Genomic DNA, 57,671 nt, shown 5'->3' with positions numbered 1-57,671 from the left:
GATTCTCCCTGAAACCGGAAGCCAATCCAGTTCCAGACCGAAAATAAACATGAGCATAAGACCCAGCCAGAAAACGGGCATGGAAACTCCGAAAAGTGCCCCGGTCATTGAAAAGTAGTCCCAGAAGGAGTATTGCTTTACCGCTGCAGTAACTCCCGCAGCGATGCCCACCACGATTGCAAAGAGCATAGCGGCAATGGAGAGTTCCAGGGTTGCTGGGAAACGCTGCAGAATTTCTTCAAGCACCGGGGAGCGGGTGGCAATGGAACGGCCCAAGTCTCCCCTGAGTAGATTACGTAGCCATACCAAATACTGAATATAAAGAGGCTTGTCAAGCTGCCACTTGGTACGCATCGCTTCCACGTACTCGGGGGAAGCGTGTTCACCAGCAAGTATCCGGGCAGGATCGCCTGGTGCCAGGCGCACCACGACAAAAACAATTATGGAAACTCCAAAAAGCACTGGTATAAGAAGCAACAGCCTTTTGATAATATACCGCTTCATAAGCATTCACCATGACTAAGATAAAATGGGGGGCAAAAATGCCCCCTCATTTTAGCGATCCAGCCAGGTGGTGTAAAAGAACTTACGGTCCAGGGGATGAAGCACATATCCCTTAACATCTTTTTTGAACACCATCTGGTTTTTGGCGTGAGCTATAGGTACCCAGGGCGCATCGTTGTGAATTATTTCCTGAGCTTTTTTGTAAAGCTTGATTCGTTCTTCCTGGTCGTAAGTTCTTTGAGCCTTGATCAGTATTTCGTGAAGTTCGTCGTTGCGGTAAAAAGCTACGTTTCCTGCGCTTCCCACGATGGCGTTGTCTTTGTCAAGTAGCACATAAAGGAAGTTATCCGGGTCACCGTTATCACCGGTCCAGCCCAGAAGACACATGGGGTGTTTTCCAGCTTCGGTTTCCTGCAGGTAAGTTCCCCACTCTACGGTGTAAATGTTAGCCTTGATGCCTACCGCTTCCAGGTCTGCCTGGATGGCCTCGGCAATTTTTGGAGGATCGTACATATAGGGACGGGACACTGGCATAGCCCAGAGAGTGGTTTCAAAGCCGTTGGGGTATCCAGCTTCTTTGAGTAATTCACGAGCTTTATCGGGGTTGTACTCATAGTCTTCTATTTCGTCATTGTAGCCCCACATGGTAGGCGGAATGGGGTTTTTGGCTACAATCGCAGTATCTTTGTAGAGGTATTTCACGATGGCTTCTTTGTTGATGGCATGGTTGATTGCTCTGCGCACCCGCACATCCCCGAATGGTTTCTGGAAACCAGGGGTATCTTCTCCCATATTCATGGCAAGGTATCCCACGTTAATGCCCGGGGCTTCAAGGAGCATCAGGTCAGGGTTGTTTTTGATTCGCTCCAGGTCGTCGGGATTGGGGTATTCCATAGCATCTATGGAACCTTTCTCAAGCTCCAGAAGGCGTACCGAGGGATCGGGTATAACTCTGAAGATAATACGGTCGAGATAGGGTCTTCCCTGCCAGTAGTCTTCAAAAGCTTCCAAGGTTATGTGGTCGTCTTTGACCCATTCCACAAATTTGAAAGGACCGGTACCCACCGGATTTTTAAAGAAATCCGGCCCATACTTTTCACAGGCGGTTGGACTGACGATGGCTACAGTAAACATGGCCAGATTGCTCAAAAATGGAGCGTAGGGCTCAGAGAGAATAATTTTAACTGTGTAGTCATCGACTTTGACCACGTCTTTTACCGAGGTGAACATCCATTTCCAGTAAGCCCATTCTCCGTATTTGTGGAAGGGGTGGTTGGGGTCGAATTGTCTTTTGAAAGAGTAAACCACAGCATCGGCGTTGAAGTCAGTGCCATCATGGAATTTTACGCCTTTGCGGAGGTAAAAGGTAAAGGTCAGTCCGTCCTCGGAAACTTCCCAGCGCTCGGCAAGGCAAGGCTCTATTTCGGTGGTTCCAGGCTTGTACTGAACCAGGCCCTCAAAAATATTGTCAGTCCTGGTGATAGAAAGCCCATCGGTTACATCAGCGGGGTCCAGGCGAGTAGCATCGCCACCGCTTCCAAAAACCAGGGTACCTCCGTATTTGGGTTCCTGAGCCAGAACGAACGCTGAACTTAGCAAAAACACCACGCCAACTAAAATTGCCAGAAAAACTTTTTTTCTCATTTTTCTCCTCCTCTTAATGGTTTTGGAATGAACCGAAGAAAGATGGATTTTTGTGGATAAAATCCCCCCTCCTTTCGTGTTTTTAGTTAGTTTTGATTATAGCATAAAAGCTGGTCATTCTTTGAAAAGGATATGATAGTATTCAGTCTTCTTGAATAAAAGATTGGACTACAAATTTGTGGCAATCATTTTCTCCCAGGACGTTCTGGTGGTCACAATAATTTCTTGTGTTTAGAGTGCATAATTTTTGCTTGACATGTTGCCCTCTATCCCTTATATTTATTCAGGCATAACGGAAAAGTTGTGCCGGTGTAGCTCAGCTGGTAGAGCAGCTGATTTGTAATCAGCAGGTCGTCCGTTCGAGTCGGATCACCGGCTCCATGGTTTTTTGTGGGGAGGTACCCAAGTGGACAAAGGGAGCGGACTGTAAATCCGCCGGCTGTCGCCTTCGTAGGTTCGAATCCTACCCTCCCCACCATAAAGTGAAGAATTAAAAAGGTGCCTGCGTAGCTCAGTGGTAGAGCGCACCCTTGGTAAGGGTGAGGTCACCGGTTCAATCCCGGTCGTAGGCTCCATTTTTCTTTTTATTGAAAAAGGCAGGACATGAAGTAGCTGATGTTGGATTTATGATGCGCTTGAAGCGAGCAACTTGACTCTTTTGGAAATTAGAAAAGACTTGAAACGAGGAGGATTCCTATGGCCAAGCAAAAGTTTGAACGGAAAAAGCCCCATGTCAATGTGGGAACCATTGGACATGTCGACCATGGAAAGACCACGCTCACTGCGGCAATAACTATGGTGCTTTCCAAGGCGGGACTGGCAAACTACACACCTTTCGAGCAGATTGACAAAGCTCCTGAAGAAAGGGAGCGAGGTATCACCATTGCCATTGCCCACGTGGAGTATGAGACTGAAAAAAGGCACTATGCCCACATCGACTGCCCTGGGCATGCTGACTACGTCAAGAACATGATTACTGGAGCTGCCCAGATGGATGGTGCCATCTTGGTGGTCTCTGCTGCTGATGGTCCTATGCCTCAGACCCGGGAGCACATTCTCCTCTCCCGTCAGGTAGAGGTGCCCTACATTGTAGTCTTCATGAATAAAGCTGACATGGTGGATGACCCAGAGCTCATAGAGCTGGTGGAAATGGAAGTGCGGGATCTGCTCAACCGCTATGAGTTCCCAGGAGACGATGTGCCGGTAGTGGTAGGCAGTGCTCTCAAAGCCTTGGAGTGTGGCTGTGGTAAGCGAGAGTGTGAGTGGTGTGGTAAAATCTGGGAACTCCTGGATGCCATGGATGAGTACATTCCTCTTCCCCAGCGTGAACTGGACAAACCCTTCCTGATGCCTATTGAGGACGTTTTCTCCATCACCGGTCGTGGTACTGTGGTTACCGGAAGAGTGGAGCGTGGAGTCCTGCACCTTGGTGACCAGGTGGAAATTGTGGGACTTTCTCATGAGATCAAAAAGACCGTGGTCACCGGCATTGAGATGTTCCGCAAAATCCTCGATGAAGCCCAGGCCGGAGACAACATTGGTGTTCTGCTGCGAGGTATTGAGAAGAAAGAGGTAGAGCGAGGACAGGTTCTGGCTGCACCTGGTTCTATCACTCCACATACCCACTTCAAAGCTGAAGTCTATGTGCTCACCAAAGAAGAGGGTGGACGACATACCCCCTTCTTCAACGGTTATCGTCCCCAGTTCTATTTCCGCACCACTGACGTTACTGGAGAAATCAAACTCCCTGAAGGTGTGGAAATGGTCATGCCTGGAGACAATGCCAACCTGGAAGTAAAGCTCATCTACCCCATTGCCATGGAGAAAGGATTGCGCTTTGCTATTCGTGAAGGTGGTAGAACGGTTGGAGCAGGTGTAGTAACTGAGATTATAGAGTAACTGTGGAGGTTGCTGTTCCATGCAGGAAACCATAACTTTTGAATGTACGGAGTGTCGACGACGGAACTATCAGGGTAGCAAGAATAAACGCAACAAACAGGGGCGTCTGGAGTTTCGAAAATACTGCCCCCACTGTCAAAAGCACACTCTACACCGTGAGACTCGCTAATTAAAAAGCCCGTGCAGGAGTGCACGGGCTTTTTAATTCTCTCTTTTCTACAAGTTGTTTTTTAAGAAGGTACAAATCTTTTGAAACACTTCCTGAGGTATTGTTCTCGATGTGTCCAGATATTCTTCGGGTGAGGAAAACTCTCCCTTTACTGGTCTGAAGAGGTGATCCAGGTTGGGGAGAATTGCTAACTCGTAAGTCACGCCGTTTTGCTTCAGTATGGCAGCAATTTTCAGGGCATCCTCGGTTTTTACCTGGTAATCTTTTTCTCCCTGTAGAATCAGGGTAGGAATCCGGATTTTCTGGAACCACTCCTGAGGATTGAAGTGGAGATAGTCCTTCCACCATTTCCAAAGCGGTATGGGAACACCTTCCACGTCCTTTTTGCCCTGGGCCAGGGCCTCAAAGATTTTTTCCTGCTGAGCTATGGCTTCCTGAATGACCCGGGAATCCTTTACTCCCGAAATCAGGTATAAATAGGTTATTTGTTCTTTTACCAGCTCAACCAGTGAACGTGCTGGAGTTGCCATAAGTACCAGCGCGGATGCAATGGGGCTTTGAGCGGCAACCATGCAAGCAATGGTTCCACCTTCACTGTGACCCAGAAGCGCTACTTTTTGAGGGTCTATTTCAGGCTGCGCTGTAAGGAACTCCAGGGCACTCCGGGCATCTTCTACCAGGTCATAGAGGCCGCTGGATGCAAAATCTCCTCCACTTTTGCCCACTCCTCTTTTATCATAGCGCAACACTGCAAAACCACATTCTGCCAGCCGCTGAGCCAGCTCGGAAAAGGTGTTGAGCGTTATTCCCTGAGGGACATTTTCGTTGCGGTCCACCGGTCCCGAACCAGCAATGAGGAGTACGGCAGGAAAGGGTGGTTTTCCACGGGGGAAGGTTAGGGTTCCGCTCAGCATTATGTCCTGACTGGGGAAGACTACCTCTTTTTCTGTAAATTCGCTTGTTTCGGATAAAGACCGAGGTTGTGCTGGTAGTGAGGGCTGAATGGTAATGAGTTCGGGAACCTGAAATACAGAAAGGGGGCTTATCTCTTCAAGCAAAGTTACCACAGGACCTGCCAACGAAGCGGATTCCATGCGGACTATGAGTTTTTCCTGTTCGTTAAGGTATATAATTTGTGATAGACCTTCCTTGCCCAGTTCTACCTGATAACATTGAAAAGTGTCCAAGGAAGTAGGAACCGCTACATCTTTTTGAAGGAGTCTGGCAACTATTTTCCCGGAGTTTAGGAGATTATAGGAATGGGTGGGTTCTGTTTCCCAGTTTTCCTGTGGCAGGAGGAAAAGAAGCGAAAGGGGATCCAGTACACCTCCCTGAAGGGGTATTGATTGCTGGTTACTGGTATTACCAATTCTTTGTATCAGGTTGATCTGGTTTTTCTGGTATTGAAATTCGAAAATGCTGGTGCTTTTTTGCTGAGCAAAGGTCTGTTCAACCACGTAACGCAGGGGTTTTTTCTGTTTTGTATTGAACAGGGTTGCTTCTTCTATCCTGGTTCCTGCAGGTATGCCGGGCATTTTCTCAAGTGTTTGTACCTGGTGAAGATATATTTCTTCCGGGTTTTCGGGGTTGGGAAAAACCCGCAACAGGATTTCGCCGATTTTCTCTCCTTTAAGCATCACTGCATAATGGAGCTCGACCGGCCTTTCCTGAGCAAAACTTGACAGCACGAAAAAGGTGAAGCAAAATACCATCGCTCCCATCCAGAGAAATTTCATTTTGGCTTTGCTCCTTTCTTCCTGGTTGCTTTTTGGGGCTTTTATAGAGTATATTCCTGTTGTGTTTTTAATGCAAAAGGAAAGAGGGTTGGAAATGGTAAAGGAAGGAAATCTGAAAACTCAGGAACTTTTTGACAAATCAAGGGCATTGCATCGTTTTTACCGCGGGAAGATAGAGACACTGCTCAAATGCCCGGTACGCGATTACCAGGACTTTGCGCTGTGGTATACTCCAGGAGTTGCTGCAGTAAGCCGGGCGATTGCAGAGGATAGAGAACTTTCTTTTCAGTACACAAACCGCTGGAACACAGTAGCGGTGGTTTCTGATGGGAGCAGGGTTCTGGGGCTTGGTGACATCGGCCCGGAAGCGGCTCTCCCGGTTATGGAGGGGAAGGCACTCCTTTTCAGGTATCTTGGGGGAGTGGACGCATGGCCGATTTGTGTCCGCACCCGGAACCCTGAAGAGCTCATTGCGCTGGTTCAAGCTATTTCTCCCACCTTTGGGGGCATTAACCTTGAAGATATAGCCCAACCCCAGTGTTTTGCGGTCCTGGAAACGCTTCGAAAAACCCTTGATATCCCGGTGTGGCATGATGACCAGCAGGGAACGGCTCTGGTCACCATTGCAGCTTTTCTGGGTGCGCTGGATGTAGTTGGCAAAGCTCCGGACCAGGTTAAAGTTGCTTTGATAGGTGCTGGGGCTTCTAACCTGAGAATTGCTCACCTCCTGATTGCAGTCGGCGTACCTCCTGAAAACCTGGTGCTTTGTGATAGTAAGGGGACCCTGCACAGGGGAAGAAAAGACCTGGAGGAGAGCCATCCTTGGAAGTGGGAACTTTGCCAGGTGACCAATGGGGAAAATCTGGTAGGTGGCAAGGAAGAAGCGATAAGGGGTAGGGATGTTTTGATTGCTCTTTCTACGCCTGGTCCTGGGGTCATTAAGCCGGAATGGGTGGCCCAGATGAACAGCGAGGCAATCGTTTTTGCCTGTGCTAATCCAGTACCAGAGATCTGGCCTTGGGAAGCCAAAGAGGCTGGTGCCAGGATTGTGGCAACTGGTCGTTCTGATTTCCCGAACCAGGTCAACAACTCCCTGGGTTTTCCTGGTGTTTTTCGGGGAGTGTTGAGCGTTCAGGCTCGCACCATCACCGATTCCATGTGCCTTGCGGCGGCAAAGTCGCTTTATGAATTTGCCCGTCGGAAGGGGTTAAACGAGGATTACATCATTCCCAGTATGGAAGAGTGGGAAGTGTATGTGGAAGAGGCTAAAGCGGTGGCCCGGGTTGCTCTGGAAGAGGGAATAGCGCAAAGGGATGTTTCTCTGGAAGAAATAGAGAGAGAATCGCGTTTTCTTATTCAAAGAGCCAGGGAAATTACTGCTTTGATGCAAAAGGAGGGTTTTGTGATTAGCCCGGAAGGTGGTGGAACGTGAAAAAGATTACTTTCGAGGAAATAGCTGAGCGAGTGGAGCAGGCTCTTATAGAGATAAACATAGTTGCTTCGGAAGTCTTGCGTCAAAAAATGCTCCAGGTGCTTACCAACGAGGGGGAGAAAGTGGCCCAGGAAATGGTTTCTCAGATTCTCGAAAACTATGTGGTAGCAGAAGAGAATAGGCTTCCCCTGTGTCAGGATACTGGAATGGTCCAGGTAGAGGTGAAAATAGGCCAGGCAGTGAAGATTGAAGGGGGCAGTCTTAAAGAGGCCATTGCCGAAGGGATACGTCGCGCATATCAAAAGGCGTATTTTCGGAAATCAATCATTGCTGACCCTTTTTTCGGAGTCAACACCCGTGATAATACGCCTCCGGTTTATTTCTTTGATTTTGAAGGGGAAGAAGAACTGGAAATAAACTTGCTGGTGAAGGGTGGAGGCTGTGATAACATTAGTTCCCTGGGTGTTTTAAATCCGGGAAGCTCTGTAGAAGACCTGGAGCGTTTCGTTTTGCGCGAGCTGGACCGCAAAGCGGCTCAGGCTTGCCCACCGCTTGTGGTGGGTATTGGAGTAGGTGGTAATGCTGCATATGCTATGTATCTTGCTTCTCGGGCTTTGAGTAGGCCTCTGGGGTCAAAAAACCCGGACCCTCGCTATGCACAGGTTGAGGAACGTATGAAGGAAAAGATAAATCTCCTGGGCATTGGTCCTCAGGGAGTAGGTGGTAAGAATACCTGTCTTGAGGTTAGGATAGAGGTTTATCCGTGTCATATAGCCAGCTTTCCGGTGGGTTTGGTAGCGAGTTGCCATGTTTTCCGCCAGAAGACGCTCAGGTGGTGAAAGGTATGGAAGAGCAAGCAGAAAAAAATCGGGAATTTGTTTTGAAAACACCCCTTTCAGTTGATGATACTCGAAATTTGCGAGTAGGTGACATAGTGTATTTGAGTGGCGACATTTACGTGGCTCGGGACGCTACACACCGCCGTATGCTGGAAGACCTCAAAAAGGGCAAAGAACTACCTTTTGAAGTAAAAGGTGCAACCATTTACTACGCGGGTCCAACTCCCACTCCGCCGGGGAAGGTGATTGGCTCAGTTGGGCCGACCACCAGTTCCCGAATGGACGCAACAGTTGAGGAACTATTGAAACTGGGAGTTAGGGCAACCATTGGTAAAGGAGCTCGCAGCGAAGAGGTGAAAAAACTTCTGGAAAAACACCTTGCAGTGTACTTCATTGCCTGTGGTGGTGCTGGAGCATACCTTGCCCAGTTTGTGTTGCGCAGGGACGTTCTGGCTTATGAAGACCTGGGGGCACAGGCTCTCCTGCGGCTTTTTGTGCGTGATTTCCCCCTGATTGTTGCTTATGATAGCTTCGGGGGAGACCTCTTTGAAGAGGGCAAAATTCGTAATCGGGGGATTACCCTCTACTAATTGAGTCTTTTAGGGAGGTGCATATTGTGTTCTGGGATATCATTTTTCTTTTGATTCTTTTCAGTGTTTGTTTTCCAGCTCTGCAGCGCAAGATGATAGAACAACAGCGGTTGGCCGCCATTCGCAACTTAGAACGCAAGAGGCGTTCTCGAGTCATTGCTATGATTCATCGCCAGGAATCGGTGAGCTTCTTGGGGCTACCTGTCGCTCGTTACATTAACATTGAGGATTCGGAAAAAATATTGCGGGCTATACACCTTACCCCGCAGGATATGCCTATCGATCTTATCTTGCATACCCCGGGTGGTTTGGTCCTGGCTGCTGAGCAAATTGCCTGGGCTATTAAGCGGCACCCCGCTAAGGTCACCGTTTTTGTTCCCCACTACGCTATGTCAGGAGGAACGCTTATTGCATTGGCTGCTGATGAAATCATTATGGATCCCAATGCAGTGCTGGGTCCCGTAGACCCTCAAATCGGTACTGTGCACGGGCAGTATCCGGCAGCATCCATATTAAAAGCTCTCGAAGAGCCCAACCCCAACCGTGACGACCAGACCTTAATTCTGGGTGATGTGGCCAGGAAGGCAATTGACCAGGTTTACAACGTGGTGTTTAATCTCATCAAGGATAAAATGCCGGAGGAAAGGGCTCGTGAGCTTGCCAGGACCCTTTCTGAGGGCGCTGGACTCATGACTTTCCGATAACTGTGGAAATGGCCAAGGAAATGGGTCTTCCGGTTAAAGATGAGCTTCCCGAGGATATTTACGAGTTGATGGAACTCTATCCTCAGCCTCCCCAACAGCGGCCTTCTGTTGAATATGTTCCTTTGCCCTACCGGCCGTATCGCCAGCCCGGGAGGGGTCGTGGAGACAGTTAAAATCTGGAAAGGTGGATTGCAGTGGCAAAAAAGCTGATTATTACCGAAAAACCAAGCGTAGCCAGAGACATTGCTTCGGCTCTGGGAAAGTTTACTAACCATAAAGAGTATTTGGAAAATGAAACCTACGTCATCACCTGGGCACTGGGGCATCTGGTAGGCCTTGCAGAGCCTGAAGATTACGACAAGAAACTCAAGGTCTGGCGACTGGTGCTTTTGCCAGTTATTCCTGAAGAGTTCAAGCTTAAGGTGTTGGAAGGCAATCGAGACCGACTGAGAGTAATTCAAAAACTTATCAAGCGCCAGGATGTGGAGGCGCTCATCAACGCCTGCGATGCTGGAAGAGAAGGCGAACTAATTTTCAGGTATATTTACGAGTTTGTAAAATGCAAAAAGCCAGTGTTCCGGCTCTGGCTTTCATCAATGACCCGGGAAGCAATCCGGGAAGCCTTTCGTAATCTCCGTTCCGGGGAAGAGTTTACCAATCTGGCCGCGGCAGCCAAATGCCGCTCTGAAGGCGACTGGCTGGTAGGTATCAATGGTACCCGTGCTTTCACAGCTCGCTATCGCACTCTTTTGTCAGTGGGGCGGGTGCAGACTCCGACTCTCGCTATACTGGTGCACAGGGAGCGGGAAATTCAGGAGTTTGTACCTACACCTTACTGGGAGGTGTTTGCGCGTTTTGCTTCTCCGGAAGGTACGTATCTTGGGAAGTGGAGAAACGGAGAAGACCGGGTTTATTCCCAGGAGGAAGCGCAGACCATAGTCGAGCGGGTTCGAGGCGGGGAAGGCGAAGTTGTGGAGTTTGAAGAGCGCCAATCCAGCGAAGCGCCTCCTTTGCTTTACGATTTGACTGCTCTCCAGCGGGATGCCAATAAACTGCTTGGTTTTTCGGCCCAGCGCACCCTTGATGCAGCGCAGAAGCTGTATGAGACCTACAAGCTCATTACCTATCCCCGCACTGATTCTCGTTTCCTATCTGAAGACCTGATGGTGGTGGTTGAAAAGTCCTGGTCCATGCTGGGTGATTGTGGGTATCGAGAGCTGGTTGCGGGTGGGCTACCCCGGAATGCACTAAACAACAAGCGTGTCTTTGATAAGAGCAAAGTAACTGACCACCACGCCATTATCCCTACTGGGGAAGCCATTTACTGGGATACGTTGAACTCTGATGCCCAGAAGATAATGGACCTGATTGTCAAAAGGTTTATCAGTGTTTTTTATCCAGATGCGCAGTGGGCACACCGCAAGATACACACCCGGGTGGGAGAAGACCTTTTTGTAAGTAAATCCAAAGTTTTGGTGGAGCCGGGCTGGAGAAAGGTATACGGTGAGAAAGAGAGTGATCCCCAGGATTTTCTGCCTCGCTTGGAGAAGGGCGGAACGGTTTCTGTGGTTGATACCTGGTTTGAGGCAAAAGAGACCAAAGCGCCACCCCGTTACACGGAAGCTACCCTCCTTGCTGCCATGGAAAATGCGGGCAAATTTGTTGAGGACGAGGAGTTGCGTGAGGTTTTAAAGGAAAATGGCATTGGTACGCCGGCGACCAGGGCGAGCATCATTGAACGCCTGATTGAAGTCGGGTATGTGGAGCGGGAAGGAAAGACCCTGATTCCCACTCCCAAGGGTATGGAATTAATCAACATCGTGGAAGCCATACCTATAGAGGAACTGGCTTCTCCCCAGCTTACCGGTGAGTGGGAACGCAAGCTGCGGTTAATGGAAAAGGGTGATTATAGCCGAGATGTCTTTATGGAAGAAATTAAGCAGCTCACCGTGGAAATCGTGGAAAAGTTGCGTAATAAAGAGTACCAGGGAGAGCTGGAGAGAATCCATGTTCCAATTGGTCCCTGTCCACTCTGTGGAGCGCCGGTTTACGAAAACCAGAAGGCTTTTACCTGCTCTCGCTGGAAGGAGGGCTGTCAGTTTGTCGTCTGGAAGACCATTCTGGGCAAAAAATTAACCCGTACTCAGGTACGAAAACTGCTTGAAGAAGGCAAAACTGAAAAACTGTACGGCTTCCGCTCCCGGAAAAGCAAAAAGAAATTTTCTGCTGTCTTGGTTCTGGATAGCGAGGGGAAGATTTCTTTTGAGTTTCCAACTTCTCGCAAATCTTCCACCAAAGAAGAGTAAATTCGCAATTAGCAATTACTTTGGAGCCGGTTACCCGAATTGGGCTTTTTGTTTTATAATGGTTTTTAGCAAGAAAAACAAGGAGCAGGAACATTTTGGAAAAGCTAATTGTCCGTGGGCCAGTTTCTCTTCAGGGTAAAGTGCGTATTGGAGGTTCTAAAAACGCAGCACTTCCTATTTTGGCTGCTTCTTTGTTGGGTACTTCTCCCTCTTTGTTGCGCAATGTTCCTGACCTCCTCGATGTGCGTACCATGCTTTCGGTCCTTGAGAACGTGGGGGCCCAGGTGGAAAAAATTGACCGGCATACCTACCGCGTGGGACCAGCTTCGCTCCGAAATTGCGAGCCTTCCTACGAACTGATTAGGAAGATGCGAGCTTCCTTTCTCATAACTGGACCGCTCCTTTCTCGCTTGGGAAGGGCTAAAGTCCCTTTGCCGGGGGGCTGTGCTATCGGCTCGCGCCCCATCGATCTTCACTTGAAGGGATTTGCACACCTTGGTGTAGAAGTGATTCAGAGCGCTGGATACGTGGAAGCTAAGGCTGGACTTCTGCACGGGGGAGAAATTTATCTTGACTTCCCCAGTGTGGGAGCCACCGAGAACCTAATGATGCTGGCGGCGTCGATACCCGGAGAAACACTGATCATCAATGCTGCCAAGGAACCAGAAGTTGTCGATTTAGCTCGTTTTTTAACCCTGATGGGTGCAGAAATTCAAGGTGTGGGTACTGATGTAGTATTGGTGAAGGGTAAAAAGAACCTCCAAGGTGTGGAGTACGAGATTATGAATGACCGGATAGAAGCAGGGACTTTTTGCGTTGCTGCAGCAATCACTCAGGGTGAGGTGGAAATCGAGGGCGTGGACTTGGGTCACATCTTTCCAATCGTTACCAAGCTCGAGGAAACAGGTGCCCGGGTGGAGAAAACTGGCGAAAGGACGCTTCTGGTTACCATGCGGGAACGTCCTCGGGCAATCAATATAAAGACCATGCCCCATCCCGGTTTTCCCACCGATATGCAGGCTCAATTCACTGCTTTGCTTTGCATTGCTGAGGGAGTGAGCGTGATTACTGAGACCATTTTTGAGAGTCGCTTTGCCCATGTGGGAGAGCTGGAAAGGATGGGGGCTAACATTCAAGTGGAGGGAAGGAGCGTTATTGTGCGGGGAGTGGAAACTCTAAATGCGGCACAGGTAGCAGCTTCGGATCTACGGGCGGGTGCAGCTCTTATTCTGGCTGGTCTGGCTGCGCAGGGTGAAACTGAAATCAGTGGTTTATTTCATATTGATAGGGGTTATGAAGCTATTGAAGAGAAGCTGAATGCTCTGGGTGCTTGCATAAAACGGGTTAAAGATGCAGACAGGGGGAATGCGGATGTGGAATAAGCGATTGGGAATCGACCTGGGTACAGCGACCACGCTGGTTTATGTTCAGGGTAAGGGAATTGTTTTGAACGAGCCTTCAGTGGTTGCAGTTGCCAAAAACACTGGTAAGGTTCTGGCTATTGGTAGAGAAGCACGAGAGATGATTGGAAAAACGCCCGAGTACATCGTTGCCCATCGTCCCCTGAAAGACGGTGTTATCGATAATTATGAGATAACCAGAAAAATGCTTTCTTACTTCATCCAGAAGGTTTGCGGAAGGAGCATCTTTAAGCCCGATATCGTGATTTGCGTCCCTTCAGGGTGTACCGAAGTCGAAAAAAGAGCGGTGCTTGATGCTGCCTATCATTCTGGGGCTCGCAGGGCGTATCTTGTGGAAGAGCCTATGGCAGCGGCAATTGGGGCAGGGCTTGATATTACGGGGCCTTCTGGCAACATGGTAATAGACATCGGTGGAGGCACCACCGATGTTGCCGTGCTTTCCCTGGGAGGTATTGTGGTGAGTCGCTCTATAAGAGTGGCTGGGGATAAAATGGATGAGGCCATCGTCCGCCATCTCCGCAAGAAATTCAATATCATGATTGGAGAAAGGACTGCGGAACAAATTAAAATAGAGGTTGGCTGCGCGGTACCCCCCGACCAGGATAAATCAATTCAAGTAAAGGGAAGGGACTTAGTTTCTGGCCTTCCCAAGGAGATCACTGTTACGGCTTCTGAAATACACAAGTGCTTGACCGAACCCCTTTCTTCGATTCTGGAAGCGGTACGCATGGTGCTTGAACATACTCCTCCCGAACTTGCAGCTGATATTGGTGAAAAGGGTATTTGTCTCACTGGGGGCGGTGCGCTTTTACAGGGTATTGATGTTTTAATCAGCAGGTCCACGGGTACGGTGGCCTATGTAGCTGAGGACCCCATTTCTTGTGTGGCACTGGGAGCTGGTAAAGTTCTGGATCACCTGAAGGAGCTACGAGAAGGCTTCCTGTTTACCAAGGGGAGGAATCGCTGATTTTGATGCCTTCAAAAAGGGCGGGGATTTTTCTTTTTCTCCTTTTTTCGGCTATTTTTTTCTGGTTGCTTCCCTTAGTAGAGGCGGAAGAAACTGGTTATTTGCCTCTTTCTGAAGTAAAAATTGGCATGCGTGGGTATGGCAAGACCGTTTTCTATGGGACCAAAGTGGAAACCTTCGACCTGGAAGTGATTGATGTTGTATCTGGAAAAAGCATTGAAGATGCCTACTTTGTAATTCGCATCACCGATGACCGGGTGAGAGAGCTGGGAGGCATATCAGCGGGAATGAGTGGTAGCCCGATTTTTTTGAAAGACCGCATTGCCGGTGCTCTTGCGTACGGCTATGAGAGCAAAGACAACCTGATTGGCGTGGTTACTCCTATTGAAGCCATGCTTGCCCTCTGGGGGAGTTCTGGGACCCGTAAAAAAGAACAGCGTTCCCTGATGCTCGCTATGGGCCTTGGCCAGCGCGCAGCAAGCTTTCTGGAACAGCATGCCCCGGTGCGTGTGGCGCTTGCTTTCCCGCAACTCTTCAGGGGACGGTCTTCGGGAATGACTTCTGCTGTTCCGGAACTCGTTCCAGGCAGTGCTATTGGGGTACAGCTTCTAAGTGGTGATGCTGACATTTTGAGCATTGGAACACTTACTTACCTGGAGGGCGACAAATTTCTGGCTCTGGGCCATCCCTTTTTGCATTATGGCAAAGTAGCCTACTTTTTGTCTTCGATATATGTGAACTTCAGTGTGAGTGGTAAAGATTTTCCGTTTAAAGTGGGTACTCCTATAGAGGTAGTAGGTATTGTGGAAGAAGACCGCCAATCAGGCATTGCAGGTAGGATAGGGGTTTTTCCAGATTCCTGCGATTTACAGATAGTAGCCAGGGACAGAAACGGGTCCTCGCAGAGTTTCAACTTCAAGGTGGTGCAGGACGAACGGGTCCTGGCTGACATTTTGCCCTCGCTCTTTCTGGACGTCCTGGATCGGGTGCTGGATTGCCAGTGTAGTGGAACCATTGTGGTTTCGGTCAGGCTTCATGCTCGGGATTTCTCTTTCGAAGATCGTTTTTTCTGGACCAGCAAAACTGACGTAGCTGCTGAAGGGGCGAATGGCCTGGACCGTTTTTTGAGAGGTCTTTCCCAAAACCCCTTCTTTGAATTCCGTCCTCAGAGAATCTCCCTGGAATTTGAGCATTTCCCGTACTTTGGGTGGGGCAAGTTGGGTAGCCTCAGTTGTCCCGCCAGTGCTGAGCAGGGGAAGTTTATCGAAGGTGAGGTAACGGTGTTTCCCTATCGGCGAGAAACCATTACTTTCCCTTTTCGCCTCCCGGTTCCGGATAATTTCCCTTCTGGACGAGCAGAAATTGTTATCTGGGGTAAGGGGAGCGAATCGGAATCACGCCTTGAAGATACGGGAACTCCTATGAATATAAAAGAGTATATGGAAAAAATTACTGCTTCTGAAAAGCGCAACGGCTTTAAAATTGAGCTGCGGAGCCTGGAAAATGAGAGTGCCGGGTCTTACCTCATTGAGGTTCCAGTGCCCCTGCTTGTGGAGGGGAGTCTTTCTCAGGAGGTTCTCATAGGGAGGTAAAGGTTTTGGGAAAGTCGCTTCTTTGGATACTGGTTGCTCTGGGGCTGGTTGCAGCGGTTGGTGCGGTTTACGTACCGCTACAGTATGGGCTTCAGGATGCTTTTTTGAGCTGGACTGCGAGTTTGCCAGACGTGCATTTTGATTTTGAAAAAGTGCGCCTTGCTGGTCCTGGAAGTCTGGCGTTTGAAAATCTTCGGATTACTGGGAAGGGTTTTGCTTTATATTTTCCCAGGGCGTTTTTCCGTGTTCGCTTCCTTTCCTGGCTGGGTTTGGGAAAGGGGCCGGTTTTTCTGGTTTCCTCAAATCAGGTTCGCTTACAGGTTATTGATCTGAGCTTTTTACAAGCCTTCGCAGGCTTTGATTTCCAAAAGTTGCCCTCTTTCTCGTTCCGGGTAGAGGAGCTGATTCTGGAGGGTAAACGGCGCTTTTCGCTTGAAAACGCTGTTTTTGCCCGTGATGCTGAGGGGTTCAGGTTTTCGGCCTTCAAGGGTGAGGCCAAAATTTCCGGCCATTTCAATTTCGACCGTACGGTAGCTGTTGACTTCGCTTTTCCCTTGCAGGGGGATTCCTGGCAGGGTGAGTTACGTTACTCTTTGAGCGATGGCATGCTGTGGGGTCGCCTGAATAGCCCCCTTGAAGCTTCTCTGGAATCAGCACTGGTCTGGGATGAGGAAAAGAAAATGTTTTCCCTGGATAGCATTTCTTTAAAAAGTGCAGAAGATGCGTTTTCTTTTCAGGGCCGGGGAAGTGTAGATTTTTCTGAAAAATCGAGCCTTTTAGAGGGTAAAATCCAGGGACTGGGCGGGAAAGTTTTCGAGCTGGACGTGCAGGCCTTATTCGACGAGGAACCGCTGCGGGCTTTGTGGTGTTTAAAAGAGGAAGCGAGTTCCACCTCGCTTCAGGGTGAGCTGCGAGGTGGGAATGACCAGAAACTCTATTTTCAGGTTAAACCTGGGTCTCTCCTTCAGGGCGTGGGAGTGGCTGGAGAAGGGTATCTGGGTTTTGAAAACGGTGAACTGGTACTGGAACTTTCCAGTGCTTCCTGTTCGCTTGACGGTAACCCCTTCTGGAGCGGACTCGAAGGGAAGGGTGCTCTGCGCGGTACTTTACGTTTTGGAAAAGAAGGCCTTGAGAACGGACACCTGTTCTTTGCTTCGGATGCGTTAAACTTTAAGGAGTGGCAGCTGGAAAAGCCACGCCTGGAGCTTCGAATTACTGCAAATGGGACAGCTTCTGTATCTGGAGAAGCAGTTCTTTTTGGGGGTACCATCCAGCTTGCAGGCACCTGGCGGCAGGGTTCCTTTGATGGGAAGGGAGCATTCAGTCAGGTTTCCTTGCAGAGCCTGGTTGCTTCCTTTGCAAATTTGCCACTTGGTGGAACTCTGGATGGGAAAATCGATATAAAAGGGGAGAAAGACGAATTGCGCTTTACGTTTCTCCTTAAAGGAGGAGAAATATTCTGGGGTTCTTCGTACCTTGCTGAGGTTTCCGAAGGCCAGTTGCTTTTCAAAAGCGTGAACGACCTGGAAGCCCAGCTAAACCTCAAGGGAAAAGAGGGTGAAGCGCAGGCTTTTCTTACCAGGAAAGGCGAACGACTGGAGGTTGCCCTGAGGTTGCGAGATTTTCTTTTTGAGGCAGACCAAGATGGTTACCAGCTGGCTTTTCAGGCCAGCGGTGATCTGGAACTTGAAAAAGGCGAAGGAGAGCAGGCTTTCCGGGTTGCGTTGCATGCTCCGTTGTGGCGTTGGGCTGGTTTTGAGGGGAAAGACCTGGCTTTTGAGGGTTTCCTTGAGGACGAAAAGATAGCGGTGCAGGTGTTGGAGACCAGGATTTCCGAGCTGGGAAGATTGAAACTTTCTGGATGGGTGATTCCTGCTCAAGAAGTTTCTTTAGAAGGGGAAATTGCTGGGGTCACGCTTCCCGAAAATCAGTTTGCCTTACAGGGAAAGCTGGAAGAAGGTAGCCTTTCCATTAAGGGTCCCTGGGAAAGGGTTACCTTTGCCCTTCAGGGTAAAGGTAATAACCTCCTTTTGCGGGGTAGGCAGCTGGGTGAAAGTTTTGAAGTGCTTTTTGAGGGCAATCTGAAATTGCCGGGAAAAGGGGAGCATTTACCCCTCACCTCTTATCTGAGTCCGGAAAACTGGAATAAGGGCTTTGTGCGTGTGGTGGGTTTGGACTTGCGGAGTTTGGGGATTTCGCTTCTGGAGCGGTATCAGATTGAATCCAGCGGAAATCTCTTTCTCGAGTTGGATAGTAGCTCAAAAAACTGGATGCTTCGCGTTGAAGAACTCACTTTTTCCTATCCCAAATTGCCTCTCCTTTTGGGGAGTTTACAAGGCAGGTTTGATGGGAAGAAACTGGTGATTGAAGACCTTTCTTTAAAGGATACCTCGGGGAATCTGAAAGTAGGCCTTGACGGCATGTTGGACCTTGAGGAGAATCTGGTTGACGTTAACTGTTTACTTACTGTGGAACCCTTCTTGGAGATTCCCTGGCAGGACTTTTTGTTGCAGCTTTGTGGTGAAGGTAGAATCAGGTTCTGGGGGAAACTTGAGCAACCCCAGGTTGGGGGAGACGTCTTTTTGCGGGAGGCAAAAATTTTGCAGTCCGGACGGGAAGTGCTTGCGCTCACTTCCGTGGAGGGACAAATCACTCAGGAAAAATTGCATATTACCAGGGGAGAAGCTGTACTATCCGGTATCAGCGGAGTACTTTCGGGTGATTTGACCAGGGAAGGACTGGATGTGGCACTTTCTTTCCGTGGAGACTGCTCCCAACTGGGCCTTGGAGAAGCGCTTAGTGGCCAGCTTCTTGGTGAGGCTAAGCTTTCCGGAAGCTGGAAACAGCCTCTCTTGCAGGGTTCTTTGCTGGTTGAGGACGGAAGATGGGACCATACCTATCCGAATCGGCTCGCTTCGGAGGACACGGGTTTTTCCTTAGCAAGTGTTGAGCAAGTACTTCTTGACTTACCGGTGGATATCGAGCTTGAACTAAAAACCTCCAGCAAGCCCTTTGTGGTAAAGACCCGCTTCATGGAGGTTGCTCTTGCGGGAAACCTGCTTTTGCGGGCAGGCAATGGCGAAAGTAGCCTGAGTGGTACCCTGCAGGTTGTAGATGGAATGTACAACCTGGTTATGCGTAAGATACCGCTTGCCGGCAAGGTCTACTTTGGAGAACTTTTTGATCTGGAACCCCAGCTGGACCTTTATGGTTCTTGCGAGGTGGACGGTTATAAAATAAGACTTACTGCCCAGGGGCCCTTGAGCACATACCAGTTGAAGCTGGCTTCAGAGCCAGCCCTCAGTCGAGAAGAGATTCTTTCTTTGCTTTTCACTGGTGACCGTAATGCCTACGCTTCTCTTTCCGATATCAATGTTGGTCCACTCTTCTGGGAGCTTTTTTCCTTCCTTACTGGAGGTAAGGGAGATTTTTTGAGCAGTCTTTCTGGTTTTTTGAATCTGGAAATTAACCCAGTTTTTTCTAATGGTTCCTGGTTTTATGAATTAACCCTTGAAAAGAGACTTGGAAATGATTTAGTAATAGGGTATACTCAAGACTTAAGCGGAGGAGAGCACTCGGCCGTTTATTTTGATTTGAACGTGAATGAAAACTGGTCTTTCAAAACGGAAGTCGATAAGGAGAAAGGCTTGAGTTGGGAACTGGAATTTACGACCAGGTTTTAAATGCTAAACGGGGGGTTGAAAAGTGGCAAAGATAAGGTGGATGGGATTTCTAATTTTCTTTTTGATGTTGGTCTGGGTTTTTCCAGTTTTTGCTCAAGAAAGTTTTCCCCCGGTGGTTGCAATACGGGTGGAAGGAAACCAGCATATCAATGAGCAGCTTATTCTGTCGGCGGTTTCTCTCTCTTTGAAAGAACCTTTTAATCCTGAAAAAATTAAAAATGACCTTAAATCGATTTATGACCTGGGCTACTTTTCCAAGGTGTGGGTGGATACCAAGAAGTATCCAGATGGGGTAGAGGTTATCTACAAGGTTGAAGAATTCCCGGTAATCCAGGAAATTGCCATCTCTGGTAACACAGCGTTAAGTACTGAAGAAATCAGGAAGGTCATGATTGTTTCCCCGGGTCAGGTGATGAACTGGAAAATCTTCCAGCGTGACCTGGAGCGCATCAAAGCGCTTTACAGCGACAGCGGTTTTATTGTGGCCTATATAGATGGAATTAACTTTGAGAACGGCATTTTGCGTTTCACCATTCATGAGGGCATTATTGAAGAGGTGATTTTCGAAGGCCTTGAGAAAACCAAGGAGTATGTTTTGAGAAGAGAACTGGATTTTGAGCCGCCAGTAATTTTTGATTTTGCCCGTATTAAGAAGAATATGCAAAAGATTTATGACTTGGGATTTTTTGAAGACCTTTCCATGAAGCTTGAACCGGGTAGTGACCAGGAACATATCAAGCTGGTTATTGGGGTGGTTGAAAAGAAAACCGGTTTGGCAGGAGTGGGTGTAGGATACAACAGCGAAGAAGGCTGGCTGGGTTACGTCAGGTACCAGGAAGCCAACCTGGGGGGTAACGGTCAGAAAGTGGAACTTCGTTATGAGTTTGGCTCGCGTACCCTGTACCGGTTGTATTTTGAGGAACCCTGGTTTCTGGGAGACCCCACCCTGCTTGCTCTGAGCCTTTATGACCAGGTTAAAGAGCGGACTAACTACGAAAGCGGTGTAGAAATTGGGAAGTATGAGGAAGAGAGAATAGGTGGGCAGCTGGTGTTTGGACGCAAAATCAACGAAGACTGGGCCTGGCGCTTGACAGCCAAATCTGAAAGGATAGATATTACCGTTTTGGAAGGGGAGGCTCCCGATCGGGGTGGGGTGACCAATTCTCTGTCTCCAATGATTATTTATGACACCCGGGATAGCGTTCTTGACCCTAAGGAAGGGTGGTATGCTGCTTTAGAAGCTGAACTTGCTGGTGGGGCGCTCGGTGGCGACAATACCTTTGCCAAATACGTGCTGGATGTGCGCCATTTTATTGATACCGGTCCAGACACAGTGCTGGCTCTACGCCTTCTGGGTGGCACTGCTGATACACCGCTTCCCGACTATGAAAAATTTGGTGTTGGTGGAGTGAATACGCTGCGGGGATACGACCTCTTTGAGTTTGAAGGGGAAAAGATGCTGGTGTTTAACCTTGAATACCGCTGGACAGTTTCTGAAAACACCCAGGTGGTGTTTTTTGGCGACGCGGGTTATGCCTGGCCTTATGAAGAGCCAGTTTCTTTTGAGGACATAAAGACTGGTTACGGAGTGGGCATCCGGGTTGATACCCCCATCGGTCCGGTGCGCCTGGATTACGGTATAGGAGAACATGGGGGTCAAACCTATTTCAGTATTGGCCATACTTTCTAAAAAGAGAGGAGAGAATTTATGCGTGGACGTTTAGTGGTTGTAGCACTGGTAACGGTTGTTTCGCTGTTGGGCTTTTCTGTGGTGTCCTGGGCTGCTGCCAAACCAGCTGATGTAAAAATCGGTTTGGTGGATATTAACAAGGTTTTTGCGGCACATCCCAACACCCAGAAAATCGCTGATTTGGAGCAGAAGCTGCTCGATGAGATGCAAAAAAGGCAAGCCGAGCTTAACGAAAAAGGCAAAGGAAAAACTCGGGAAGAGGTTCAAAAGCTTGAAGAAGAAATGAACGCCGAGTGGAAGCCAGTTCGGGATGCCATGCTTGCTGAGCGCCAGGATTTGGTCAATCAGCGCTACCAGGATATTATTCAGGCAATCAAGCAGGTTGCTGAAGCACAGGGGCTTACTCTGGTTTTACGGAGTGAAGTGCGAGTTCCGGTGAGCCAGAAGGAACTCCTGGATATACCCCTTGTTTTTTATGGAGGCGTGGATATTACGGAACAGGTGCTTGCAGAGCTTGAGAAAGTAGTGGCTGCACAAAATAAGTAAAGAGGAAATCGAGGTCGAGCAATACCTTGAAGTTAAAAGAGGTTGCTACGCTTTTAGGCGGGGTCACCGTAGTCGGTGACCCCGATTTTGAGATTACGGGTCTTAACACTCCCGCTCAAGCAGAACCGGGGGAGCTGGTTTTTCTGTTTCGGGAAGAATTTCTGGAGGAAGTACGCTCTTCCCGTTCTCGGGTTCTGGTTGTGGAAGAAAAGTTTGTTGCTGAGTTTCCCGATAGAAATCTCCTGGTGGTTGCCCATCCTCGCTTAGCTTTTGCGAAGATTGCCCCTTTGTTTTCTCGAACGGAAGAAAGAGAAGGTGTGCACCCCAGTGCTTTTGTGCATCCTGAAGCTTCTCTTGGTGAAGGAGTCTGGGTTGGGCCCTTTGCAGTGATTGAAAAGGGAGCCCAGGTTGGGGCGCAAACCAAAATTTTTCCTCGGGTTTACATTGGAGAGCGAGTCCGTATCGGTTCGGGTTGTCTCATCTACCCAGGTGTGGTCATCGGAGCAGATTGTGAAATTGGTAACCGGGTTATTCTGCACCCCGGTGTGGTTATCGGTGGAGATGGGTTTGGCTATGAATGGGATGGGGAAAAGCACCTGAAAATACCACACTTGGGCCGGGTGGTTATCGAAGATGAGGTGGAAATTGGCTCCAATTCAACTGTAGACCGGGCTACGCTGGGAGAAACGAGAATTGGTCGGGGGACCAAGATAGATAACTTGGTTATGATAGCTCACAATGTCCGAATTGGTGAACAAGTGCTGATTGCTGCTCAATCTGGTATTGCAGGAAGTTCGGTGGTTGAAGATTTGGCTGTTCTGGGTGGGCAAAGTGGAGTGGTTGACCATACCCGGGTGCGCAGAGCTACCCGGGTAGCGGCGAGAGGGGGAGTGGTGTCTGAGGTTGGTCCTGACGCGGTGGTTTCTGGTTTTCCTGCTCAGGAGCATCACCGGGAGATGCGCCAGCAGGCACTGATACGAAAACTGCCCGAGCTTTTCCAGCGCATCAGGAAACTGGAGAAGGCTGTTTTCCGCAAGCAATGAATGAAGCCTGGCACTTCCAGAGGACCATTGCTCAACCTTTCGAAGTACAGGGTAAGGGACTGCACAGTGGGGAGGAAACCAGAGTTAAAGTATTTCCTGGTAAAGTGAGCCAGGGTATTGTTTTCAGAGTTTATTCTTCCTGTGGGGAAACTGTCATTCCCGCTTCTTTGCAGTGGCTTTCTCCTTTTCCCCGTTCCACTTCCCTGATGAGAGAAGGTGTAGAACTCAAGACGGTGGAGCATTTCCTGGCTGCCTGTTACCTTATGGGTATTGACAATCTGGAGGTTCTGGTTTGGGGAAACGAATTGCCTGCAGGAGATACCAGCTCTCGTATCTGGGTTGAAAAGTTTGGTCGAGCAGGTATTATTGTTCAGGACGCTCGCTCTCCGTTTTTTGAGATTCGCCGTTTTCTGCAGGTTGGGGATGGCCAGAACTACATTCTGGCTTTTCCTGCTCAAAAAATGCAAGTTTTCTATTTTCTGGATGCTGTGGAGCATTCTCGTTTTGCTCAATTCGTGACCTTCAGTGAGGAAGATCCTTTTCTGGAACTGGCCGCTTCACGCACTTTTGCTTTTCATTTTGAGTTGCCTTACCTTAAAGCAAGCGGTTTGGGAAAGGGAGCCCAAGACTGGGCGATAATTTTCGATGCCCAGGGTTGTCCTTCGCTGCCGCTTCGTTCCCCCGGAGAGCCTGCCCTGCATAAGGTCCTGGATTTTCTGGGTGACCTATTTCTGCTTCAGGTGCGGATTCGGGGTTGCTTTTTTGCAGTACGCTCGGGTCACAGCCTAAATCGTGAAATGGCGAAATTGCTTAGTGAGGAGATGGCTGCAAACAGTGAATATTCATCCTACTGCCTGCATTGAAAAGGGAGCTCTTCTGGATACCGGTGTGGAAGTGGGTCCTTACTCGATTATTGGTGGAGGAGTGCGGATTGGTGAGGGGACCAAAATTGGTGCTTTTTCGGTTATTGAGGGCAGAGTAAGTATTGGAAAAAACTGCACCATAGGTCACCATGTGGTTCTGGGTGCTCCACCCCAGGACGTTGCTTATCGGGGCGAGGATAGCGAAGTAGTGATTGGTGATAATACCGTTTTGAGGGAGTTTGTTACCATACACCGGGCCACCGGTGAGGGGAAGTCAACGCGGGTGGGCAATAACTGCTTCATAATGGCTTACTGCCATATCGCTCACAATTGCGAAATCGGGGATGAGGTAACCATGGCTAATGGAGCAGCCCTGGCTGGCTATGTGACCGTCGGTCCTCAGGCAGTGCTCAGTGGGTATGTGGGAGTGCACCAATTTGTGCGTATTGGGAGGCTGGCTATGGTGGGAGGGCTTTCCAAAGTAGTCATGGATGTTCCGCCCTTTTTGCTCGTTGATGGACACCCGGCTCAAATATTCGGCTTAAACGTGGTGGGCTTGCGCCGCAGAGGCTTCTCTGCCAAAGAGCGAGAATTGATCAAAAGGATTTATCGAATTCTTTATCACTCTTCACTCCCGCTTGGTAAAGCCCTGGAGATGGTGAGAGAAGAATTTTCTCAAGAGGTAGCTCGGGAAATCGTTGCCTTTTTTGAAGAGAGCAAAAGGGGCGTTTTGCGCTGGAGAGAGAACCGGGGGTTGAAAGAAAGTGCTGAGTGAGGGACTGCTTTTGATCGCTGGAGAAGGACTGGTTCCTGAGCTGGTGTATCAGGAAGCTCAAAAAAGCTTTGCCCGGGTGAAAGTATACGGTTACTCTTTTTTACATTATAGGCCTTCGCTGATTCTCGATTTTGTAGACCAGCGTTTTTCCCTACAGAACATCCTGGACTATCTGAATGACAATTCTCTCCACTGTTTGTGTTTTGCCGGCAAAGTTCCTCGGGGGTTTTTATTTTGCGAAGAGTTTATTGCTGATGACCTGAAACTTTTTTTGTCCCGCTTGACTGCAAAGGCTGACCGGCAAATTCTGGAAGCAGTATTTACCTTCTTTAGAGAGAGAAACCATCATTTGCTCTCGCCGGTTGATTTTCTATCCAGCAGCCTGACGCCACCGGGTCCGCTCACCGTTAAAAAGCCCACCCCCCAGCATTGGGTAGACATCAAAAAGGGTGTGAAGATTGCTTCTTTTCTTGCTGATTGGGAAGTGGGACAAACTGTGGTGCTTAAAGAAGGTGCAGTGCTTGCCGTTGAGGCAGCAGAAGGCACCACTGAGACTATCCGGAGAGGTGTATCTTTTGGAAAAGGTGAAGTGGTGGTGGTGAAGATGGCGCGCAGTAGACAGGATTTCTTTGTGGATGTGCCGGCGATTGGTGAAGAGACTGTCCGTGCTCTTGGCAAACAGGGTGGTGTCATTGCCCTTGAAGCTCGTAAAACGCTGATTGTCAATTTTCCTGAAGTGGTTCACCTTGCCAACCTGCTGGGTGTAAGTATTGTAGGCATTTCAAAAGATGAAAGCTTTTCCTTCTAATGCAACAGTTTTTGTGTCTACCGGAGAAGTTTCTGGGGACCGTTATGCATCCCTGGTAATTGAGTCCCTGCACAAAATCTATCCTGAACTTTCGGTGGTTGCTCTGGGGGGAGAGGCTCTTCGGGCAGCCGGTGCCTTGCTGCTCGGTGATACACAGTGCATGGCCACAGTAGGCATTTGGGAAGCGCTGCGTTCTCTGAGTGGCTGGTGGTCTCTTTTCAGAAAAACTACCCGCTATCTTCTTTCTGCACGTCCTCGCTGTGTGCTTCTGGTGGATAACCCGGGGTTTAACCTGCGATTGGCCCGTTTTTGTTATACTCAGGGTTTGCCGGTGGTTTACTTTGTTCCTCCCCAGGTCTGGGTGTGGGGGCAAGGTAGAGCAAAAAAACTTTCTCGCTGGGCAAGCTCCATATGCACCATATTTCCCTGGGAGGAAGCGTATTTTGACCCTAAGAAAGCCTTATGGGTGGGACATCCGGTAGCTTGGTTCGTAGAGCAGTTTGAGAAAAAACAAGAGAGTCAGGAAAAAAGAGACAGGAAAACGGTGCTTTTACTTCCGGGAAGCAGGACAGGTGAAGTTGAAGCCTATCTCGAGCGAGTGTTCCCTGCTTTGCAGGTCCTCACCGAAAAATACCCTTATTTGGTTTGGAAACTGGTCACCGCTTCTTCGGAAATACAAAGTGTGGTGGATGAAAAATTGCAAAGCTTGCCGGTGACCCTGGTTGCACACCAGGAGCTTTACCATGTTGCCCAGGAAGCCCTTTTTTCCATTTCCTGCTCTGGCACGATAACCTTGGAGATGGCCCTTCTCGGTGTTCCGCAGATTATCGTTTACAGGGTTTCTGGGTTGACCTACCGGCTGGCGAAGCTATTGGTTAAAAGCAGCTGGGTGGGGCTTCCTAACATCCTTGCTCAAGAAGAAATCTTCCCGGAGCTCATTCAGGATGATTTCGGGCCGGAACGATTAATTCAAGAAGTAGAAAAGTTTCTGAATGAAGGCAAAAAGAGAGAGGAACAGGCAAAGCTCTGGAGCAGGAAACTACGGGAACAACTCTGTCGGGGCAATCCTTTTGAAAACGTGGCCCAGGTGGTGAAAAGATATTTGTGAGCCATCTCTGCTCCTGGTGACTGTCAATGGTCCTGGCGAGGTCTGCTACAGTCTGCGCCCATTTCTGGAAGCGCTCCAGACAATGACCCGGGAAGTGCGAGTCTGGGTGTTCATTCCCCCTTGCCAGTTTGCGAGTGGTTGGGAAGAGAAAATCACCCGAGATTTACCACTTGTTGAAAAAGTTATAGATTCCCGGCATATTTTCAGGTTTCTGTTTTTGGAACGGGTTACTTTTCCGACTTCGGGACTGGTACTTTTTATGGGTGGAGACCTTTTTTACGCCTATCGACTGAAGCGAAAAAGTGGATACTCGCTCTGGGCTTACGGTGTTCCTCCCCGCGAAATCAAAAAGGTGGACCTTTTTCTGGTACGCTTTGAAAAGGATTTCGAGCATTATCCTCCCAACAAACGTTTTCTGCTCGGTGACCTTTTGCAGTCTTTGTGTTTGGCTCCCTTCGAGAATGCTCAAAAGTTTTTTGAATTGGGGAGGCCCCGTTTTTTGTTTCTTCCTGGCAGTCGCCCGCTTCTTTATCCCTATATCCTGCCTTTTTATTCTGAAATAGCTTCTCTCTTACATAGAGAGTTCTATCCCCAGGCCTCTTTTGTGCTGGGGTTTCCAGAATTTCTGGAACCAGAGAGCTTATCTGCTCTTTCCATCCGGGTTCCTCCTTTGCTCAAGCCGGTTTGGGGGCATACTTCCTCTCTGATTGAAGGGAGTGATTTGGCGATCATGGTTCCTGGATCGGTGAACCTGGAGGTGGCCTATCGGGGGAAAAAGGGAGTGGTGGTACTGCCGCTTTGGCAAGGCATGGAGAAAGTTCCCCTTCAGGGTCTCTGGGGACTGCTGGATGTTTTGCCGTTTTGGAGTAAAATAGTAAAGCCCAGGTTAGTTGAAAGATTGAATCGAAAAATCAGATGGGTTTCTCTTCCCAATCGGGTTTTTGATGCCCAGATTTTCCCCGAATGCAGAGGGCGAATCACTGCCCGGGAAGTGGTAATAAAGGTGAAGGAGGAACTTGAAAGAAAAGGAATTTTAGGACTTCCTCCAATAGAGAAGAGGGTTACCTGGAATGCAGCGGAGCTGCTGGCTGAAAAAGTCTGCGCATTTCTTAAAAAGTAAAAATGTTTTCAGAAAGAGCAGCCTCGGACGTTTACTAAGGTATTTGCGACCTTACTGGAAGTTTGTTCTGGGTGCTATTTTGATGGCCATTGTTGGGGCCAGCTTTAGCATAGTTCTCCCCTGGTTGGTAAAGGATATCATTGATAAGGTGCTTCTGGAGCGCAACATTCGCCTTTTGATGCTCATTTCTTTTGGAGTGGTGATCATCTTTTTTGTGAAAGGTGTTGCATCTTATGTGCAGAACTATTGGATTTCCATCGCTGGTTTCAGAACCATCACCCGTTTGCGTTCTGAGCTTTATGCGCACTTGCACAATCTTTCTGCCTCCTTTTTCCATGAAAATCCAACTGGTGAAGTTATTTCCCGCATGACCAATGATATATCCATTCTTCAGAACTTTTTTGCCAATGTGTTTTTGAACATTTTTATGGATATCATGATTTTCTTGGGTTCCATGGTTTTTCTGTTTTTCATCCACTGGAAACTGGCCCTTTTTTCGGTTGCTGTTTTCCCTTTGGTGGGGCTGTGTATAGATTATCTGGGCAGAAAGATTCGTGGAGCTTCGCACCTGCTTCAAAAGAAAACAGCGACCCTGACTTCGCTCATCGAGCGGGCGGTTACTGGAATGAAAATTATTCAATCTTACGTAAGTTCCCCCTATGAGGTGCAGCGTTTTGAAGCTGAAAATGAAGTCAACTTCAGATTGGCCATGAAGCAGGCCCGCGCCAAGGCCTTGCTTACGCCACTTGTGGAGCTGGTTGCTTCCTGTGCTCTCACTGCGGTGATCTGGTTTGGGGGGAGAGAAGTGATCCAGGGGAACCTGACACCGGGTGGTCTGGTTGCTTTTCTTGGCTACCTGGTTACTGCTGCGTCACCTCTTTCCAGCTTCAGCAGGGGTTTTCAGATTCTCCAGCAAAGCCTGGCTTCAGCAGAGCGTATTTTCGAATTTCTGGATATTCCTCCCCAGGTAAAAGATGAAGAAGGAAGTATCGAGAAAAAGGAAGTGACCCGTGGATTGCGAATTCGGGACGTGTCCTTCTCCTATCAAGGTGAAAAGGTGCTTAAGAACTTTAACCTGGAAGTCAAAGTTGGTGAAAAAGTGGGCATTGTAGGTCCCAGTGGAGCCGGAAAGAGCACCTTAATCAACCTGCTTCTCCGCTTTTACGACCCAGATTCAGGGAACATCGAGATAGACGGGATTGATATCCGCAAAATCAAGCTTTCTTCACTACGCAATCTGATAGGGGTAGTGCTTCAGGATGCTCTGGTTTTGGGGGGAACAGTCTGGGAGAACATCCTGTACGGGAAGCTCGATGCCCAACCTGCGGAAATTTTTGAGGCTTCAAAAAAAGCACGGGCTCATGATTTTGTGATGGCCCTTGAGAAGGGTTACGATACCAACGTTGGAGATGCCGGATGTCGCCTTTCCGGAGGTCAGAAGCAGCGCATTGCCATTGCCCGGGCTTTTTTAAAAGACCCGCCCATTCTGGTCTTTGATGAGGCAACTTCCAACCTGGATCCGGAATCAGAGCGTTACATCCGCGAAGCAATCTCCGAAATTGACCGCAGCAAAATTGTCATCGTGGTGGCACACTCGCCGGCTATGGTCAAAGACTTAGACAGGATAGTTTTGCTCTGGGATGGAACGGTTCGAGCTGAGGGTTCTCACGAAGAGCTTCTTTCTTCCTGTGAAGAATATCGCCGTCTTTTTGGAGGAGTAAGGGAATGGCAAAAATCCGTTTAGCCGTATTAATGGGTGGCCTGGGCGAGGAACACGAGGTTAGTCTGAGTTCAGGAAGAGGCGTCGTTCAGCATGCTGACTACCGAAAATATCTGGTTCGTCCAGTGATTATCGACCGGGAGGGCCAATGGAGGATTGCCACTACCTTTCTGACCGCACCCATGGCCTTGGAGGAGCTGCATTTTAAGGACTATCAGATTGGCGAGGCCATAGAAGTGCTTCGCAGAGAAGTAGACCTTGTGTTCATAGTTTTGCATGGTAGGTTTGGTGAAGATGGCACTATTCAAGGTTTGCTGGAGATAGCGGGAATTGCTTATGTGGGTTCAGGAGTTACTGCCAGCGCTCTGGGGATGCACAAGGCTTTTTTCAGGGCCGTTGCCGAGCATACAGGTATTCTGGTGCCCCCGGGTGTGGTGGTGAGAAGAAGAGAGTGGGAAGAGAGGCCAGAGGAGGTTCTGGCTCGGGTTCGGTCTTTGGACTCTTTTGTGGTGAAGCCAGCTGCTCAGGGTTCAAGCATTGGCGTTTTTATGGTCGAAAATTACCAGAAACTCAGGGAAGCCATCGATGAAGCCTTGAAGCTGGATGGGGAAATTATCGTGGAAAAAAGAATTAAAGGGAAAGAAGTAACCTGTGGCGTGCTGGGTGGTGGAGGGAAAGAAATCTTGCCTTTACCTCCTACCCTCATTGTGCCTCGCGATGCCGAGTTTTTTGACTATTTTTCCAAGTACACGCCCGGAGCTACGCTGGAAATCACCCCTGCCCCTCTTCCCGAAAATGTGATACAGCGCTTGCAGGAGATTGCTTTGCTTACTCATAAGACCCTGGGTTGTCGGGGCATGTCAAGGTCTGACTTCATATACGATGAAGAAGAAGGCCAGATCTATCTTCTTGAAATCAACACCATACCCGGTCTTACTCCTACCAGCCTTATTCCTCAGGCCTGTCGGGCTATCGGTATGAGTTTTAAGGATTTGATTGATTACCTGGTTGAAGATTCTCTTTCTGCCAGTGATTTACGGTATAACTCGCGAATTTTTAACAGAATCGGCTGATAGGCTTCGCTTGCATAATCCGGGTAGGTGTACTCAAAGGGGCGAAAAGCTCCCTTCTCCCACTTGATGGTGGCTTCTGCATAGATTCCTTTTCCAATGTATACCCGGTGGGAAAAATTTTTGGTGGTGGCTAGAACGATTTTTCCTCCGTCAAAGTATCCCGGATCCAGATTGATTCTCCGCTCTTTTTCCCCATCCCCAGTCTGGGCTTCTATCTGGTTGGTGGTGATTTTGATATCGGCTAACTGTCCCGGGTCTATGAGAGGTTCAAAAACCAGAAAAACCCGGGTTAATTTTTCTCCGATAGAGCGGTAATAATCGGTGTGGGTGAAGGGAAGGTGAGGGCTTTCCCATTCTATTTCTCCAAAATGTTCCCGAAGCGCCGGCTTTACGCTTTCCAGAATTTCCCGTTCCGGATAAAGGATAGCGATAAAAAGTTTCACTGGTTTGGGTGTGCGAATTACTCCCATAGCAACCCCCTGCTTAGCGTAGTTTTTATCAATATCTATAATTCTATATTATGTTTGCGATGGGAAGAACTTGTTTCGGTTAGTTTGTTTTTGGCTACTGACTTCAGCTGGTGCAGGTTGTGGTCTGAAAGGCAGTTTTTTCCGTATAGTGACTTGCCAGCGCCAAAAGTGCTAAAATGGAAAAAAGCTTTGGAGAGGGTGAAGGAGCTATGGTAATGCGCTTTTCTCCTCAGGAGATTCTCACCATGGCGGTAGAACTTGAGAAAAAAGGCATGGCTTTTTATGAAGAATTACTTCAAAGAGCGACCAGCTCTTCTGCTAAGGAAGCTTTTTCTCTTTTGAGGGATGAGGAGGAGAAGCATTTGGAATTTTTTTCTTCCCTGCTGAACGAAATAGACGACCAGGCGGAATTCATCGATACCATGGAAGAGGTGGAAAGTTATTTGAGGGCCATCGTTGAAGATGGGGTGTTGGGAAAAGTGTTGCGAGGAGTGGGGGTGCCTTCTCCTCAGGCTGACCTTATCGAAGCCATTAATTTTGGCATTGAGGTGGAAAAAGAGAGTATTCTCTTTTATCAAGGTTTTGCTGATTTTGTTCCCCAGGCAAAAATGGAGTGGCTGCAAAAGGTGATTGACGAAGAACGCAGACACTTTGTTTACCTCAGTGGCCTTAAGAAGGAGTGGGGAGGTGGGTCCTGATTGGCCTCCAAACGGATTGCCTTGCTGGTTGAAAATTTATATCAGGAACTGGATGTCTGGTACACTTTGCTTCGTCTCCGTGAAGAAGGGATGGAAGTAGAGACCATTGGTACCGGCACACAGGGGGATTACCTGGGAAGGCATAATTTTGCAGTGCGGGTTGAAAAACTCGCTTCTTCAGTTGATGCCAGCAAGTTTGATGGCGTGGTAGTTCCCGGTGGTTTCGCCCCTGCCTATTTGCGCCGTTATCCGGCAGTGGTCAACTTAGTCAGAGAGTGCTATCAGCAGGGAAAGCTGGTTGCCGCTCTGCATCATGGCCCCTGGGTGCTTATTTCTGCTGGGGTGGTGCGGGGTAAAAGAGTCACCGGGGCGGTTTCCGTAAGAGATGACGTTGAGAATGCCGGTGGAGAGTTTGTGGATCTTCCGGTGGTAGTTGACGGTAACGTTATAACAGCGAGAAGCTCTCAAGAATTGCCGGCTTTCATGCAGGAAGTGCTCGGATTTTTATGGAGGCAGAAGCCAAGGCTTAACGAGGCATTCCCCGACGGCCTTCTTTATGACGCACTGGGTAACCTGGTTGCGCTTTCGGACTTCATCAGACGCACCCCGGCGGTCATCCTCTTTGTGGATTCGGTTTTTAGCCCTCTGTTCGGTGAGTTCCTTCCCGAATATCAGGAGTTGAGTAAAAGCATAAGGGAGCGAGGCGGGCTTTTCCTGGTGGTAAGCGGCGATCCGTTCCCTGCACTGCGTGGCTTTCTCACCCAGGTGAAAACTGATTGTCAGGTATTTGGTGACCCTCTGCTCCGGCTGGGGCGTAGCTTTGGAGTGTTAGACGGAATGGGGCTTCTGGAATGGAATGTTTTTATCATCGACCGTAATGGCGCCATTCGCTATGCAGAACGCTGTCTGGATGGTGAGCTAAAAGACCTTCCGGGCTTTGAGCGCCAGTTGGAAATTCTTTTACAAAGGGGGGAATAAGATGGCTTTTTTGCAGGACAAGGATAAGGAGACTCTCATCAAATTTTTGCAGGAGAACTTGGAAGGGAAAGTTACTCTGAAGTTCTTCACGCAGGAGCTCGAATGTGAGACCTGCCAGGCTACCCGAGCTTTACTCCAGGAAGTAGTTGCACTTTCGCCACTGCTTGAACTTGAAATTTACAACTTTATTCTTGATAAAGAAAAGGTTAAGGAGTATGGCATTGACAAGATACCGGCCATTGTGGTGGAAGGGGAAAAGGACTATGGCGTCCGTTTCTACGGAATACCTTCGGGTTATGAGTTTTCTGGATTTATAGAGACCTTATTCTGGGTTTCCCGGGGTAGCGTAGATTTGCTTCCCGAAACCCAGGAAGCACTACGCAACCTCCCTGAGGCGGTTTCCATCCAGGTTTTCGTGACTCTTACCTGTCCCTATTGCGCTCAAGCCGTAGTTCTTGCTCATAAGATGGCCATTGCCAGTGAAAAGGTTAGTTCAGCCATGGTTGAGGTAGCTGAGTTTCCCCATCTTGCTCACCGCTATGCGGTGCGTGCGGTTCCCAAAGTGGTGATTAACGAAAAGGTTTCTTTTGAGGGGGCCTATCCCGAAGAAGAATTTTTGCGGAAAGTTATAGAAGCGTCGGCAAAGTAAGGAGGCATGTATCATGCAAAACACTATGAAGGTTGCAGTTATGCGGGACATTGGAAAAATCGAGATTGAGGAAAGGCCAGTCCCGGTACCTCTTGAGGAAGAAGTGTTGATACGCATAAAAAGCGTGGGAGTGTGTGGTTCCGACGTCCACTATTTTACAGAGGGTAGAATAGGGGATTACGTGGTAAAGCCGCCTTTTGTACTGGGGCATGAGTGCTCAGGCGAGGTAGTTGAAGTGGGCTCCAAGGTGAAGACTCTGCGCCCGGGTGACAGAGTCACCATGGAGCCGGGCATTCCCTGCGGAAAGTGTGAATTTTGCCGTTCGGGGCGCTATAACCTTTGCCCGGACGTGGTTTTCTGGGCCACTCCTCCCATTGATGGTACTTTCTGTGAGTATGTTACTCACCCGGCAAGTTTCACCTATCGCATAGGAGAGGGAGTCAGCTTTGAAGAAGCGGCACTGGTGGAGCCTTTGTCGGTGGGTTTCTATGCAGTGAGGCGTTCCGGTATCGAGCCTGGACAGAGTGCGCTGGTTCTTGGCAGTGGCCCCATTGGTCTGGTCACCCTTCTGGTTTTGCTTGCCCGGGGTGTGGGCAGGGTGTTTACGGTGGACATTTACGCCCTGCGCCTTGAAAAAGCTCGGGAGCTCGGTGCTGCGGAAGTTGCCAATGCCCGAGAAGTTGACGTTGTGGAGTGGGTCAAAGAGCTTACTGGTGGAAAGGGAGTGGATGTGGTTTTTGAAACTGCAGGAAGTGTGGCAACCACCCAGCAGACTACTGAAGTGGTCAAACGGGGAGGTAAAGTGGTGCTGGTGGGTCTTCCCTCTCAAAGCCGAATCGATTACGATATCATCAAAGTTATTGATAAGGAACTCGATGTGCTGGGTATTTTCAGATATGCCAATACCTATCCGGGCTGTGTGGATTTACTTAACTCTGGCAAGGTTAACCTCAAGGCCCTGATTACCCACCGTTTCTCTTTGGAGGAAACCCAGAAAGCTCTGGAGTTTGCTCACCAGAACAAAGCTGAATCGGTGAAAGTGGTGGTGAATGTAGACTGAAAAAAGCTGCTGGCGCACGCCAGCAGCTTTTTCTAAACCGGAATTTTTTCCAGGATTTCTTTTCCCTTTTTGCGAAGAATGGCTTCTGCCTGTTCAGGATTTTCAACCCGCAGCACCACGTAGGCTTTGTCTTTCTGCGGAGATACAAAGGCGTAGAGGTATTCAATGGATATTCCCTGTTCGGCAAGCAAGCCCACGATTTCACACAGCCCTCCAGGTCGGTCTTCAACCCCTACCGCGATAACCGGAGTTATGGTGGCAGTGAAGTTTTCCTGCTTGAGTTTTTCGGCTACTTCTTCAGGGTTTTCAGCAATGAATCGCAAAACTCCAAAATCGGCGGTGTCAGCGAGGGCCAGAGCTCTCAGGTTGATACCCCACTCTTTGAGCTTTTGAAGCACCTTATGGAGACTCCCGGGTTTGTTTTCCAGAAAAACCGAAATCTGTTTCATTTTGACCCCTCTTTTTTTCTCAGGTCAAGGACTCTCCTGGCTTTGCCTTCTGTTCTCTGCAAGCTTTTAGGTTCCAGAAGTTTTACTTCAGAGCTGAGGTTCAACTCGGCTTTGAGTTTTTCCTGAATAGCATTTCTTAGCTGTTCCAGCTTTTTGACCTCATCTGAAAATACCTCTGGAGAGACCTCAACGTGTATTTCCATCTTGTCCAGATAGTTTTCTCGGGTAAGCACGATCTGGTAATGGGGTTCCACACCATCGAAACTTAAGAGCACGCTCTCGATTTGGGAGGGATACACGTTTACTCCCCGGACGATGAGCATATCGTCAGTTCGGGAAGCGACCCGCTTCATGCGCACCAGGGTCCTTCCACACCGGCAGGGCTCATAATACAGGGCTGAAATGTCTCCAGTGCGATAGCGAATGACCGGTGTTCCTTCTTTGGTCAGGGTGGTGAACACCAGTTCTCCCTCGGTGCCTTCAGGAAGTGTTTCTCCAGTTTCCGGGTCGATGATTTCCGGCAGGAAGTGGTCTTCTGAAATGTGGAGCCCCTGGTGTTCTTCGCACTCAAATGCCACGCCCGGGCCGATGACCTCGCTCAATCCATAGATGTCGAAAGCCTGAATGGGGAGCTTTTTCTGGATTTCTGCCCGCATCTCTTCTGACCAGGGCTCGGCCCCGAAGATTCCCAGGCGAAAGCGGGTCTGGCTCCAGTCGATGTGGTTTTCCCGGGCCACTTCGGCAAGATACAGAGCATAAGAAGGCGTGCAGCAGAGGACCGAAATGTTGAAATCTTTGAGAATCTGAATCTGACGTAGAGTGTTGCCGGCTGAGGCTGGAACCACCGTTGCTCCCAGCTTTTCAGCTCCATAGTGAACCCCCAGACCCCCCGTAAACAGCCCATATCCAAAAGCCACCTGGATGATATCTTCTTCGGTCACACCACATCCACAGAGTGTCCTTGCCATCAGTTCTGCCCAGGTTTCAATATCTTTGCGGGTGTAGCCCACCACGGTTGCCGTTCCTGTAGTTCCGGATGAGGAATGAATGCGGACAATGTTGTGCATTGGCTCAGCTATAGCTCCGAAGGGGTAGCTTTTGCGCAAGTCGGATTTGGTGGTAAAGGGAAGGTGCTTGAGGTCTTCCAGCGTTTTTAAACGATACACGTCAACGCCGGCTTCATCGAGCTTTTTACGGTAGTAAGGAAGGTTATGGTAGGCTCTGACCAGAATCTTTTTTAAACGGTTAAGCTGTATTTTTTGGAGTTCTTCTCGGGGAAGAAGCTCCATACGCTCATCCCAAAACGTTTTTTTCACCCCCTTTTTGTTTTTTTCTATTGTAGCGATTTTTTTATCTTGTGCAATTGGGTAAAATAAAAGGAAAAACGAGGTAAGGGTGTGGCCGATGCAAGAATTGCGATGGATATGGATGAACGGTAAATTGTTGAAGTGGGAAGAAGCCAGGGTTCATGTGCTCTCTCATGCGCTTCATTATGGAACAGCCATTTTCGAGGGTATACGCTGCTACCGGACGTCAAAAGGTCCTGCAGTTTTCCGTCTTCCAGAGCATATTCAGCGTTTCTTCGATTCGGCAAAGATAATCCGTATGGCCTTGCCTTACAGCAAAAAAGAAATCGAGGAAGCGGTGCTTCAGGTAGTTCGGGAAAACCAAGTTGAGGAGTGCTATATTCGCCCCATTGCTTTCCGAGGCTACGGCAGGATGGGAGTGGACCCTACGGAGTGTCAGGTGGACTGCGTTATTGCTGCCTGGTGCTGGGGAGCGTACATGGGAGACAAAGGTCTCACCGAAGGGATACGAGCAAAGATTTCTTCCTATGTAAGGACTTATATAAACGCCGGTTCTCCTCGGGCCAAGGCGAGCGCCAATTACCTCAATTCGGCTCTGGCTAAAATGGAAGCTCGGGAACTGGGCTATGATGAGGCCATTCTGCTTGACAAAGATGGATTTGTTTCTGAGGGAAGTGGAGAAAATATTTTCTACGTTAAAAATGGTGTACTGTTCACGCCACATCCTTATTCAATTCTTCTGGGCATCACTCGCGATGCGGTGATTCAGCTGGCCAGAAACCTGGGGATGCAGGTTGAGGAAACTCTGTGCACTCGGGACGACCTGTATCTTGCTGATGAGGTGTTTTTCACCGGAACCGCAGCAGAGATTACTCCGGTGGTGGAAATCGACAACCGCCAGATTGGAGATGGAAAGCCTGGTCCGGTTACTCGCAAACTTCAGGAACACTTTTTCCGCATTGTGCGTGGTGAGGAACCCGACTATAAGCACTGGTTAACCTATGTTTGATAATCAGGGAGGTGTTTTGTGTGGGGAATATTGACCAGTTCATGGAGGAATATCGCTCGGCACTGCGTGCGCTCAAAGAAGAGATACCAGCTTCTCTGGGAGCTTTCAACAGCTTTTATCAGCAGGTAATGCAGGAAGGGGTTTTGGATGTAAAAACCAAGGAGCTTATTGCGCTGGCAGTTGGTGTGGCTATTCACTGTGAAAACTGTGTTTTGCTGCACACCAGGGCAGCCCAAAAAGCCGGTGCCTCACGTGAAGAAATTCTGGAGGCGGCTTTTGTCGGTGTGGTCATGGGCGGAGGGCCGGCTTTTACCTTTTTGCCGGTGGTAAAAAGAACGCTTGATGAGCTGGGGAAGTAGGAATTTTTGAAAAAACCTTAGAAAACGCGATGACTTCCAAGGGCTTACCTGAAGCAACACGTAAGAAACTGATTGAATACCTGGAAAGTATCGATTTTGTGGATTTTGCAATCCTTTTTGGTTCGCTGGCCTGCGGAAAACCGCATCCCGGTAGCGACTGTGATCTGGGTATTGCTACTAACCAGGAATTTTCGCTTTTGGAGATCGGTTTTCTGGTTGCCCGCTTGGAGGAAATCGTGGGAAGAGAGGTTGATTTGGTTATTGTGAATGATCTTCCTTCCCGAAACCCAGCTTTGGCTTTCGAGGTTGCCCGTGGAGAATTGCTTTTTGCGCGAGACAGTGCGCGTTTTGTTGCTTTCAAAGAAAAAGCCTTTTTGCGCTTCCTTGACACCCAGTTTCTCCGCAACCTGCTAAACCAGGCTTTGCTTCAAAGAATTGAGGAGGGTCGTTTTGGCAAAAGAAGTGCTTCTTGAGCGCATCAGGCGACTGGAAGAAAATATCAAAGAGCTTTCCCTTTTTCGAGAAAAAGTAAAGCTTGAAGAAGTCCGCGCTGATAAAATCCGGGAGTGGGCACTCCGGTATGGTTTACTGGAAACTATTCAGGCGGTTATTGATATTGCTTGCCATCTGGTAAGTCTCAATAATCTGGGGAGCCCTGCTACTTATTCTGAGTGTATTACGCTTCTTGAGAAAAATGGGTATATTGATTCGAACCTTACTCAACGGCTGGTCAGTATGGTGGGTTTACGCAACCTCCTTATTCATGAATATGCAACCATTGATGTGGAGGCGCTTTATCGGTGTCTTTCCGAAATAGAGGATTTTGTGGACTTTGTACATGCGATACAGCCTTATATTGGGTGAGGCTGGAAGCGCGAAAGCTGATCGAGAAAGCAAAGGGGATTTTGATGTACAGAAATAACTTAAAAGAAGACGAAGCCATGAAAGTCCTACAGCGCAAAAGCCGGGATAGCAACAAAAAGCTTGCTGAGATTGCGAAAGAAATCATAGAGGCCGACAGGATTTTGAGTATTTAGCCTGGGTGTTGAAAAAACTTGGAGCAGGCCTCCAGTTCAGTGCCTCTCCCTGTGCTATAATAAAAACAAATTCTTTTGAAAGGGAGGGGTTTTTGTGAAGAAGTTTTTGGTTTTACTTCTGGTTTGTGCTTTCGGTGTTTCTCTTCTCTCAGTGGCAGCCCTGGCGCAAGGGAAAAAGCCCAAAATAGCCTGGTGTCCTGCTATCAGTGATCCCTTTTATTACATGATTGGAAAAGGCATTGAGGATAAGTGTAAGGAACTGGGTCTTGAGCTTTTCGTGGCCGAGTACCCCAAGGCCTGGGGTCCTGAAGTGCAGGTACCCATTCTTGAAGCAGTGGCAGCGCGCGGAGATATCGACGTGATTATCACCGGACCCACTTCCAAAGAGGCTCTGATTGCGCCACTGAAACGCATTTATGATAGTGGTATAGAGATCATCACCGTAGATACCTACATCGGTGATGGTGACTACTCCAAGCCCAGTGAGTATTCTTTCCCGCTTACTTTCATTGGGACTGACAATTTCCAGGGTGGGGTGGAAATAGCCCATCGTCTTGCTGAAATGATTGGCAAAAAGGGCAAAGTTTTTGTGGAGACCACCAACCCTGATGTGTCAAGCGTTGTGGAACGGGTTGAAGGCTTCAAGAAAGGGATTTCAGAGTATCCGGACATCGAGCTGGTAGGCGTTGAGTACTGCCTGGACATTCAGGAAAAGGCCCAGCAGCAGGTTGCTGCAGCGCTACAGGCTAACCCGGATATCGTGGGTATTTTTGGTACCAATCTTTACAGTGCACAGGGAGCGTATCAGGCAGTGGTGAATGCCGGCCTGAAGGGTGCAGTGAAAATTGCTTCCTGGGACGCCACCGAAGACCTCATCAAAGCCTTGCGGGAAGGCAAGGTGGATTTGGTGTTGGCCCAGAAGCCCTACGAGATGGGAACCCTGGCTGTCGAGTGGGCCTACAAGTACTTTGTAGAGGGTCAGGAAGTTCCCAAACGTATCGTTCCTGGTTTCTTCTTCTTCACCAGGGAAAACGTGGACGATCCGGAGGCACAGCAGTACATCTACAAAGTAGATTAACGAGGCGATTTTTAGGAGAAACGGCGCTTAGCGCCGTTTCTCCCTCTCTTTGCGATGCTTGCAAACTCAAGGCGTTATTCACAATTAGCCGGACGGTTTGGTGAAAATTGGGTTTATCTATTTCTGGCCCTTCTGGTGCTTGTCTTTGGGTTTGCGGGGCGGGGCTTTTTTGCGGTTAAAACCCTCAACAACATCCTGATCAGTTCTTCCCCTGCGTTACTTCTTGCTGCAGCGGAGACCTTTGTCATTATTACCGGGGGCATTGACCTTTCGGTGGGCTTTGTACGGGGTCTGGTTTCGGTCATTGCAGCCATAGTGATGCGTGACCTTTTTGCTCTGCATTTCTCTCCTGCCTTTTCCATTTTCTGTGGTGTCCTGGTGGGAGTGGGGTTGAGCTTTCTACCGGGTCTTTTGAACGGCGTCCTGGTGGCCAAGTTTAAAGTTCCTCCTTTTATTGCCACTTTGGGTACTTATGGCATTGCCAACGGCTTTGCGCTGCGCTATAGCAAGGGTTTTCCAGTCACCTTTTTACCGCCTCAGGTGGGCGAAATTGGCAACGGTTTTCTGGCTTATTATTTTCCGGGAGAAGGTTTTAGCTTTTTCAGAAGCCCTATTGGTTTTTTGGATGAGCGGGTGAGGGATCTGGTAGGTATTGGCCCTTACGCCATCATCATTGTAGGAGTTATCCTTTATGTCTTTGCCTTTCTGCTTTCCCGGACTCAGTTTGGCCAGCACACCTATGCCATCGGAGGAAACATCGATGCCGCCCGCCGGGCAGGCATCAACGTAGAGCGCCACTTAATCAAGGTTTACATGATTTCCTCGTTTCTTTCTGGTTTGAGTGGAATTATGTCGATTTTCATTTTTTCCATTGGCACTCACACGCAATTTGCGTCGAGCTTAGAGCTTTTTGCCATTGCCGCGGTGGTAATCGGTGGGGCCAGTCTCATGGGAGGTAAGGGGAGCATTGCTAAGACAGTGGTGGGAGTGTTTATTTTGTCGGTTCTTGAGGTAGGCTTTTTAACTTCGGGTATCATGCCTTTTTACCGCTACATTGCGGTAGGTGCTATTCTGATTTTTGCTGTGATTGTGGATCAAATCTTGCCTGAGCTGGGCTTTGAATAGGAGAGATTGCGGTGCAGATTCTGAGCGTTCGGAAAAAGCACTGGCTGGAAACCTTTGGCAGGTACTGGATCCTTTTCTTCCTGATCGGTGAAGCTGCTTTCTTCAGTCTTACCGGTATGGGGTTTTTCAGTGCCAGGAATTTCCAGAACATCCTGGTTGCTTCCACCACCATCCTTTTGCTCGCTGCTGGGGAAACTTTTGTAATCATAAGCGGTGGGATTGACCTTTCAGTGGGCTTTGTGATGGGTTTTTCCTGTGTGGTGTGTGCCAAAATCATGGTTACTCTGCAGGCCCTGGGTTTGGCCGAGCCGCTGGCTATCTTGCTGGGGATTGGTGGTTGCCTGCTCATCGGGCTTTTACCAGGTTTTGTCAACGGATTTTTGGTAGCCAGGATGCGCGTTCCACCCTTTATTGCCACTTTCGGGATGTATGGTATCGCCTATGGTTTTGCCGAGATTATAAGTGGTAATGTCCCAATAGCCAACCTTCCCAAAATGGTGGGCTTTATCGGTAACGGCTATCTCCTGTATTATTTGCCAGGGAAAGCGCTTACCTGGCTGAGTCCTCCTCAAGGCATCAGTAGGGCCGAGATACGAGAACTGATTCCCCTTATTCCCAACGTTTTCTTTTTCGCACTTCTGGTGGTTCTGGTCTTTGCCTTTCTGCTTTCCCGGACTCAGTTTGGCCAGCACACCTATGCCATCGGAGGAAACATCGATGCCGCCCGCCGGGCAGGCATCAACGTAGAGCGCCACTTAATCAAGGTTTACATGATTTCCTCGTTTTTTGCAGCGCTTGGTGGAGTGATGTATACCCTGCGTTTCGTTACCGGGAGAGCTGATGCAGGTGCAGCCAGAATGCTGGACTCAATCGCTGCAGTGGTAATCGGCGGAGCCAGCCTTTACGGGGGCACCGGGACCATGATTGGTTCCATACTGGGAACGCTGATCATCGGGATTCTGGAGACGGGAATGGTAAACCGGGGGTTGCCCACCTATAATAAGTACATCTGGGTAGGTATCATCCTGGTCATGGCGGTTTTGATTGACCAGTTTTTCCTGGAAGAGCACAGAAAGGAAGGTTGAAGGCAGTGGAGGAGAGAAAACCTCTTCTGGAAGTGCGGGACATTGTCAAGCGCTTTGGCGGTCTGGTAGCGGTGAACCGGGTGAGTATGGAAGTGTATCCCGGAGAGGTGGTTGCTCTTCTCGGGGACAACGGAGCGGGCAAGTCGACGCTGATTAAGGTAATATCCGGGGTGTACCGGCCTGACGAAGGGCGCATTTTCTTTGAAGGAAAAGAGGTAAAAATCCAGAACCCTATGGACGCCATCCGGCTGGGTATTGAGACCATTTATCAGGACCTGGCACTGGCTGAGAACCTGAATGTGTACTCTAACATTTTTCTGGGCAGAGAGAAGCTGAAAAAGTGGCTGGGCCTGGTCTCTGTCCTGGACCATGACTATATGCTTGAAGAATCCAGGAAGATTCTGGACCGCCTGGGTATTGAAATCGCTTCACTCAAGAGCAAGATCAAGAACCTCTCGGGTGGCCAGAGGCAGTCGGTAGCCATTTCACGTTCTATTTACTGGAATGCTAAGCTGCTCATCATGGACGAGCCCACTGCCGCATTGGGCGTTGCTGAACAACGCAAGGTTCTGGACCTCATCCGCACCCTTCGGGAACAGGGAGTGGCAATAATCATAATCAGCCATCAACTCTACGACGTTTTCCAGGTGGCTGATCGCATGGTTGTCCTGCGTCGCGGTGAGAAAGTTGGGGAGCGCTTGCGAGAAGAGACCACTCCTGAAGAAATAACCAGCCTGATCATTGGTGCTGAGCTGGTGGAGGAAGATAGGAGAGCATAAGCGCTCCGGTTTATGGCCAATTCTCTGGGTTTTGTGGTGTGCTTGCAGGAAACTCCGTTTTAAAGCTTCACTACGAGCAAAGGGCTTCCAGTAGGTGACCTTTTTCTGGTCATTTGGAAAAACGTTTTCCTAAAATACCTTTTCGAGTTTTCTTTTAGCCTCTTTTTTTAGATATTTTGGGGTTCTGGAACCAGCGACTTGCCTTGAATAGCCCTTTTAAAAATCCTGAAAAAACAAACCCATGATTGACGAGACAGAAAAATGGTGGTAAAATTTGGAAAAACGTTTTACAAAGGAGTAATTTTTAGTGCTGAAAGCATCGGTTGAGGATGTAAGAAAGGCTATGCGACTTGAAAAACCTGCTCTCATTCCTCAACTTGAATACCTTGCTCATCCCGAATTTCAAAGAAAAGTGAGTGGCATCGACCCCTATGAAGAGCCCGAAAAGAGCCTGGTAGAGACTTATAGAAAGCTGGGTATCAACCTGGTGTGGCATACTGCTTCAGTGGATTTTCCGGAAGAAGAGGAAAAGAAAGCAGTGTATCAAAAAACTCCCTGGGGTAGTGGAGAAAGCATTTGGAGGAAACCACCCTTTGAAAGTGTGGAAGAGGTTTTAAATTATTCTCCGCTTAAAGCACACTCCAAGACCAAGGAACAGAGAAAGCAGGAATTGGAGAGAGAATGGCGTGAACAAAATAGAATGTGGGAAGGAGTAGCTCTGGTTCCTGGGGGTATTTATACCACTCTTTTTATGTGGGGAGTGGAAACCTTTGGCTGGGAACTGTTCATGGAAGCGGCTGCGTCGAAACCAGGTCACTTTGAAGAAATAATGCAGGAATTTTTTGAAGTTTCCAGGCGGGACTTTGAAGCCTATGCGGAAATTGAAGGTGTCGAGCTTTTTATAAGCCATGACGATTTGGCTATGGCTTCCGGACCCATTTTTTCACCTCGCTGGCTCGAGAAAAACATTATCTCCCGTTATGGAGAACTTTGGAGACCTCTTAAAGAAAAGGGGGTAAAGGTCCTTTTCTGTTCAGATGGTAACTATTCCTCGCTTGTGGACCTTATAGCCGAGCAAAAGCCAGACGGTTTCATTTTTGAGTCTTCGGTTTCCATGGAAATGATGGTTAAAAAGTTTGGGGATTCGAAAATCCTGGTTGGCAACATTGATTCCCGGGTATTGACGATTGGCACTCCGGAAGAAGTAAGATGTGAGGTTCAGCGTTCGGTTTTAGCTGCTCGTGATTGCCCTGGATACATTATCAACTGCACCGGTCACCTTCCCCACAACATACCCCTTGAAAACATGTTCGCTTATTTCGATGAAGTGAAGAAATGGAGAGTAAGGTGAAGATTTCCATGAAGAAAGAGTCCAGAGATTCCAAACCCACCATAGTCGATGTAGCACGTCTGGCTGGGGTTTCTCCGGCTACCGTCTCTCACGTGCTTAATAAAACCAAAAGGGTAACCCCTGAGACCGAAGAAAAGGTACTTCAGGCGGTAAAAACTTTGCGTTATCAAAAAAATGCTCTGGCTTCTACCCTGCGTTCGCGCAATTCTCAGGTAATTGGCTTTGTGACTTCTCAGCTTCACAGTATTTTCTGGCTACGAGTTATCCGTGCTGTTGAATACACTCTTTCTCAAAATGGCTACCAGATGTTTCTGGGTTGTAGCTACGGTGACCCGGCAAGGGAGTTGGAGTTGATTGAAAGCATGCTCCAGAGCATGGTAGGAGGGGTTATAATTGCCACCTGCATTAACGAAATTAATGAAAAAGAACTCCCTATAAGTCCTCAGATCATGAATTTCCTGGAGGAACGCTGTGTTTTTGTAGACACCTACCCTTCAGGTATGAACGTTGATTTTGTAGGAGTTAACAACGAAGAGGCTTCCTTTCAACTTGTCGAACTACTTCTCAAGAAAGGTTACCGTAGGATAGCCATGGTAAACGGTGATTCTCGGATTTTAACTGCACGGGAGCGGAGAAGTGGCTTCTTTAAGGCTTTGAAAGAATACGCTGTTTCTGTGGATGAACGGTACATTTTTGAAGGCAAAAATCTTGGTAAAAGAACTGGTCTTGAAGGAGCAAACTATCTATTATCGCTCGATTCTCCGCCAGAGGCAGTTTTTTTGGCGAGTGGCAATTTGACGGTGGGTTTTCTGGAAGGTTGTAGAGAGAAGGGGGTGAGAATTCCAGGAGATATCGAATTGGTAGGTTTTGATGATATCGAGTGGACTCCGGTAATTGAACCATTTTTAACCTGCTGTGTTCAACCTTCGTGGGATATAGGAGAAACTGCTGCTTCTTTACTTCTTGAAAAAATCCAGGAGAAAAAGGAGGGAAGGGCCAAGAGAGAAGTACGTCTGAAATGTGAGGTGGTGATTAGAAATACTTTCCAGAAAGGGTAGGAAGCTTGTCCAGAAGTTGCAAAATTTGGAACCTGGTGTTTAGCGTTAAAAATTAAATTCCCAAAATGAGGGAGGGATTGGTAATGAAAAAAGCGAGTTTTCTGGTGTTTTTGAGTGTTGTGCTGGTATTGCTCTTGAGCTTTTCTGTTCTAGCGAAAACCAGTATCAGGGTTACTTGTATACCTGGTCCCACAGCGGAAAGGCTTCAGGCGCAGGCTAAGGCTTTCATGGAGAAGAATCCGGACATTGAAGTGGTTATCGATGTAGCTGGTGGAGCGGAAGAAGTATACAAGCCCAACTTCCCGGTTATTGCTGCTTCCCCGGATCGCCCGGATATGGCCTGGTACTGGGTGGATGGCAGACAGTATCAGGACCTGGTTGCAGCTGGTTTACTGGAGCCGTTGGATGATTTGTATGAATCTGAAGGGTGGAACGAAGTACTGCCTCAGTCTACTCTGGAAAAGTACACCAGTCCCGATGGTCACAAATATGCGGTAAATGTAACCGTGGTCTGGTATCCTCAGGTTTACTACAACAAAAAGATTTTCGAAGAAGTGGGAGTGGTGCCACCTCAGACATCTTATGTTGCTTATGCATCTAACCAGGAATGGTATGACGTAATTGGCAAGATAAGAAGTGGGGGATACGAGCCGGTATCTTTCGGCGGCAAAGAGGGGTGGATCATCGGTCATACTCACGATGTATTGCTCCAGAGAATGGTACCTCAGGAGCTTTTGAACGACTTCTATAACAACTGGCGTCCTGGTTGGGAGCCCAAGGTTAGGTACACCGATGAAGCCTGGTTGCAGGTTGACCGGATGCTCCTTGAGTGGAAAGAAAAGGGTGTATTTGCCGAAGGTTTCTTGAGCAGGAGTTATCCGGAAGGTAGAATGCTCTTTGTCCAGGGTAAGGCGGCTATGTATCAGGATGGTTCCTGGGGAGTGGGTATACTTCGCAATGAAGCGCCTGACCTTGATTTTGGCTGGATGCTGTATCCCAAGATAAAACAAGATATTGACCCCAAATTCCTGCTTTATGCAGGCAACGGTATGATGATTCTCAAAGGAACCAAAAATCTTGATGCCTGCAAAAAGTTTTTGAGCTTTCTTATGAGTAAGGAGGGCCAGGAACTTGGTTTTCGGGTAACCACTGAATTCCCAAGCCGCCTGGACATTAACACTGATCTCATCCAGGAAATCGCTGACCCCTTGATTTATGAAATGTGGTTAAAGCTTCAAGAAATTGGTTCCTCCACTGGATGGGATGATCCAGTGCCTGCAGAACTTGCTGAAAGAAGTTTTATCCTTTTCCAGGAAATGCTCTCCGGTATGCGGACTCCCGAGTCGGTAGGACAGGAACTGGAAGCCATTGCTGAGCGGTACCGTTCTAAAAAGAAGTAAACGCGAATGCGACTTGCCTCCGCTCCCTGAAAAGGGAGCGGAGGGCTAAATTTACCAAATTGGGGGATACCTTTATGAAACTTGGAAGTCGCAGGAAATGGATAGGTTACGCTTTTGTGTTGCCCGCCTTTTTCTTCATGGTGGTTTTTATTCTCTATCCCCTTATAGAAAGTTTGATATTGAGTTTTTACGATTGGACGGGCATTAGCGCCAAGACTTTTGTAGGCTTTGAGAACTTTCGGTATTTGCTCAAAGACCGCGTTTTCTGGCTGGCTCTCAAAAACAACCTTATTTTTACTGTTTTGGCCACTGCGGGTACGGTTATCTTGGGTTTTTTTCTGGCGGTAGCCATAGAGCGCAGAGTACGGGGCTGGTGGTTTTACAAAGTGGTTTACTTCTTGCCAGTTATGGTTTCTATGACTGTGGTGGGGCTTTTGTGGGGAAGGTTACTTGATCCCACCTTGGGCCCTGTAAATTTTATCCTTAAAAAACTGGGCGTTGCTTCGCCACCTTTTTGGTTGGGTGACCCTAAGACTTCTCTTTTGAGTATTATAGGGGTTTCTATATGGCAGTATGCGGGCTTTCCCATGATTATTCTGCTTGCGGCCATGGAAAATGTGCCCCTTGAGGTTCATGATGCTGCTACCATCGATGGTGTAAGCGAATGGCAAAGAATCTGGTATATCATTTTCCCGCTTATAAAACCAGTCTTTTTAATGATTACCGTTTTGCAGATCATTTTTTCTTTTAAGGTATTTGACATTGTTTGGGCAATGACTCAGGGAGGCCCTGGAGATTCTTCCATAGTTTTGGGGGTTTACCTTTATAAGGCTGCTTTCCGATATACCCGTTTTGGTTATGGAGCGGCAATTGCGGTTGCCATGTTCTTGATAATTTTCCCGTTGTCCCTGCTTTATATCCGATTGACTCGTCTTGAAGAGGCAGTTGAGGAATAAATCGTGGAGGAGAAGAAAATGATTAGCAGGCGCCTAACGCGAATTGGATACTTTATCATTCTGCTTTTTTTGATATTCTGGGCAATTGCGGAGCTTTTCCCGATTGTTTTTCTTTACCTGACGGCGATGAAAACGGACGAAGAGATTATGAACAACATTCTTTTACCTCCCCAAAGGCCTTCTTTCAGGAACTTCGTCCTGGCCTGGCGGGGAGGAAATTTGGGAGTTCCCATAAGTAGATATTTCTTAAACAGCGTGATTGTAACCGGAGGAACTCTGTTTTTCCTGACTTTCTTGGGAGCGATGGCTGGCTATGGCTTGTCACGATTTCTTTTTCCAGGCAAAAGCTTTTTTCAGAAGTTCTTGATATTCGCTCTGGCTGTGCCCGCTCATGCCACCCTGATTCCCGTTTTTCACTTTCTGGGGAGATTCGGATTGCGTAATAACTACTTGGGGCTGATTTTTGTTTACACCGCTTTCTGGCTTCCCTTTACCATTTTGATGCTTTATTCCTATTTCGGATCTTTTCCCAGGGAGCTGGAAGATGCAGCCCGAATCGATGGCCTTTCTGAGTTGGGTACTTTTTTCAGAGTCGTGGTTCCTGTTTCCAAGGGTGCGCTGAGCAGTGTCTCAATTGTGAATTTTGTGGGCATATGGAGCGAACTCCTTTTTGCCTTTTTGATTATGAACCGCGAAAAAATGAAAACCATAACCGTGGGGGTGCTTTCTTTCCGAGGCCAGTATGAAGTGCAGTGGAGCTTTATGTTTGCCACCATGGCCATCGCAGCTTTACCCACCATTATATTTTTCCTGATTTTCCAAAAACAAATCACCAAGGGAATGCTCCTTGGCTCTTTCAGATAAGGAGGGGGATGTGATGAAGGCCAGAGAAAGAGTGCTTAGGGCACTGAAGAGAGAAAAGGTAGACCGGGTGCCTCTTGATTTCTGGGCAATCCCCGGGATACAGGAGCGGCTCTGTAGAGAACTTTCCTTGGATGAAGAGGGGCTTTTGCGATATTTTGGTGTGGATTTTCGCACCGTTGAACCTCGATATATCGGTCCTTCTCTTGAAAAGAAGAATGGTATGCAGAAAAATGTATTCGGGGTCTGGGAGAAGGAGGGTTTTTTGGGTTACGGGGAAGCGCCTCTTGAAGGAGCCTGTACCCCTGAGGATATCGATGCTTATCCCTTTCCTGATCCGGAGTGGTTTGACGTAACCCATCTTAGAGAGCAATGTGAAAAATATAAGGATTTTGCATTGCGGACTGCTCCTGCGTGGGGTACCTGGTGGGCCTCTTTCCAGCTTTCTCAGGCGCTTCGAGGTGTGGAACGGTTTTTCGTTGACCTTCTGGAAAATGAAGCACTGGTCAATCGCCTTCTTGACCGCATTACCGAATTTACTCTTCGAGTTAATGAAAAGGTTTTTGAGGCTACCCGGGGATACCTCGATATCTATTTTCTGGGTGATGACTACGGCTCCCAAAGGGGACTTCTCATCAGTGTAGAGTTGTGGAGAAAGTATTTTAAACCCCGTATCAAGCTTTTGTGTGAGCAGGCGAAAAGCTATGGCTTGTGGGTGATGTTTCATTCCTGCGGTGCTATAGCAGAGCTAATTCCTGAGTTAAGCGAAGCTGGCGTTGACATCATCAATCCTTTGCAAACCAGGGCAAAGGGCATGGATTTTGAAAGCCTTTCCAGGTTTAAGGATTTAGTGGCCTTTCATGGGGGTATTGATACTCAGGAACTGCTTCCTTTTGGAAGTGAAGAAGAAGTTCGCCAGGAAGTGAGAAAAGCTATTTCTGCGCTGGCTTCATCTGGTGGAGCTTATATTCTGGCAAGTAGCCAGGAGCTAATGCCAGATGTCCCTGTAAAAAACGTGGTTGCCATGTATGATGAAGCTCGAAAAATAAAGTTCTGAGGAGGAAAAATTATGAGTCCTTTACCATTCCGCCAGGTACACCTGGATTTCCACACTTCTCCCTTTATCCCTGATGTTGCTCAGGATTTTGAACCCGAAGAGTTTGCCCAGACCCTTCTTGAGGCCCGAGTAAACTCCATCAACATATTTGCTCGCTGCCATCATGGATACTGCTATTATCCAACCAAGGTAGGCAAAATGCACCCTTCCCTCAAGCGAGACCTTCTGGGAGAGATGATCGAAGCCCTGCACCGAAAAGGTATTCGCTGTCCCATCTACACCTCAGTAGTCTGGGATGAACTCTCTGCTTCTGAGCATCCTGACTGGAGACAGATTGATGCCCAGGGTAAGCTCATAGGCCGAGCACCACTTGAGAGCAAAGGCTGGCAGTTTTTATGCTTGAACTCTCCTTATATGGACTATCTGGAAGAGCACGTTAAAGAGCTCATGGAGCTCTATGGAAAGGAAATTGATGGTTTGTGGTTTGACATCATTATCCAGCATCCTGACGGCTGTTTCTGTCCCCACTGCCAAAAGAGCATGCGTGATAAGGGCTTACGAGTCGATGTGAAAGAAGACCGCTTGCAACACAACCTGCTCGTAGAAAGGAAAGCCATGCAGCGCCTCTCACAGCTTGTAAAGAGTAAACTTCCCGAAGCCCTGGTGGTTTTTAACTGCCGGGTGCGTCTGGATCGGCGAGTGGAAAAAGGGATAAAAGAAGAGCTCAGCTATATGACGCATCTTGAAATTGAGTCTCTGCCTTCGGGCATATGGGGATATTTGCATTTTCCAATGTATGCTCGTTACTTTGCTCCTTTTGACAAAGAGATAGTGGGCATGAACGGGCGTTTTCATCTCATGTGGGGAGATTTTGGTGGACTCAAGAACCAGGCAGCTCTTGAGTATGAGTGCAATCGCATGATTGCTCTTGGTGCTAAGTGCTCAGTTGGAGATCAGCTGCATCCTCGGGGGAAATTGGACAGGATAACTTATGAAAAAATTAGCAAAGTATATCGGGAAATTGAAAAGAAAGAACCTTTCTGCGAGGGTGCAAGGCTTAAGGCGGAAATAGGTGTTTTGGTTAATTCAGTTACTGAGGGAACGGCTCTGGGCTTTTCTCAGTTCTTCGGTCTGGAAGCTGATGAAGGAGCTACCAGGATGCTTATGGAACTGCATGAACAGTTTCATCTTATTGATGAAGAATCCGATTTCAATCGCTATCGAGTAATCATTGCTCCGGATGGAGTGCCTTTCAGTGCTTCTTTAGAGGAGAAGCTTTCTCACTTTCTTGAAAGAGGTGGTGCCCTGCTTCTTACCCATCGCTCAGGTCTCAGCCCTGAATCTGGGAACTTTGCCATCCCTGGTTTGGGACTGGAATATCTCGGGGAGTTGGAATTTGATGTTGATTATTTCCGCCCGGATATTGAAAAGGTGGAAGGGTTGGACCCAGAATACGATTATGCACTCTATGGTAAAGGAAGTCGGGTTGTGGCTCGAGAGGGAGAAGTACTTGCCTACCTGGTTCACCCTTATTTTAACCGTAGTTGGGAAAAGTTTTGCTCGCACCGGCAAACTCCCCCAGATTGCAAGTCCTCGGATCCTTTCTGGGTAAGAAAAGGTAGAGTTATTTATATCTCTCATCCCCTGTTTACGCTTTATCGGAAGTACGCTTATTTACCCTATAAGTTAATTATCAAGCATTCGTTGAGGGCTTTGCTTCCTGATCCACAGTTGATAGTTGAAAATGCTCCTTCTTCCTGTGAGGTGACGCTTCTTGAACAGGAAAAAGAGGGGCGAGATGTCATTCATTTGCTTTTCTATGTTCCCGAGCGACGGGGGAAAATAGACATTATTGAAGACGTTGTGCCACTTCAAAATGTGGTTCTGAAATACCGGGCAGTGGAAAAACCCAAGAGCATATACCTTGCTCCAGGTGGTGAAGAGCTTGGCTTTCAATGGGAAGGAAACTACGTTGTTTTTACAGTGCCTGAGTTTAAAGGACATCAGATGGTGGTAGTAGAGCGATGACTCAGGAACTTTCCTATCCAAAAACTTCTCTTGAGGCTCCCTCTCCTCAGAGGCTTCTTGCTGCCTTAGACTTTAAGGAACCAGATAGAGTACCTCATCTTGAGTTTTGGATAACCAGCAAAACAGTTTACGAGTGTGTGTTGGGGAGAAAACTCGACTACGAAGTCATTGACGCCAAGGAAGGGCAGAAAAGTATTGCTCCAGAAGATGAGATTGAATTTGCCTTTCGAATTGGTATGGATGCTGTCCCCTGTAACTTTTCCTGGCGTCCTGGCAATATTTTTGAAAAAGCTTCCGATGGGACCGAACACTATGTTGGGGGTCGAATTAAGACCTGGGAGGACCTCGAAACTTTGGAGCCTCCTCCTCCCCTTGAAGAGCAACTGGCCCTTCTTGAGCGCTACCTTGAAGCGGGCAAGAAATACGGAGTGGGTATATTCCCCAACTTTACCTCCTTTTTTGATTCTGCGCAACTTGCCATGGGCTATGAATATTTTCTTTACCAGATTTATGATAACCTGGCGCTCATTGAGAAGCTCATGGATATTCTCCTCGAACATCAGGTCAAGGTTGTTGAAGCGGTATTCAAGCATTACGGTGATAGACTCCTTTTTATGATGGTCAACGACGACATTGCGTATAATTCAGGCCTGGCGGTTAGGCCCGAATTGTTCAGGAAACTGTTCTGTGAACGCTTTAGGACTCTGACCGAGCCCGCTCGAAAGCAGGGCAAGAAAATCGTGATGCACACTGATGGAAAAATGGATCAAGTCCTTCCCATTCTGTATGAGCTGGGAGTGGGGGCTATCCATCCCTGTGAGCCAGAATCAAACGACATTTATGAACTGAAAAAGAAGTGGTATGGAAAAGTAGCTTTGATAGGTAACATTCACACACCTCTTCTTGCCTACGGGAGCAAAGAGGAGATTGAGGAAGACGTCAAAGAACACCTGACCAGACTGGCGCCCGGTGGTGGGTACGTACTTTCTTCCTCAACCAGCATATTCGAAGGTATACCTCCTGAAAACTTCCTGCACATGGTCCGTTGCGTGCACAGTTTTGGAGTGTATGAAAAGCTCCGGGGAGGTGCTTGAGCGAAACTGGTTCACTGCTTCCCGGACTGACTTTTCAATGAGAGTTCTGGTGTATAATTGAGAAAAAACGTCTGGAGGCGTAATTCTTTGGACACTTACCACAAAGAGTGGATTGACCTGCGCAGTGACACGGTAACGCATCCCACACCTGAAATGCTGGAAGCCATGGTTTCTGCTCGGGTGGGAGACGATGTGTATGAAGATGACCCCACGGTTAAAGAGCTTGAAGCACTGGGAGCGGAGATGGTAGGTAAAGAAGCCTCTCTATTTGTCCCCTCGGGCACCTTTGGGAACCAGCTGGCCATTTTGACCCACACCCGGCGCGGGGACGAGGTCATCGTTCCAGAAAGCAACCACATCGTGGAGCACGAAGTGGGAGCTATGGCAGTGATTTCCGGAGTGCAGCTTCGCACCCTTCGTGATGATCGGGGAAGAGTTGCGATAGAGGACCTGGAAAGGCTTTACCGGGAAGAAGACATCCACCACCCCCGGACCGGCCTGATTTGCATGGAAAATGCCCATTCTTCAGGTTCGGTGGTGCCCCTTGAAAACCTGGAAGAAGTGTACCAGTTTGCCCGCTCAAAAGGAGTACCGGTTCACCTGGACGGTGCCCGGATTTTCAACGCTGCCTGCCACCTCCGGGTAGGTGCTCCAGAGATTGCCCAATATGCCGATTCGGTAATGTTCTGTCTTTCCAAAGGGTTGTGTGCTCCCGTGGGCTCTTTGCTTGCCGGAAGCAAAGAGTTTATCAAAAAAGCCCGCAAAATGCGGAAGCTCATGGGTGGAGGCATGCGCCAGGTCGGTTACTTAGCTGCAGCAGGCCTGGTTGCTTTAAAAGTTATGCCCCAAAAGTTAGAGGAAGACCACAGGAAAGCTCAAACGCTTGCTCGCCAGCTTTCCAGGGTAGAGGGGATAGAAGTTTTCTTTGACCGCCTGGACATCAACATGGTTTTCTTCCGGGTTAGGCGGGAAAGCTTTTCGGATGCTGATTTCCTGCAGTTTTTGCTTCAGCGAGGTATTAAAATTAACCCGCCTATGAAGGGAGAATACCGCCTGGTCACTCATTACTGGATTTCTTACCCTGCCATAGAACACACTGCTTCTTCAATAGCCGAGTTTATGGAGAAAGCACAGGGGGGTGACGGGACTAAGAGTCTTTAGTTCCCAGCCACCAGCCGGAAAGCCACCCGAAAAGGAAGTTGGAGGAAGTGACTTCCACAAAGTGAGCGTTGCGAATTGACGGGGGCAGGTAAGGGTTGGGAAGGAGCAGTAAAAATCCCATCAGCACCGAAAAAAGCAGAGCCGAAAGCAGGGCTTTTTCCCACCGCTTTCCTGTGGCAACTCTGGTAATAAACAGAGCCAGTGCCGAAAAAGCAAGGCCGCGCAATACCTGGAAAGGCAAAATCCAGGCCGGAAGCTCAAGGCCAGCGTAGAATTCCTGGAAGGCCTGGGCGGCTAAGGGCCTGAAGACGAAAAAGCCGAAAGATAGGTAGATGCCCACGTAAAAAAGAGCAAGGACCGGTAGGGTTACCAACAATCGCTTTTGAGGGGTAGGAACTGAATACACTGTTGTAGCTGGTTTTTTGCTGTGCCACCTGCCGTAAACTGCAAGGAGCAGAAAGCTGAAAATGAGTGCAGTCAGGAAACCCTGGAGGAAGAAGCGGGGCACCATTGCAGCGGGAACTACGGAAACCAGGTAGCGGAGAAAGACCAGGGTTTCTACCTGAGAAAGGGCAGTGGTTATGCCAAAAAACACAGTGAACATCGCAAGGTACAGTTTCCACCCGCCGTATCGGGAACGGACCACCAGGTAGCTGAGTACGATAGTCTGGGCGAAGCTGACCAGAAAGACTGCAGGCAGAGAAGTTGCGCTTTCTGCACTGGTGCCTATTCCCGATACAAAAGAAGCTACTGCCTGGGAAAAGATAAGGCCGAGTGTAAGCAGCAGCAACTTAAGCACCCATGAAAGAAAATACGACCTTTTCATCGCTTCCCCCCTTAAATAGTGTAGCACAGTTTCAGGTCTTGTGGCTGAAGGGTTTCTATCTTTGTTTTGGGTTTTGTGGTGTGCAGGTAATGGGATTCTCAAATTTTCATCTTTCAGGAGCCCGGAATAGTGTAGAATGAAGGTAAATTGCTTATGCTTGAAGGTGGTAGGGGTGAGTGATAAAGCCAGCATACTGGAGAGCAATTGAGCTGTTTAAGAAAAGAGCGCAGAAAACGTATGGTGAGCGATTGACCAGAAGCAGCCTTTTGACTCCTGCACAAGGAATATCCTAACCACATGACCTCAAAAAGTATTTATTTTCAAAGGAAAATAAGGTATAAAATTGGTAAGGACAACTCAGGGAGGGGTTTCCCTCTGTTCAGCATCTTAAGTCTTTCAAAGATGTAGCATAGGTAGAAGATGGAGTTCAGTCGTTTGAAGAGCGAAAAAGTATTTTTATTGTTCTTTGCTTTGATTATATTTCTTCTTTACGCTTTCCTGCCCGGGGCCTGGGCTCTGACTTTGCGAGTTGGTGCATACCAGGACCCACCTCTTGTTTTCTGGGATGAGAGCGGCCAGGTTCAGGGTCTCTATCCAGAGGTTCTGGAAGAGATTGGGCGCCGGGAAGGTTGGCAGATAGAGTATGTGCGTGATGATTTTTCAAAGCTTCTCGACTTTCTCCGCCAGGGTGAAATTGACCTTCTCCTGGCGATTGCTTACTCTGAAGAGCGTGCACAAGTTTTTGATTTCAATCAGGAGACTGTCTGGTTAAACTGGGGAGCCGTCTATGCTCGACCCTCTTTGAAAATAAATTCCCTCCTGGACCTGAACGGAAAAACCATCCTGACAGTAAAGGATGATATCTATTATCAGGAAATGCTCAAAATGGTTTCGGGCTTTGGTCTTGACTGTAGATTTTTGGAGGTTAAGGATTATCAGGCGGTTTTTGCGCTTCTTGCTCGAGGCGAGGGCGATGTCGGGGTGGTCAGCAGGCTGTTTGGTATCCGTTTTGGAGCACAGTACGGTCTGGAAGCAAGCCCCCTCATTTTCAGGCCCACTGAACTGCGCTTTGCGGTTCCCAGATGAAAAAACCAGGAGTTGCTTGCTGCGCTGGACCGCTGGCTTGCAGAGTTCAAAAAGGACCCGGATTCTGTATACCACCGTGCTGTTCATCGCTACTTGGAGATGCACAAACCCTGGGAGATGCCCCGCTGGCTCTGGTATTCTATGTGGGCTGGCGGCGGGGCGTTACTGGTACTTCTTTTGTTTGTCTGGCTTTTACGGGCACAGGTTGCCCTGCGGACCAGAGAACTCCAAGAAGCCAACCGCAATCTTCAAGAGGAAGTGCTAAGGCGTCGTAGCGCAGAATCACGCCTTTCTCTGCACCTTGACTTTGAAAGGATGATGGGAAGAATTCACTTACGCTTCTTTGCCCGTGAGGATCTGGAACGGCTTCTTTCCTTTGCTTTTAAGGAAATAGGCAATTTCTTCGGTTTTTCCTGTATCTGTGCGGTTTTGCCCGATGGGGAGAGGCTGGTCTGGGCTGAAGCCAACTACGCCCTGGAGGAGTTTCCATTGCTTGAAAAATTACTTGAAGAACCTTCCCTGCAAAGCGACTGGGAAAAGGAGCACAAAATCCTGCTTGAGACCCTCTCTGAAGCCCTGCTGGAGGTTCCCGAAAAGTTTAAGGATAAAGGCTTTTTCGCTTTCTCGGTGCCAGGTGAAGATAGCGAAGAGGGGTTTGTGGAGTGCCTCTTTAAGGAACGCTTTTCCAAGGATGATGAGCGTTACCAGCTTCTGGACCCGCTTCTTCAGCACCTGCGGGTTTTCTTAAGCTACCTTGCTATTTCCAGGAAGCGCGCTCAGGAAGCAGAGTGGTTCCAGACTACTCTGCGGAGCATTGGCGATGCAGTCATCGCCACTGATGGAGAGGGCAGGGTGATTTTTATGAACCCAGTGGCCGAAGAGCTTACCGGATGGAGCGCTGGGGAAGCGGCGGGAAAGCCCATAGAAGAGGTTTTCCATATCCTTTATGAACAAACTCGTCAGCCAGTTCTCAACCCGGTGCGCCGGGTAATTAAAGAAGGAAAAGTGGTGGGGCTTGGCAACCACACCATTTTGGTCAGCCGCAGCGGGAGAGAATTTTTTATTGACGATAGCGGGGCTCCAATCAAAGACCAGTTAGGGAAAATCCTGGGTGTAGTGCTGGTTTTCCGGGATGCTACCGAGCGCCGGGAGATGGAGCAGAAGCTCCAGGAGAGCGAGCGGCGCTATCGGATGCTTTTCACCTTTATGCCGGATGGTTTCGTTTTGCTTGAAGAAGTTCAGGTCGAAGAAAATAAACCTCGAGCATTTCAAATTGTTGAAGCCAATGCTTCTTTTGCGGCCATGGTGCGCTTCAGGCCTGAGGAGCTGCGTGGCCTCCGGATAGAAGAGGTGTTTCCAGGTTTCGGGGAGCTTTTGAGCGATGAACATACCCCCTTGCTTATGCGAGGTGAATTCCTGCGCAAGGAGGTGTTTGTACCTGAATTCGATGTTTTCTGGGAAGTGAGCTTGTTTGTGCTCGATGGCTCCCGGATAGGGATGATTGTTTCCGACATCACCGCTCGCAAAAAGTATGAAGCGAAAATACGTTATCTCAGCTTTCACGATGCCCTGACTGGACTTTACAACCGCCTGTTTGCCGAGGAAGAGCTGGCTCGTTTGGAGCGGAGCAGAGACCCGACAATCGGTTTTATTTTCGCTGATCTTGACGGTCTCAAATTTCTGAACGATGCCTTTTCCCACCAACTGGGGGATGAGATGTTGAAGCGAGCAGCACAGATTCTACAATCCTCTTGCCGTAAGGGAGATATCGTTGCCCGCTGGGGTGGAGATGAGTTTTTGGTGATTTTGCCGGCAACGGATCTTCCAGCAGCTGAAGGGGTTGCGAGACGTATTGAGGAATTTTGTCAGGAAGAAACTCAAAAAGAACCACTCTTTTTGGGGCTCTCGCTGGGAGTTGCGGTAAGAAGGCATCGGGAGGAGAGCGTCTGGGAAGTGATAAATGTTGCGGAAGAAGAGGCTTACCGCAAAAAGTTTTTACGTCGTGAAGAGCGGGGAAAGGAATATGCTCAGCTTCTGTATAAGAGTCTTTTTGCGTTGGGAATCGAGGATGAAAAGAAGCTTCTTGCTATGGAGAAGCTCGCCCTGAAGATGGGTGGAGAATTGGGGCTTTCTCATGAGGAACTTGAGAGAGTGAAACTTCTGGTTGCCTTTCACGATGTGGGTAAGTTAGCCCTTCCTCGCGAATTGCTCTTTGAAGAAGAGACGCTTTCTGAGGAAGAGAAGGCTCTTTGGAAACAACATCCGGCCTTTGGATATCGTATTGTTCGAGTTACCCCTTCGCTCCATCCGGTGGCAGAGGAAATCTATGCTTTTCGGGAGCACTGGGATGGGTCGGGGTATCCCCAGGGCAAAAAGGAGGAAGAAATACCCCTGATTACCCGCCTGGTGCAGGTTGTGGATGCCTACCTTACCCTGACTTTTTCAACTGGTGGGAGAGCTTCACTTTCTCCACAGGAA

51 protein-coding genes, 3 tRNA genes and 1 pseudogene (2 of these 55 running past the window's edge) are annotated in these 57,671 nt (G+C 48.5%); 48 read left to right on the top strand and 7 right to left on the bottom strand.

Annotated elements, in window-relative coordinates; all coding sequences use genetic code 11:
* A protein-coding gene (locus QBE54_RS08825) for an ABC transporter permease (RefSeq protein ID WP_369017824.1) crosses the window boundary here: on the bottom strand, window positions 1-504 show its 5' portion. 501 nt of this gene lie to the left of the window's left edge; the window shows 504 of its 1,005 coding nt (coding positions 1-504); its start codon is at window positions 502-504; its stop codon lies beyond the left edge, outside the window.
* 51 nt (window positions 505-555) lie between these two features.
* The gene (locus QBE54_RS08820) at window positions 556-2,148 is read right to left on the bottom strand and encodes an ABC transporter substrate-binding protein (protein WP_369017823.1); all 1,593 of its coding nucleotides are present in this window, start codon (window positions 2,146-2,148) and stop codon (window positions 556-558) included.
* Between the two features lie 305 nt (window positions 2,149-2,453).
* Between QBE54_RS08820 and QBE54_RS08815 the strand changes: the two genes are divergently transcribed.
* The 5 genes from QBE54_RS08815 to rpmG all read left to right on the top strand — a co-directional run bounded on the left by QBE54_RS08815 (window position 2,454) and on the right by rpmG (window position 4,216).
* Window positions 2,454-2,529, top strand: a tRNA-Thr gene (locus QBE54_RS08815).
* An 11-nt stretch (window positions 2,530-2,540) separates the two neighbouring features.
* Window positions 2,541-2,626, top strand: a tRNA-Tyr gene (locus tag QBE54_RS08810).
* Between the two features lie 22 nt (window positions 2,627-2,648).
* Window positions 2,649-2,723 (top strand) — tRNA-Thr (locus tag QBE54_RS08805).
* A 121-nt stretch (window positions 2,724-2,844) separates the two neighbouring features.
* On the top strand, window positions 2,845-4,047 hold the full coding sequence (tuf, locus tag QBE54_RS08800) for an elongation factor Tu (RefSeq protein WP_369017822.1): 1,203 nt from the start codon (window positions 2,845-2,847) through the stop codon (window positions 4,045-4,047).
* Between the two features lie 19 nt (window positions 4,048-4,066).
* Window positions 4,067-4,216: a 50S ribosomal protein L33 gene (rpmG, locus tag QBE54_RS08795; protein ID WP_369017821.1), complete on the top strand. Its 150-nt coding sequence runs from the start codon at window positions 4,067-4,069 to the stop codon at window positions 4,214-4,216.
* Between the two features lie 47 nt (window positions 4,217-4,263).
* Here rpmG and QBE54_RS08790 read toward each other — a convergent pair whose 3' ends face one another.
* Window positions 4,264-5,952, bottom strand: a complete 1,689-nt coding sequence (locus tag QBE54_RS08790) for an alpha/beta hydrolase family protein (protein ID WP_369017820.1) — start codon at window positions 5,950-5,952, stop codon at window positions 4,264-4,266.
* Between the two features lie 94 nt (window positions 5,953-6,046).
* Here QBE54_RS08790 and QBE54_RS08785 point away from each other — a divergent pair, with 94 nt between their 5' ends.
* The 19 genes and pseudogenes from QBE54_RS08785 to QBE54_RS08695 all read left to right on the top strand — a co-directional run bounded on the left by QBE54_RS08785 (window position 6,047) and on the right by QBE54_RS08695 (window position 30,232).
* Window positions 6,047-7,384: an NADP-dependent malic enzyme gene (locus tag QBE54_RS08785; protein ID WP_369017819.1), complete on the top strand. Its 1,338-nt coding sequence runs from the start codon at window positions 6,047-6,049 to the stop codon at window positions 7,382-7,384.
* Window positions 7,381-8,223 (top strand): fumarate hydratase, encoded by an 843-nt coding sequence (locus tag QBE54_RS08780; protein WP_369017818.1) that lies wholly within the window; start codon window positions 7,381-7,383, stop codon window positions 8,221-8,223. Before QBE54_RS08785 ends, QBE54_RS08780 begins: the two co-directional genes overlap by 4 nt.
* A gap of 5 nt (window positions 8,224-8,228) precedes the next feature.
* The gene (locus tag QBE54_RS08775; RefSeq protein ID WP_369017817.1) at window positions 8,229-8,813 is read left to right on the top strand and encodes a FumA C-terminus/TtdB family hydratase beta subunit; all 585 of its coding nucleotides are present in this window, start codon (window positions 8,229-8,231) and stop codon (window positions 8,811-8,813) included.
* Between the two features lie 80 nt (window positions 8,814-8,893).
* Window positions 8,894-9,690: pseudogene (locus QBE54_RS08770) on the top strand (ATP-dependent Clp protease proteolytic subunit).
* A 21-nt stretch (window positions 9,691-9,711) separates the two neighbouring features.
* A complete protein-coding gene (locus tag QBE54_RS08765) occupies window positions 9,712-11,823 on the top strand; it encodes a DNA topoisomerase 3 (RefSeq protein WP_369017816.1) in 2,112 nt (703 codons plus the stop codon).
* Between the two features lie 95 nt (window positions 11,824-11,918).
* Window positions 11,919-13,205, top strand: coding sequence for a UDP-N-acetylglucosamine 1-carboxyvinyltransferase (gene murA / locus QBE54_RS08760; RefSeq protein WP_369017815.1), 1,287 nt, complete (start codon window positions 11,919-11,921; stop codon window positions 13,203-13,205).
* A complete protein-coding gene (locus QBE54_RS08755) occupies window positions 13,195-14,211 on the top strand; it encodes a rod shape-determining protein (protein ID WP_369017814.1) in 1,017 nt (338 codons plus the stop codon). The genes murA and QBE54_RS08755 overlap by 11 nt, the downstream gene beginning before the upstream one ends.
* A gap of 5 nt (window positions 14,212-14,216) precedes the next feature.
* Entirely contained in the window at window positions 14,217-15,803 is a 1,587-nt protein-coding gene (locus QBE54_RS08750) for a SpoIVB peptidase S55 domain-containing protein (RefSeq protein ID WP_369017813.1), read from the top strand.
* Window positions 15,804-15,808: 5 nt separating this feature from the next.
* A complete protein-coding gene (locus tag QBE54_RS08745; protein ID WP_369017812.1) occupies window positions 15,809-19,486 on the top strand; it encodes a translocation/assembly module TamB domain-containing protein in 3,678 nt (1,225 codons plus the stop codon).
* A 22-nt stretch (window positions 19,487-19,508) separates the two neighbouring features.
* Complete coding sequence (locus QBE54_RS08740) at window positions 19,509-21,176, top strand: outer membrane protein assembly factor (RefSeq protein ID WP_369017811.1); 1,668 nt, start codon at window positions 19,509-19,511, stop codon at window positions 21,174-21,176.
* Window positions 21,177-21,194: 18 nt separating this feature from the next.
* The gene (locus QBE54_RS08735; RefSeq protein ID WP_369017810.1) at window positions 21,195-21,722 is read left to right on the top strand and encodes an OmpH family outer membrane protein; all 528 of its coding nucleotides are present in this window, start codon (window positions 21,195-21,197) and stop codon (window positions 21,720-21,722) included.
* 26 nt (window positions 21,723-21,748) lie between these two features.
* A complete protein-coding gene (gene lpxD / locus QBE54_RS08730; protein WP_369017809.1) occupies window positions 21,749-22,765 on the top strand; it encodes a UDP-3-O-(3-hydroxymyristoyl)glucosamine N-acyltransferase in 1,017 nt (338 codons plus the stop codon).
* Window positions 22,762-23,628 carry a UDP-3-O-acyl-N-acetylglucosamine deacetylase gene (locus QBE54_RS08725; RefSeq protein ID WP_369017808.1) on the top strand — a complete coding sequence of 289 codons (867 nt, stop codon included), beginning with the start codon at window positions 22,762-22,764 and terminating at the stop codon, window positions 23,626-23,628. The genes lpxD and QBE54_RS08725 overlap by 4 nt, the downstream gene beginning before the upstream one ends.
* A complete protein-coding gene (lpxA, locus tag QBE54_RS08720) occupies window positions 23,600-24,403 on the top strand; it encodes an acyl-ACP--UDP-N-acetylglucosamine O-acyltransferase (protein WP_369017807.1) in 804 nt (267 codons plus the stop codon). Before QBE54_RS08725 ends, lpxA begins: the two co-directional genes overlap by 29 nt.
* On the top strand, window positions 24,393-25,211 hold the full coding sequence (locus QBE54_RS08715; protein WP_369017806.1) for an LpxI family protein: 819 nt from the start codon (window positions 24,393-24,395) through the stop codon (window positions 25,209-25,211). Before lpxA ends, QBE54_RS08715 begins: the two co-directional genes overlap by 11 nt.
* Window positions 25,192-26,319: a lipid-A-disaccharide synthase gene (lpxB, locus tag QBE54_RS08710; protein WP_369017805.1), complete on the top strand. Its 1,128-nt coding sequence runs from the start codon at window positions 25,192-25,194 to the stop codon at window positions 26,317-26,319. Before QBE54_RS08715 ends, lpxB begins: the two co-directional genes overlap by 20 nt.
* A 16-nt stretch (window positions 26,320-26,335) precedes the next feature.
* Complete coding sequence (locus QBE54_RS08705) at window positions 26,336-27,439, top strand: hypothetical protein (RefSeq protein ID WP_369017804.1); 1,104 nt, start codon at window positions 26,336-26,338, stop codon at window positions 27,437-27,439.
* Window positions 27,440-27,521: 82 nt separating this feature from the next.
* The gene (locus tag QBE54_RS08700) at window positions 27,522-29,183 is read left to right on the top strand and encodes an ABC transporter ATP-binding protein (protein ID WP_369017803.1); all 1,662 of its coding nucleotides are present in this window, start codon (window positions 27,522-27,524) and stop codon (window positions 29,181-29,183) included.
* The gene (locus QBE54_RS08695; RefSeq protein WP_369017802.1) at window positions 29,165-30,232 is read left to right on the top strand and encodes a D-alanine--D-alanine ligase; all 1,068 of its coding nucleotides are present in this window, start codon (window positions 29,165-29,167) and stop codon (window positions 30,230-30,232) included. Before QBE54_RS08700 ends, QBE54_RS08695 begins: the two co-directional genes overlap by 19 nt.
* Here QBE54_RS08695 and QBE54_RS08690 read toward each other — a convergent pair.
* Entirely contained in the window at window positions 30,160-30,702 is a 543-nt protein-coding gene (locus tag QBE54_RS08690) for a DUF4416 family protein (protein WP_369017801.1), read from the bottom strand. The two genes, QBE54_RS08695 and QBE54_RS08690, sit on opposite strands and share 73 nt — an antisense overlap.
* A gap of 176 nt (window positions 30,703-30,878) precedes the next feature.
* Between QBE54_RS08690 and QBE54_RS08685 the strand changes: the two genes are divergently transcribed.
* The 4 genes from QBE54_RS08685 to QBE54_RS08670 are packed head-to-tail and all read left to right on the top strand — an operon-like array spanning window position 30,879 to window position 34,087.
* Window positions 30,879-31,400 carry a ferritin family protein gene (locus QBE54_RS08685; RefSeq protein ID WP_369017800.1) on the top strand — a complete coding sequence of 174 codons (522 nt, stop codon included), beginning with the start codon at window positions 30,879-30,881 and terminating at the stop codon, window positions 31,398-31,400.
* Window positions 31,401-32,378, top strand: a complete 978-nt coding sequence (locus QBE54_RS08680) for a DJ-1/PfpI/YhbO family deglycase/protease (RefSeq protein ID WP_369017799.1) — start codon at window positions 31,401-31,403, stop codon at window positions 32,376-32,378.
* 1 nt (window position 32,379) lies between these two features.
* The gene (locus tag QBE54_RS08675) at window positions 32,380-33,027 is read left to right on the top strand and encodes a thioredoxin family protein (RefSeq protein ID WP_369017798.1); all 648 of its coding nucleotides are present in this window, start codon (window positions 32,380-32,382) and stop codon (window positions 33,025-33,027) included.
* 13 nt (window positions 33,028-33,040) lie between these two features.
* Window positions 33,041-34,087 carry an NAD(P)-dependent alcohol dehydrogenase gene (locus tag QBE54_RS08670; RefSeq protein WP_369017797.1) on the top strand — a complete coding sequence of 349 codons (1,047 nt, stop codon included), beginning with the start codon at window positions 33,041-33,043 and terminating at the stop codon, window positions 34,085-34,087.
* A 32-nt stretch (window positions 34,088-34,119) separates the two neighbouring features.
* Here QBE54_RS08670 and QBE54_RS08665 read toward each other — a convergent pair whose 3' ends face one another.
* Both QBE54_RS08665 and QBE54_RS08660 read right to left on the bottom strand, forming a co-directional pair.
* Window positions 34,120-34,536: an ACT domain-containing protein gene (locus QBE54_RS08665; RefSeq protein ID WP_369017796.1), complete on the bottom strand. Its 417-nt coding sequence runs from the start codon at window positions 34,534-34,536 to the stop codon at window positions 34,120-34,122.
* On the bottom strand, window positions 34,533-35,825 hold the full coding sequence (locus tag QBE54_RS08660) for a phenylacetate--CoA ligase family protein (protein ID WP_369019425.1): 1,293 nt from the start codon (window positions 35,823-35,825) through the stop codon (window positions 34,533-34,535). The genes QBE54_RS08665 and QBE54_RS08660 overlap by 4 nt, the downstream gene beginning before the upstream one ends.
* 115 nt (window positions 35,826-35,940) lie before the next feature.
* On the opposite strand from QBE54_RS08660, the gene ilvE reads away from it, so the two are divergent.
* The 18 genes from ilvE to QBE54_RS08570 all read left to right on the top strand — a co-directional run bounded on the left by ilvE (window position 35,941) and on the right by QBE54_RS08570 (window position 53,281).
* The gene (ilvE, locus tag QBE54_RS08655) at window positions 35,941-36,852 is read left to right on the top strand and encodes a branched-chain-amino-acid transaminase (protein ID WP_369017795.1); all 912 of its coding nucleotides are present in this window, start codon (window positions 35,941-35,943) and stop codon (window positions 36,850-36,852) included.
* A gap of 20 nt (window positions 36,853-36,872) precedes the next feature.
* Window positions 36,873-37,211 carry a carboxymuconolactone decarboxylase family protein gene (locus tag QBE54_RS08650; protein ID WP_369017794.1) on the top strand — a complete coding sequence of 113 codons (339 nt, stop codon included), beginning with the start codon at window positions 36,873-36,875 and terminating at the stop codon, window positions 37,209-37,211.
* 29 nt (window positions 37,212-37,240) lie between these two features.
* Window positions 37,241-37,684 (top strand): nucleotidyltransferase domain-containing protein, encoded by a 444-nt coding sequence (locus tag QBE54_RS08645; protein ID WP_369017793.1) that lies wholly within the window; start codon window positions 37,241-37,243, stop codon window positions 37,682-37,684.
* A complete protein-coding gene (locus tag QBE54_RS08640) occupies window positions 37,662-38,075 on the top strand; it encodes a DUF86 domain-containing protein (RefSeq protein ID WP_369017792.1) in 414 nt (137 codons plus the stop codon). The genes QBE54_RS08645 and QBE54_RS08640 overlap by 23 nt, the downstream gene beginning before the upstream one ends.
* 44 nt (window positions 38,076-38,119) lie before the next feature.
* Entirely contained in the window at window positions 38,120-38,248 is a 129-nt protein-coding gene (locus QBE54_RS08635) for an ANTAR domain-containing protein (protein ID WP_369017791.1), read from the top strand.
* A 94-nt stretch (window positions 38,249-38,342) separates the two neighbouring features.
* Window positions 38,343-39,326 carry an ABC transporter substrate-binding protein gene (locus QBE54_RS08630; protein ID WP_369017790.1) on the top strand — a complete coding sequence of 328 codons (984 nt, stop codon included), beginning with the start codon at window positions 38,343-38,345 and terminating at the stop codon, window positions 39,324-39,326.
* A 54-nt stretch (window positions 39,327-39,380) separates the two neighbouring features.
* Window positions 39,381-40,451: an ABC transporter permease gene (locus tag QBE54_RS08625; protein WP_369017789.1), complete on the top strand. Its 1,071-nt coding sequence runs from the start codon at window positions 39,381-39,383 to the stop codon at window positions 40,449-40,451.
* A gap of 11 nt (window positions 40,452-40,462) precedes the next feature.
* A complete protein-coding gene (locus QBE54_RS08620) occupies window positions 40,463-41,536 on the top strand; it encodes an ABC transporter permease (RefSeq protein WP_369017788.1) in 1,074 nt (357 codons plus the stop codon).
* 5 nt (window positions 41,537-41,541) lie between these two features.
* Window positions 41,542-42,315 (top strand): ATP-binding cassette domain-containing protein, encoded by a 774-nt coding sequence (locus tag QBE54_RS08615; protein WP_369017787.1) that lies wholly within the window; start codon window positions 41,542-41,544, stop codon window positions 42,313-42,315.
* A 307-nt stretch (window positions 42,316-42,622) separates the two neighbouring features.
* Window positions 42,623-43,666, top strand: a complete 1,044-nt coding sequence (locus tag QBE54_RS08610; protein ID WP_369017786.1) for a uroporphyrinogen decarboxylase family protein — start codon at window positions 42,623-42,625, stop codon at window positions 43,664-43,666.
* Entirely contained in the window at window positions 43,651-44,724 is a 1,074-nt protein-coding gene (locus QBE54_RS08605) for a LacI family DNA-binding transcriptional regulator (RefSeq protein WP_369017785.1), read from the top strand. The genes QBE54_RS08610 and QBE54_RS08605 overlap by 16 nt, the downstream gene beginning before the upstream one ends.
* Window positions 44,725-44,807: 83 nt before the next feature.
* Window positions 44,808-46,124 (top strand): ABC transporter substrate-binding protein, encoded by a 1,317-nt coding sequence (locus QBE54_RS08600; RefSeq protein WP_369017784.1) that lies wholly within the window; start codon window positions 44,808-44,810, stop codon window positions 46,122-46,124.
* A gap of 74 nt (window positions 46,125-46,198) precedes the next feature.
* The gene (locus tag QBE54_RS08595) at window positions 46,199-47,080 is read left to right on the top strand and encodes a carbohydrate ABC transporter permease (RefSeq protein WP_369017783.1); all 882 of its coding nucleotides are present in this window, start codon (window positions 46,199-46,201) and stop codon (window positions 47,078-47,080) included.
* 18 nt (window positions 47,081-47,098) lie between these two features.
* The gene (locus tag QBE54_RS08590) at window positions 47,099-47,944 is read left to right on the top strand and encodes a carbohydrate ABC transporter permease (RefSeq protein WP_369017782.1); all 846 of its coding nucleotides are present in this window, start codon (window positions 47,099-47,101) and stop codon (window positions 47,942-47,944) included.
* Window positions 47,945-47,957: 13 nt separating this feature from the next.
* Window positions 47,958-48,998 carry a uroporphyrinogen decarboxylase family protein gene (locus QBE54_RS08585; protein WP_369017781.1) on the top strand — a complete coding sequence of 347 codons (1,041 nt, stop codon included), beginning with the start codon at window positions 47,958-47,960 and terminating at the stop codon, window positions 48,996-48,998.
* Window positions 48,999-49,010: 12 nt separating this feature from the next.
* Window positions 49,011-51,026 carry an alpha-amylase family protein gene (locus QBE54_RS08580; protein ID WP_369017780.1) on the top strand — a complete coding sequence of 672 codons (2,016 nt, stop codon included), beginning with the start codon at window positions 49,011-49,013 and terminating at the stop codon, window positions 51,024-51,026.
* Window positions 51,023-52,120: a uroporphyrinogen decarboxylase family protein gene (locus QBE54_RS08575; RefSeq protein WP_369017779.1), complete on the top strand. Its 1,098-nt coding sequence runs from the start codon at window positions 51,023-51,025 to the stop codon at window positions 52,118-52,120. The genes QBE54_RS08580 and QBE54_RS08575 overlap by 4 nt, the downstream gene beginning before the upstream one ends.
* Before the next feature lie 153 nt (window positions 52,121-52,273).
* Window positions 52,274-53,281, top strand: coding sequence for a low specificity L-threonine aldolase (locus QBE54_RS08570; protein ID WP_369019424.1), 1,008 nt, complete (start codon window positions 52,274-52,276; stop codon window positions 53,279-53,281).
* Here the strand turns inward: QBE54_RS08570 and QBE54_RS08565 are convergent.
* A complete protein-coding gene (locus QBE54_RS08565) occupies window positions 53,268-54,080 on the bottom strand; it encodes a hypothetical protein (RefSeq protein WP_369017778.1) in 813 nt (270 codons plus the stop codon). The two genes, QBE54_RS08570 and QBE54_RS08565, sit on opposite strands and share 14 nt — an antisense overlap.
* Before the next feature lie 462 nt (window positions 54,081-54,542).
* Between QBE54_RS08565 and QBE54_RS08560 the strand changes: the two genes are divergently transcribed.
* Both QBE54_RS08560 and QBE54_RS08555 read left to right on the top strand, forming a co-directional pair.
* The gene (locus QBE54_RS08560; protein WP_369017777.1) at window positions 54,543-55,193 is read left to right on the top strand and encodes a transporter substrate-binding domain-containing protein; all 651 of its coding nucleotides are present in this window, start codon (window positions 54,543-54,545) and stop codon (window positions 55,191-55,193) included.
* 99 nt (window positions 55,194-55,292) lie between these two features.
* Window positions 55,293-57,671: the 5' portion of an HD domain-containing phosphohydrolase gene (locus QBE54_RS08555; RefSeq protein ID WP_369017776.1), read on the top strand. Its footprint extends 87 nt past the window's final position; only the first 2,379 of its 2,466 coding nucleotides appear in the window; it begins with the start codon at window positions 55,293-55,295; its stop codon lies beyond the right edge, outside the window.

It is taken from the genome of Thermatribacter velox, from assembly GCF_038396615.1.
Taxonomy (GTDB): domain Bacteria; phylum Atribacterota; class Atribacteria; order Atribacterales; family Thermatribacteraceae; genus Thermatribacter; species Thermatribacter velox.
Note: the sequence above shows the minus strand (reverse complement) of the source record. Positions and strands in the feature narration are given on the sequence as shown.

Bases quoted from the DNA above. Each gene is read 5' to 3' on its own strand.
- QBE54_RS08700 (WP_369017803.1), top strand. From the start codon at position 27,522: ATGGCCATTGTTGGGGCCAGCTTTAGCATAGTTCTCCCCTGGTTGGTA.
- QBE54_RS08575 (WP_369017779.1), top strand. From the start codon at position 51,023: ATGACTCAGGAACTTTCCTATCCAAAAACTTCTCTTGAGGCTCCCTCT.
- QBE54_RS08695 (WP_369017802.1), top strand. From the start codon at position 29,165: ATGGCAAAAATCCGTTTAGCCGTATTAATGGGTGGCCTGGGCGAGGAA.
- QBE54_RS08725 (WP_369017808.1), top strand. From the start codon at position 22,762: ATGAATGAAGCCTGGCACTTCCAGAGGACCATTGCTCAACCTTTCGAA.
- QBE54_RS08775 (WP_369017817.1), top strand. From the start codon at position 8,229: ATGGAAGAGCAAGCAGAAAAAAATCGGGAATTTGTTTTGAAAACACCC.
- QBE54_RS08675 (WP_369017798.1), top strand. From the start codon at position 32,380: ATGGCTTTTTTGCAGGACAAGGATAAGGAGACTCTCATCAAATTTTTG.
- QBE54_RS08570 (WP_369019424.1), top strand. From the start codon at position 52,274: ATGCTGGAAGCCATGGTTTCTGCTCGGGTGGGAGACGATGTGTATGAA.
- QBE54_RS08670 (WP_369017797.1), top strand. From the start codon at position 33,041: ATGCAAAACACTATGAAGGTTGCAGTTATGCGGGACATTGGAAAAATC.
- ilvE (WP_369017795.1), top strand. From the start codon at position 35,941: ATGCAAGAATTGCGATGGATATGGATGAACGGTAAATTGTTGAAGTGG.
- rpmG (WP_369017821.1), top strand. From the start codon at position 4,067: ATGCAGGAAACCATAACTTTTGAATGTACGGAGTGTCGACGACGGAAC.
- QBE54_RS08590 (WP_369017782.1), top strand. From the start codon at position 47,099: ATGATTAGCAGGCGCCTAACGCGAATTGGATACTTTATCATTCTGCTT.
- QBE54_RS08690 (WP_369017801.1), bottom strand. From the start codon at position 30,702: ATGGGAGTAATTCGCACACCCAAACCAGTGAAACTTTTTATCGCTATC.
- QBE54_RS08755 (WP_369017814.1), top strand. From the start codon at position 13,195: ATGTGGAATAAGCGATTGGGAATCGACCTGGGTACAGCGACCACGCTG.
- QBE54_RS08665 (WP_369017796.1), bottom strand. From the start codon at position 34,536: ATGAAACAGATTTCGGTTTTTCTGGAAAACAAACCCGGGAGTCTCCAT.
- QBE54_RS08605 (WP_369017785.1), top strand. From the start codon at position 43,651: ATGGAGAGTAAGGTGAAGATTTCCATGAAGAAAGAGTCCAGAGATTCC.
- QBE54_RS08585 (WP_369017781.1), top strand. From the start codon at position 47,958: ATGAAGGCCAGAGAAAGAGTGCTTAGGGCACTGAAGAGAGAAAAGGTA.
- QBE54_RS08580 (WP_369017780.1), top strand. From the start codon at position 49,011: ATGAGTCCTTTACCATTCCGCCAGGTACACCTGGATTTCCACACTTCT.
- QBE54_RS08790 (WP_369017820.1), bottom strand. From the start codon at position 5,952: ATGAAATTTCTCTGGATGGGAGCGATGGTATTTTGCTTCACCTTTTTC.
- QBE54_RS08785 (WP_369017819.1), top strand. From the start codon at position 6,047: ATGGTAAAGGAAGGAAATCTGAAAACTCAGGAACTTTTTGACAAATCA.
- QBE54_RS08685 (WP_369017800.1), top strand. From the start codon at position 30,879: ATGGAAAAAAGCTTTGGAGAGGGTGAAGGAGCTATGGTAATGCGCTTT.
- QBE54_RS08750 (WP_369017813.1), top strand. From the start codon at position 14,217: ATGCCTTCAAAAAGGGCGGGGATTTTTCTTTTTCTCCTTTTTTCGGCT.
- QBE54_RS08820 (WP_369017823.1), bottom strand. From the start codon at position 2,148: ATGAGAAAAAAAGTTTTTCTGGCAATTTTAGTTGGCGTGGTGTTTTTG.
- QBE54_RS08735 (WP_369017810.1), top strand. From the start codon at position 21,195: ATGCGTGGACGTTTAGTGGTTGTAGCACTGGTAACGGTTGTTTCGCTG.
- tuf (WP_369017822.1), top strand. From the start codon at position 2,845: ATGGCCAAGCAAAAGTTTGAACGGAAAAAGCCCCATGTCAATGTGGGA.
- QBE54_RS08635 (WP_369017791.1), top strand. From the start codon at position 38,120: ATGTACAGAAATAACTTAAAAGAAGACGAAGCCATGAAAGTCCTACAG.
- QBE54_RS08660 (WP_369019425.1), bottom strand. From the start codon at position 35,825: ATGGAGCTTCTTCCCCGAGAAGAACTCCAAAAAATACAGCTTAACCGT.
- QBE54_RS08595 (WP_369017783.1), top strand. From the start codon at position 46,199: ATGAAACTTGGAAGTCGCAGGAAATGGATAGGTTACGCTTTTGTGTTG.
- QBE54_RS08645 (WP_369017793.1), top strand. From the start codon at position 37,241: ATGACTTCCAAGGGCTTACCTGAAGCAACACGTAAGAAACTGATTGAA.
- QBE54_RS08625 (WP_369017789.1), top strand. From the start codon at position 39,381: ATGCTTGCAAACTCAAGGCGTTATTCACAATTAGCCGGACGGTTTGGT.
- lpxB (WP_369017805.1), top strand. From the start codon at position 25,192: ATGAAAGCTTTTCCTTCTAATGCAACAGTTTTTGTGTCTACCGGAGAA.
- QBE54_RS08600 (WP_369017784.1), top strand. From the start codon at position 44,808: ATGAAAAAAGCGAGTTTTCTGGTGTTTTTGAGTGTTGTGCTGGTATTG.